The organism is Aequorivita vitellina, from assembly GCF_022008365.1.
Lineage (GTDB): Bacteria > Bacteroidota > Bacteroidia > Flavobacteriales > Flavobacteriaceae > Aequorivita > Aequorivita vitellina.
Genome location: NZ_JAIRBA010000017.1, coordinates 1 through 57,671 on the forward strand (window position 1 = coordinate 1; position 57,671 = coordinate 57,671).

The following is a 57,671-nucleotide window of genomic DNA, read 5'->3' on the forward strand; positions in this document are numbered from 1 at the left end:
GTCTTCCATACAGGGCTTGCTTTCATGGCATGAAGATACGAAATTTATGCTGATTGACCATGAAAAAAGGCTGCCCTTTTTAGACAGCCTCTTTTGTTTTTTTGGGGAGTTTCCCTTAGTTCTCTTCAGGCTTCGGGGTTGGAGTTGCCACAAAAATTATGCAGGAAGATGCACTGCCTTTATATAATCTATTCGCAACAACTTCGTCGTTATTACGTTGGCGAGACTCCAAACGCGGAAATACGATTGATTCAACATACTACCCATTACTTCAAAACAAATTTCACCAAGGCCGCTAATGATTGCAAACTTTTATTGAAATATCCGTGTAAGTCAAGAGAAGAGGCTTTGTTTCTCGAAAAATTCATTGGTTTTTTGTTTTTTCGCGCAAGTATGAAAATGAAATTTTATTTATAAATTACTCACTAATAGACAAAATTGAAGTAAATTAATTAATTCAATACTATTAATACACATACTTAAAGACATAAAAAATAGCCACAAACTCTTCCAAAGAAACCATAGAATCTATTGTAAATAAAACGTCGCTGCTATAATTTGAATTGCCATCGTATGCTTTTCCGTCCTTTATATTCAGTAAAATGTCGCTGGAGTAATTTGAATTTTCTTTGTAAACCTTGCCATCTTTAATGTTCATAAAGACGTCGCTCGTATAATTTGAATTGCCTTTGTAAACCTTCCCATCTTGTATGTTGAAAAGAATATCACTTGAATAATTTGAGTTTTTATCATAAATTTTGCTACCCAAAATCTTACAAAGTATATCGCTTGAATAGTTTGAGTTTTTCTTATAAACCTTGCCATCCTTGATGTTGCAGATTATATCGCTACTGTAAGTTGAATTGCCCGAATACACTTTTACTTGCGATAGTAAGAGGTTGCTGAAAAGGAGCGATACAATGAGTAATATATATTTCATTTTAGTATATCATTTTACTAAAGGGAATAACAGTCTTAAACCCTTTTTTTCTGAAATAATCCATGTCTTTTTCAGCTCCAGTTGCCAGAACAAAATCGCCGCCCCAAGCGCCTAAACTTTTAATGGTATGCGGATAATCGTTGAATAACTGTTCTTTTATTGTGGGCGATTTTATGATTTCTGAAATAAGTTGTTCGTGTAAATTCATCAACTTTTCAAATTCTGAAAGCGAATTACAATTCGGCAATTTTCTGCTAATTGCTGAAATTTTTTGAACAATTTTTTCGTCAACTTCGTTTTTTCGATATTGCGAAATACCTTCTTTACTGTCCTGTTTTTGGTTTAAATAAACGAAGAATAAGTTGGCTTTAAAGTTCCACGGAAGTGATACTTCTTTGAATTCTGGCGTTTCATTTTTAAATTCATATAAAACAGGAACGTTATTTTGGGCTGCTGCAATATCGTAACCACTGCCACCAAAACTGTGCTTTAAAAGCTGAAAAGCATTGACATTTGCCCATTGCGCAATGTTGTTTATTAAAGTGGAAGAAGTGCCCAAGCCCCAATTACGGGGGAACTCCAGCTTTGTAGTAACTTGAATTCCTTCGTCCTCCGAAAGAAAATCCGGATTCAGTTTTCTGGCTTCGCGAAGTATTTTTGAAAGGGTTTTCGAAATTTTATCGCCTTCATTCTTAAATTCAAAATTTTTTAAATCGAAGAAATCTTCAAACCAAACTGCACCTTTTTCATCAAAACTTTTCCAATGAATTGCTTTCTTTTTAAAAGTATCAACTTCCAAAAATTGCCCATATTTAGTTGGAATGGCCAATGCCGTTGCGCCATCCAGCACCACGTATTCGCCGGTGAGTAATAATTTGCCGTTGCTGTGCAATGTTTTTTTCAAAATATTGATTAAATATGATGAAATATTTAAAACATATAGTATTAAATTATGATAACTTTAGTTAAGAAATATAATTCGTACATAGATAGTTTGCCAAAGATCGAAAATTCGGACTATAAACTTGATTTTTTCGTGAAAAAATTAAATATCAGCAAACCTACAATGTATCGTAAATTAAAGGAAAATACTTTCACTAATAATGAAGTTGAAGTTTTAACCAACTTGTTATTCCCAAAAGAAGCATACCTAAATGAAATGCTTGAGGGCATTGAAAAAGGAAGAAAGGACTATAAAGAAGGAAATACCAAAACAAGTGAGGAGGTTAAGGATTTTATCAAAAAAAACCATTCTTCCAAAAGATAAGCAATGTTCTTGTTATAATTATATAACGCTCGGCCTGTCCAAATTATTTCCATAATTATGAGTACAGTTAAAAATCAATATTTTACAATCTCAACTTTCCCAAAAAATCCACGACTGCACTATGAGAAATAGTGTTTTTCATAAAATGTTCCATCGCCTTTTCCTTTTCAGCTTCGGTAGCGTGTAGTTGATTTAAAATATTCATCAAATGCATTTTCATATGCCCTTTTTGAATTCCAGTTGTAACCAGCGAGCGGATGGCGGCAAAATTTTGAGCAAGTCCCGCCACAGCCAATATCTGCATCAATTCCTTCGCGTCGGGTTTTTGAAGAATCTCAAAAGCCAGTTTCGTCAACGGATGAAGCGATGTTAATCCGCCAACAGTTCCAACTGCCAAAGGCAATTCAATCCAAAAGGTAAAAACGTCATCTTCAATTTTGGCGTGCGTTAAACTGCTGTAATAGCTGTTGCGGGCGGCATAGGCGTGTACTCCGGCTTCAACGGCGCGAAAATCATTTCCGGTTGCCAAAACTACTGCGTCTACACCGTTCATAATCCCCTTATTGTGGGTTACGGCGCGTCGCGTTTCAGTTTTTGCGATTTCAATTGCGCGCACAAACTTTTCGGCAAAGTGTTTTCCTTCGTGATGTTTTGTGGTAAGTTCTTCCACATTGCAACTTACCTCGGCACGTACCAAACATTCGGGCACGTAGTTAGAAAGGATGCTCATCACAACCTCAGGATAGGTAACTTTTTTCTGAAAGGCTTCAAAATTCCGTGCTTCTTCTTCAAAAGTATGCGCCATCTGCTCCAAACAAGTGTTGATGAAGTTGGCACCCATAGCATCTAAGGTTTCAAAAGTAGCGTGAATATGAAAATAACCTTCTAAAATATGCGATTTGTCAACTAACGAAAGCGCTAACAGTCCGCCGCCGCGAGCCTTCATATTTTTTTCGATCGCTTGAATGCTGCTGTGAAGTTTCGGTTTTATTTCTTCAAAAAAGGCTTCGATTACCTTTTCACTTCCGAAGAAGTTAAAATGTATTTGCCCGTTTTTTTCGGTGGAAATAACTTCAGCTTTAAACCCGCCGCGTTCCAACCAAAATTTGGCAGCATTACTAGCAGCGGCGACAACTGAACTTTCTTCAGTAACCATAGGCAAAGCATACAGTTTTTCATTAATTAAAAAGTTGGGTGCTATGCCAAACGGCAAGTAATAATTGGAAAGGGTATTTTCAATAAAATCGTCGTGAAGTTGCTGTAATGATGGGTCGTCATTCCAATAATTTTTTAAAACTTGAACAGAACGTAAATTGTTTTGCAGGTAATTTTCTGCAAGCCATTCAATTTTTTCAGCTTTAGATTTCTTTGAAAATCCAGAAACGGGTTGATTCATTTAAATAAATATCGTTAAGTTGCAAAGATAGTGAAGCCCATTACCCCTGAAGCGGGAAATTATTAAAAAATTGTAAAGTGGTCCAGTTTTAAAATAAAAAAAGGTATTCAAGTACAAAAAATGTTCTTAAATACCTTCTTCGTCAGCTTAAAGGAAAAAACCAATTTATTTTAAGCTTCTTTTTTTTGCGCGTCTTTGGTAGGCAAGGGTTTTATTCTAAATTTATTACGCTTTGGACGTAACTTGCCATAAGACCCAATACTTATTTTTCCGCGCTTTGTCTTTTTATCTCCTTTACCCATTACTTCTTGTTCTGTTGTTTTTTGATGGTTTTTTCATCAATGTCAAACTCATTGGGTTTTTGGTTAATATTCCCTGTTGGGTTCGTAGGATTTTTCTGTTCTTTCTTTCTTTCAAATTTCTTTTCCATAATCTTGTCGTTTTTCTTATTTAAGAATGAAATTCTAAAGTAATAATATAAAACCTAAAACACCCTTAAAACCTTGCTAAATAAAGGTTAAACCTTCCGGATGGAATTAACAAATGCCGAAATACCATCCTTTCCTTTTTCCGAAAGCATTTTTATAAAAGCACTGCCAATTATAGCGCCATTGGTGTGTTTTGTTGCTTGCTGAAAGGTTTCTGAATTATTTATTCCGAAACCAACAATCTGCGGATTTTTAAGTTGAAGTGAAGCTACTCTTTCGAAATATTCTTCTGTTTCAGCTCCAAAACCAGCCGAATTTCCAGTAACACTCGCGCGACTAACCATATAAATAAAACCTTCGGAAGCGGCATCAATTTGAAGTATTCGTTCTTCAGAAGTATGCGGTGTAATTAAAAAGATGTTCAGCAAGCCGTACTTTTTAAAAATTTCGGCATAATGTTCTTCAAATTCAGCCAACGGGAGATCCGGAAGTATCAAGCCGTCGATGCCTATTTCTGCACATTTTTCACAGAAATTTTCAACGCCAAATTGAAGGATAGGATTGAAATACCCCATAATTATAAGCGGAATTGAAACCGTTTTTCGCACATCTTTCAATTGCCGAAAAAGTAATTCTGTGGTCATCCCGTTTTGTAAAGCAGTTTGTGAACTTGCTTGAATAGTGGGCCCATCCGCCAATGGATCGCTGAATGGCAAGCCTATTTCAACCAAATCGACTCCATCTTTTTCCAATTGCTGAAGAATTTCAACGGTATCATCCAATTTTGGATAACCTGCGGTGAAGTAGATTGAAAGAAGCTTTTTATTGTTCTTGAATTTATCTGAGATTCTATTCATAGGTTTTAAAAACCTGTTAGGTCTTTAATTTACAGTTTAAAATAATTTATATAAGTGTCTAAATCTTTATCTCCGCGTCCGCTTAAATTTACAACGACCACATCGTCTTTTTTAAATTTTCTCGTTTCAAAAATCGCGAGCGCATGGCTACTTTCAATTGCGGGGATTATGCCTTCCAGTTTGCAAAGTTTTAGTCCAGCCTGCATAGCTTCATTATCGGTAACTGAAATAAATACGCCTCTGCCGCTGGCAAAAAGATTGGCGTGCATCGGCCCAACTCCCGGATAATCCAGTCCTGCGGAAATTGAGTAGGGTTCGGTAATCTGTCCATCAGGCGTTTGCATCAACAGCGTTTTGCTGCCGTGGATAATTCCGGTGTTTCCTAAAGCCGAAGTTGCTGCGCTTTCGCCACTGTCAATGCCTTTTCCCGCCGCTTCCACTGCAATAATGCCAACTTCGGGTTTGTTTAAATAATGGTAAAATGCGCCAGCAGCATTACTGCCACCGCCAACACAAGCCACAACGAAATCTGGATTTTCTCGATCTTCTTTTTCGTTAAGTTGAACTTTTATTTCTTCGGAAATTATACTTTGAAAACGCGCAACCATATCTGGATACGGATGTGGGCCAACTACGCTACCAATAATATAATGTGTATCCAACGGATTATTTATCCAATCGCGAATAGCTTCGTTTGTAGCGTCTTTTAAGGTTTTGCTGCCGCTTGAAGCGGGAATCACTTTTGCGCCCAACATTTTCATTCGAGCTACATTTGGTGCTTGTCGTTTTATATCAGTTTCACCCATAAAAACAATGCATTCCAAACCCATCAATGCGCAGACGGTTGCAGTTGCAACGCCGTGTTGTCCTGCGCCGGTTTCGGCAATAATACGGGTTTTGCCCAACCGCTTTGCCATTAAAATCTGGCCGATGGTGTTGTTTACTTTGTGTGCGCCTGTGTGACAAAGGTCTTCGCGTTTTAAATAGATTTTTGTACTGTGTTTTTCTGAAAGACGTTTTGCAAAATACAGCGGCGTTGGGCGTCCCACATAGTCTTTCAGCAATTGGTGAAATTCTTTTTGAAAAGATTCTTCAGCCATTACTTTCAAATAATTTTGCCGTAATTCTTCCACATTTGGATAAAGCATTTCGGGAATATAGGCTCCCCCAAATTCGCCGTAATAACCTTTCTCGTTTACATTATAATTCATTTTTAAACTTTTTTAAATCTTCAATATTTTTTAGTCCCGGTTCAATTTCAAACTTGCTATTTACATCAATCCCGTAAATGGGAAGGTCTGTTTTTAGCAATTCTTTTAGTGCAAAAATCTCTTCCAATCCGATGCCGCCACTTAAAATGAAAGGCTTTTTTAAAGTGTAGTTTTTTAGAATTTCCCAATTAAAGGTAAAACCGTTGCCACCTTTTTCTCTTCCTTTTGTGTCGAAAAGAAAAGCATCCACTTTATTTTCAAAAATTGATAATTGGTTAAAGTCGAAATTATCGTCAATACTGAAAGCTTTCCAAACCACGACTTCGGGATAATATAAAGTAAGTTTGGCGTGCAGATCGAGCAAGTATTCTTTGCTTTCCTCGCCGTGAAGTTGAATTACATCCAGCGAATGTTTTATTGACAGAGCAATTACTTTTGAAATTTGTTCATTGACAAAAATTCCAACCTTTTTAGTTCCGAGTGGAAGTGAAGGGATTTCTTCGCCATCAAAAAACCGCGGACTTTTTTCATAAAAAATAAAACCCAAATAGTCTGGCTGAAGTTCTGCAACTTCAGCAACGTTGTGTTTCATTCCGCAGACTTTCAGCAATGTTTTCATCTTAGATTTTCTATAAATTGTTTCGCAGTTTCGCCGGGTTTTTCGGTCTTCATAAAATTTTCGCCTATTAAAAATCCTTCAAAACCGTATGTTCTCAACTCTTTTATTGTTTCAACATCGCTGATTCCGCTTTCGGAAATTTTCACAAAATCGGTTGGAATTTCTTGAGATAATTTTTTACTGATATCGATGCTCACTTTAAAATTTTTCAAGTTTCGGTTATTAACGCCAATCATTGCTACATTTGGCAACATCGATTTTTGAAGCTCTTCCAGGTTGTGAACTTCCAACAAAACATCTAATTTTAAGCTTTTTGCCAAATGCGAATACTGCTTCAATTCTTCCGCAGAAAGACAAGCGGCAATCAATAAAATCGCGTCCGCACCGTAAGCTTTTGCCTCGTAAATTTGATAGGGATCGATGATAAATTCCTTCCGTAGCATTGGGATGGAAACCGTTTTTTCGGCCACCAAAAGATCGTCTAACGAGCCGCCAAAAAAGTTGGAATCTGTTAATACCGAAATTCCTTTGGCGCCCGCACTTTCATAACCCGAAACCACTTCGTGCATCAAAACCTTGTCATTTATCACCGCTTTGCTTGGCGAGCGGCGTTTGTGTTCGGCGATAATTCCTGTGGTTGAATTGCGCAAAGCTGCTGCCAATGATTTAGTTTCTTTGGCAAACAATGGAAATTTTTCCAGCAAGCGTACAGGAATTGCTTCTTTTTTAGCAGCAACTTCGCTACGTTTATAAGCTGTAATTTTATCTAAAATTGTCATTTTGGGATTCGTGATTTGTTAATTCGGGATTCGTTGATTCGTCCCTTCGTCTGGGCTCAGGGTGACAGTTTTAACTAATTAATCACCGATAATTGTTGTAATTTTTTCAATGAATTCAATGCATTTTTTGATTGCAACGATTCCTGTGCTTTTTGAAAACTATCTTTTATTGAGCAGTTTTCAACTATTGAAATTGCTAGCGCTGCGTTGGCACAAACCACATTGTTTTGGGTTTCGGAGCCTTTGCCGTTTAAAATATTCAAAAATATTTCTGCGGAAGCTTTTACTGTTTCACCGCCAAATATTTCAGATTGTTCAATTTGTTTCACGCCAAAATCTTCGGCATTTAAAATGTTTTCTGAATTCTTTGAAATCACTTTTACCGGGCCCGTCAACGAAATTTCATCGTAACCATCCATCGCGTGTAGTACGGCATAATTTTTTTCGCTTTTTTGATAAAGGTAGCCGTACATTCTAGCCAATTCCAGATCGAAAACGCCTACTAATTGATTTTTCGGAAAGGCAGGATTTACCATTGGACCGAGCATATTAAAAAATGTTTTTACACCCAATTCTCTTCGGATTGGCGCGACATTTTTCATTGCCGGGTGGAAGAGTGGCGCGTGCAGAACACAAATTCCGGCTTCGTCTAAACTGCGCTTTAAAACGTCTTTTTTATTACTGAATTTCACTCCCAAAGCTTCCATTACGTTACTGCTGCCACTCACTGAAGAAACTCCGTAATTTCCGTGTTTGGTAACTTTTACTCCAGCGCCGGCCGTAACGAAAGACGCTAAAGTTGAAATATTAAATGTGTTTTTACCATCGCCACCTGTGCCGCATAAATCAACAGCGTTATACTCGCTGAAATCTACCGACAAACACAAGTCTAACAAGGCATCGCGAAAGCCTTCCAGCTCTTCCAAACTAACGTTTCGCATCATATAAACCGTTAAAAATGCGGCTATCTGACTTTGATTGTATTTGCCTTCGGAAATATTTACCAACACAGTGCGCGCCTGTTCTTTGCTGAGTTGTTCGTGGTTTATTAATCTATTTAAAATATGCTTCATTTTAAGTGTTGGAGTTTAAAAGTTTATAGGTTTAGTTGAAATCACTAGCAACTGCCATTGAATACTGAATACTTTTTCAACTTTCCACCCAATTTTTAATAATCTGTTTCCCCATTGGTGTTAGCACACTTTCGGGGTGAAATTGTACGCCACAAACATTATAAATTTTATGACGGAGGGACATTATTTGTCCGTTTTCGTCAACGGAAGTAATTTCCAAAACCTCCGGAAACCCTTCTTTTGAAACAACCCAACTGTGGTAACGACCAATTTCTATTTGTTTTTCCAGCCCTTTAAAAAGTGGTTCTTCTGCTTTTAAAATGGTTGCTTTTGTGGAAACCCCGTGAAAAACCTTGCTCAAGTTTTCCAACTTTCCGCCAAATACTTCACCGATGGCTTGTTGTCCCAAACACACTCCGAGTATTGGTTTTGAAGTAGCATATTTTTGAATTAACTCTTTCAGCAAACCTGCTTCATCCGGTATCCCTGGGCCCGGAGAAAGTAGAATTTTATCATAGTTTTCAGCTTCTTCCAAATAAAACGTATCGTTTCGCTTTACGGTTACTTCGCAATCCAGTTCCTCTAAATAGTGAACCAAATTGTACACAAAACTGTCGTAATTGTCTATTACTAATATTTTCATATTTATATACTTTCAGCTAGTTCCAGCGCTTTCGTCAATGCGCCTAATTTGTTGTAAACTTCCTGTAATTCGTTTTCTTCGTTGCTTTCTGAAACCACTCCGGCACCGGCTTGATAATGCAAGGTGTGATTTTTACTTACAAATGAACGGATGATTATAGCGTGGTTAAAGTTACCGCTGAAATCCATAAAACCAATGGCGCCGCCATAAAACTCGCGACTACGGTTTTCGTATTTTTCTAGCAATTGCAATGCTTTGTGTTTTGGCGCACCGCTTAAAGTTCCCGCAGGAAAAGTGTCTGCAACAATTTGCATTGTTGAAGTCTGGGCATTTTTAGTGGCCGTAACTTTGCTCACCAAATGTATTACATGTGAAAAAAACTGAACTTCGCGGTAGGTTTCAACTTTCACCTTTGTGCCGTGGCGGCTTAAATCGTTCCGCGCTAAGTCAACCAGCATCACGTGTTCGCTGTTTTCTTTTTTGTCTTCGGAAAGTTTTTTGGCGAGCTCGGCATCCTGCTCGTCGCTTCCGGTGCGTTTAAAAGTGCCTGCGATGGGGTGGATTTCGGCGGTGTTTCCTTTTACAACCAACTGGGCTTCGGGTGAGCTTCCGAATATTTTAAAATTCCCATAGTCAAAATAGAACAAATATGGCGAAGGGTTTACACTTCGCAAAGCCCTGTAAACATTGAATTCGTCGCCTGAAAATTTCTGCGAAAAACGTTTGCTGGGGACTATTTGGAAAACATCGCCGCGTTGGCAATGTTCTTTGCATTTTCGCACCAGAGCTTTAAAATCTTCATCGTTCAAGTTTGTGGTTCGCTCGCCATTTCTTTCAAACGGATATTCGGCAAAACTTTTCGATTTTAAAATTTGTTCAATCTGCGGAATATTGTTTTCGGCTTCAAAAGTATGTGCGAAAATATAGGCTTCATTATTAAAATGATTTATCGCAATTATGTTTTGATAAACCGCATAAAACAAATCGGGCATTTCAAGGTTTTCTTCTTTTTTTGAAATTTGAATATCTTCAAAATAGCGAACTGCATCAAAAGTCATAAAGCCGAAAAGGCCATTGTTTATGAATTTAAATTTGCTCTCTTCCGAAGAAAATGAAGCGGCAAATTCATCAAGCACCTTCGGAATATTTATGGTTTTTGTTATTTCTGTAATGGTTGTTTTTCCATCTGGAAAATGCTGAAATATGGTTTCATTTTCAACTTTTATAGATGCAATTGGGTTGAAGCAGATGTAGCTGAAACTATTGTCGTTCGCGTGATAGTCGCTACTTTCGAGCAATAGACTATTCGGAAACTTATCGCGAAGCCGCAAATAAACCGATACTGGCGTGAGCGTATCTGCCAATAGTTTTTTTGAATGGGTTTTTAAGGAATATTTTTTATTTTCTATTTCCATTTTTTATTGTTCTGTGGTCTTGAGATTCCCGCCTGCGCGGGAATAAAAAAAGGCTTGTCGTGAATGACAAGCCTTTTTGTATATGTTTTATACTATAGGTGTTCTGCTCACGAGGTTTTCCGTAAGTTTTTCCACCACCAAGTATTTATTGTGAATGTGTTCATAGTTTGAAACGTCAAATATAGAAAGGTTTTTTCAAAAATTGTAAATCTTATAATAATTTTTTGAAATTTAGTTTCACTTAAATAGTAATCCTTATTTTTGCTAAAAATTTTTACTATGGCAGATTTAACACAAGAACAGTGGAGAGAACAACTTGAAAAGGATGATAATGCAGTTATTATTGATGTTCGTACCGATGCTGAATTTGAAGAAGGATATATTCCAGGAGCAGCACAGATTGATATTTACAACGGGGCAGAATTTCTTGAACGCGCCAAAGAATTGGATCCAGAAAAAAATTACTATGTTTATTGCCGATCGGGCGGTAGAAGTGGACAAGCTTGTATGTTGTTAAATTCCGTTGGTGTGAAAAATGCTTATAATTTGAAAGGCGGAATTATGGAATGGGAAGGTGAACTAAATCATTAAACCTGTAATAATATGAAAAAATTATTTTTTGTTTTTGGATTAACGACGCTACTTTTTTTTACGGCTTGTAAAGAAAATAGCACAGCACAGGAAGTTACAGTAATCTCTCCGGAAGAGGTTTATAACGCAGTTAGAGACAGTGGAAATTTACAGTTAATTGATGTGCGCACGAAAGAGGAATATGGCGAAGATCATCTTGAAACTGCACAAAATATTTGCGTAACCGACGATGATTTTAGGGAGAAAGTTGCAAAGTTAAACAAAGACGAGCCTGTATATTTATACTGTCGAAGCGGAAAAAGGAGTGCAAAAGCAGCCCAAATTATGAAAGAAATGGGTTTTAAGGAAATTTACGATATGGAAGGCGGATTTCTCAATTGGGATAGCCAAGGCCTACAGGATAAAAATTAAATTTTATTTACTTTCCTAATTTCTTTAACGCAACCCATCATTGTGAGTTAAACTCACGCTAAAGTACAGTTTCAAAAAGAATGAAACACCAAATTTAAGTATCTTTTTAGATAGATAAATTTGGATATGGGAAACAGCGAAAAAATACTACAAAGGCGAATGCGGAGTCTCATTAATTACAGTTGTGACTTCGATGCATTTCCGAGTGCGGAATTTCAGAAATTTCACAAAGCATTATTGTTGTTTTCTTTCAATGCCGTGGAGGTTAAAATTGATTACGATGAAAAATTAATTTCAATCTGGAATTCTAAGCCTTTAACTACTAGCCCTGTAAGGCTTTTTAATATGAAAGAAGCGGTGGCAGATAAACTGTCATACTCAAGTTTATCGGAAACATTAGCTGGCTGTCTGGAAAATGGCAAACTTCAGACTAATTATTATCAAAAACTGCTTTCAGAATATGGAGGCTCTATTCTAGACGACGATTTTTTAAGTGCTTAACTTAATGAAACACCAAGTCTTTTTTATAAATTTTCAGTGGTATTGCTTTGTAATTCCATTCTTAAAATAAAAGTGTAAACACATAAGGCTTAAATTAAAAATTAAGAAGAGAAAAGCGAAAAAAATCCTTTTTCGAAATTTATGTTTTCTTAAATCAATTTACCTATTTAAAAGTATTTTTCCCTGCAGAAATTCACTTAAATTTGCAGCCTAAAATTTCTTAAATTGGCAAAACAAATAACAGATACAATCGTAATGATACGCCCAGTTGCGTTCCGTATGAACGAACAAACGGCTGTAAATAATTTTTTTCAGGAAGATATAGCTCTAAAAAATGCTGAAATTAATTCGAAAGCACAAGTAGAGTTCGATACTTTTGTTGAAAAACTTCGTGCGGTTGGTGTTAATGTTATCGTTGAAAATGACGACTTACGAATGGATACGCCAGATTCTATTTTCCCCAATAACTGGATAAGTTTTCACAGTAATGGCGATATAGGTTTGTACCCAATGTTTGCCGAAAACCGCCGTCGCGAAAGACGTGAAGAGATTTTAATTCGTTTAGAGAATGAGGGTTTTAAAATTAATAACATCTACGATTACACATCTGCCGAAGATGAAGGTTTTTTTCTTGAAGGCACGGGTAGTTTGTTGTTAGATCGTGTAAATTACAAAGCATATTGCGCCCTTTCTCCCCGCGCAGATGAGGAATTGGTTATTGAGTTCTGCGAAGATTTTGAATATTCACCTGTAATTTTTACTGCAAACCAAACGGTTGATGGCAATCGTGTGCCAATATATCACACCAATGTAATGATGTGTTTGGCCGAAAATTTTTGTGTTATTTGTCTAGACTCTATAGACGATGCTGTCGAAAAGAAAAATGTAGTAAAGCATCTAAAAAAAGACAGAAAAGAAATTATTGCAATTACCGAAGCACAAATGCACCATTTTGCTGGTAATATGCTTCAATTGCAGGGCAACGACAAAAAATATTTGGTGATGAGTGCGGCAGCGCATGAAAGTTTAAACAAAGAACAAATTGCAGCTATTGAAAAACATTGCGAAATATTAAGTAGCGATCTCACAACCATTGAAACCTGCGGCGGCGGGAGCGCCCGTTGTATGATGGCTGAAGTTTTTCTTCCCAAGCAAGCTGTACTTAAATCTGTATAAATAGCGCGACATAACTTTTGGTGGAATTAGGCTTTTTTTATTTTTGAAATATCATAAAGCCAAATCCCTATCATTACTATCATCAGTAAACTCAATGGGAGAGAAGTGATGATCAATAATTTTTGGACTGCAGTTAATACATTTGTGTCTTCCTTGGCGTGACCCAAAAGGACGATTCCGACAGAAAAAATGGTTAAGATTATTCCCCACATCCAGCGTTGTTTTTTGCTTGGGTTTGGGTTCCCTTTATCGATAAACATTCCCAGAACATAAATTGCCGAATCTACCGAAGTTACCAAAAAGCTCATCAGCAATAAAATCACCAAACCGTTAACAACTGATTGCAACGGATAGTTTTCTAGAAATACAAAAATAGAAGTGAAAACATTTCCAAACTCTCCTTCATAACTGTTCCAACTTGCAATAAGTTCAAACGCTGATTGTCCAAAAACGGTAAACCAGAAAAAACTTCCCAACGAAGGAATCAATAATACACCAATTATAATTTCCCGAAGCGTTCTGCCTTTTGAAATTCTTGCAATAAATATTCCTGTAAATGGTGCCCAAGCCAGCCAAAACGCCCAGTAATAATACGTCCAATCGGTTAAAAATACTTCTCCCGGATTGTACTTGCCTATAGCCAAACTCAGTGGAATAAAATCTACAACATATCTGTAAAAAGCATACAGAAAATTCTTCAGAATTAAGAGCATATCACTTTGCAGAAAAACGAAGAAAAGCAAGGCTACCGTACAGTAAATGTTTAAAGTTGAAATTCGTTTGATACCTTTATTTACACCGCTTAAAGCTGAAATTAACGAGAAAATTCCAATTAAAACTACTAAGGCAATAATAATGCGGTAGTCCAAGCTTGCATTAAATAGATGATTTAAACCGCCCTTTATTTGTGACGCGCCCAAACCCACCGCCGCAACCAAACCAAAAATTGTAGTTAAAATGGTAAGTACATCTATAAATAAGAGGAAGTTGTTATTCCAAAAACTTTTTGTTTTAATAGGGAAAAGAGTTGCAAATGTGTTGCTGGTGGCAACGGGCAATTTTTTGTGAAATAACGCCAATCCCGCTGCCAGCGCAAATACCGCATAAAAAGCCCAAGCCGTAAAACCCCATTGATAAAATGTGAATTCGAGCGCGATTATATCTGCCGAAACCGCAGTTGCTAAAGGCGGATTCTGTTGCATAAAAACCGGCTCCTGAACGGCTCGTAGCAAAATTCCTGCGCCCATTCCAGCACTGTACAACATTGCTATCCATTCTAAACGAGAAAATGCAGGTTTGTCTGCAGGGAGTCCTAATTTTATTTTGCCCCAACTGGAAAACGCAATCCCAATCAGCAATAAAACGCATCCCAATCCTAAATATAAATAGAAAGGACCAAAATAGTTCCGAACCCAAAGCGATAGGCTTTCAATGCCGTTATACGTAGCGAGTGTTTCGGCGTATAAAAAAAAAGAGAAGAATAATAACAAACCCATTGATAGGGCGAGTAATGGATTGTTTTTTGGAAATTTTAGTAGTTTCAACTTTTCTCTTTTTGATTAAAGGTGGCTAGCCTTTTAATCATTCCGTCAAATATAAAGTAATGAAAAGGAAACATCAAATACCAGTATAAACGCCCCCAAATTCCTTTGGGTCTAAAGGTTGCCGTTTGTACTAATTGGTTTTTATCGTTTATACAGAATTCTAACCAAGCCTCGCCGGGAAGTTTCATTTCGGCGAAAAGTAGTAGCCTTTTGCTCTCCCTATCGGCGTAAATTACACGCCAAAAATCTAAAACATCTCCCGTATAAATTTTATCGGGATGTGTTCTTCCGCGTCTTAATCCAACACCTCCAACAAGTTTATCAACCAAGCCGCGAATTTTCCAAAGTGAGTTTGCGTAGTACCACCCTCTGTTACCGCCTATTGCCCAAATGTTGTTTAAAGCTTTCTCGGGATCAACCACATTTATAGTTTGTTCATCTTTTAAACACCCGTATTTAGGCACTTGTATATATTCTTTTAAATTTGAAATTCTTCCCGAGGTCAATGAATCTTTCCAGCTAGAAATAACAAGGTTTTGTTCAATTTTAATAAAAGCTTTTTTAATTGCTTCTTCGTATGAAATGGGTTGCATCTGCAAAATTTCCTGAAGTTTATTATCACGAGCAACCACCTCCATTTTCATACTGTCCACAAGGTTTACCGCCAATTTATACGAAGTTGAAGTAACAAAATACAACCAGTACGAAGACAGCCGTGGCGACATAACTGGCACCGGAATTATCCACAGTTTTAACCCGCGAATTTCTGAATATATCTCTAACATTTCTTTGTAGGTTAAAACATCGGGACCACCAACATCAAAGGACTGGTTGAAACATTTTTCGTTATCTAAAACACCGTAAAGAAAAGCAATAACATCGCGAACCGCTATTGGTTGAATTTTGGTCTTTAACCATTTAGGCGCAATCATTATTGGCAATTTTTCGCACAAATCGCGTATTATTTCAAATGAAGAACTTCCGCTACCAACCACAATTCCAGCACGTAAAACGGTGAGGTGATAATTTCCATCGTATAAAATTTCTTCTACTTTTTTTCGGGAAGAAAGGTGTTTTGAGAGTTGATCTTCGTTAATTATTCCGCTTAAATAAATAACTTGTTTCACCCGAGTGACCGCCATGTATTTATTAAAGTTAGTAGCTGAACGCGCCTCCATTTCTTCAAAATCCTTGGTGGAGCCGCTCATGGAATGTATTAAATAATACGCCGCGTCTATGTCTTTTGGGAAAGATTCGGTATTGACTTCTTCGGCAAAATCTACTTCAGCAACACTCACATTTTTTGTAGTTTGTGGGTCAATTGGCAATCTATTTTTATCGCGTACAGCACAAATTACTTCGTGTCCGTTTTCAAGTAATTCGGGTAAGAGTCGCATGCCAATATAGCCATTGGCGCCTGTAAGTAGAATTTTCAATATTGTATAATTTGTTTAAAGATATGTCATAATATTTAAACAAGAGTTAAAAAGCCGTTAAGTTCCTATATTAAATAATTTGTAAAAGGCTATCTTTAAGAATTCAACCAAACAAATAAATTTCTATGAAAATTTTAAAAATGGTATTGCTAATTGTGGGAGTCATCTTAATTGTATTTGGTCTTTACAACGCCTTTGTGCCACAGCAAGTATTAGATATTGGGCCTTTGGAGGTCAATGCCAAAGAGGGGATAACAAATCAAACTTTGGGAATGATTGGCATTGGTGTTTTAGCTTTGATAGCTGGTGCGTTGCTTAAAAACCGCCGCTAAATTTTAAGCGATTATAGTTTTAAAAATAGAAATTACGGCCGCGCTTATATATTCTACACCAATAGATATTACAATAAACCCAACAATTCGCGAAATAGCATTTATGCCCGAAGCTCCCAAAAACGTACTGATGTAATGCGAACTTCGCAAAATTATAAAAGTGGCGAAACCAACGGCCAATACTGCTAAAATTACAAATACAATTTCATTTGTTGTTTGGTATTTCTGATTAAAAGTAATTAATAGCGAAATAGATCCCGGCCCTGCGAGCATTGGGATTGCCAGTGGTGTTAACGAAAATTTTTCGCGTTTGTCCAAATCTTTTTTCACCCGTTTGTTCTTCATTCCTTTGTGTTTTGAAAAAGTTCCCGTCAACAATGCAAAGCCCGAAGTAACGATTATCATTCCCCCTGCAATGCGCAAAGCATTTAAACTTATTCCGAAGAAATCTAGCAAATAGGTTCCAGCGAAAAAAGAAATTATTAAAATTACAATTACGTTCGTTGTGGTTAAAAGCGACGTTTTGTTTCGTTCCTGCGGGCTTTCATCACTCGTTAACCCTACAAATACGGGCACGGTTCCCAAAGGATTTATTACCGAAAATAGCGCCGCAAATACGTATAAAAATATATCCATAGTTTTTTGGGCAAAGAACGTGTGGTTAATCAATTTAGAGATTACCGACTTGTTATCAAAAGTTTAAATTATAGTTGATTCAAAAGCGAGTGTTTTTAAGATTTTTTCGAAATTTTAAACTTCGATTTGCAACTCGCTGTTTTTCTTATAAAGTTCGTTCATTCCTAAATCCTTCAAATTTAAAAACGTGTATCTTTGCCAAAATTTCTAAAGCTTCGGCGACAGAATTTCCCTTTTTAAAAATATTATTGATGACACTTCAACAAACATTAGATACCCAAATTAAAACCGCAGTTGAAAAACTATACGGCGCCAAACTTGAAACGGTAGAATTGCAGCCCACCCGCAAAGATTTTGAGGGCGATATTACAGCCGTAGTCTTCCCGATGCTACGTGTGGTTAAAGGCAATCCGGTGCAAATTGGTGAAGCCATCGGTAACTATTTGGTTGAAAATGTGGATGAAATTGAGAAATTCAATGTGGTTCAGGGTTTTCTGAATATTGTATTGAGCGATTCGTATTATTTAAACTTTTTCAATTCTGTTGAAGATTTTTCTTCTTTTGGAAAAGTTCCGCAAGGAAAGGAAGCTTTGATGGTTGAATACTCTTCGCCAAACACTAATAAACCCCTGCATTTAGGGCACGTTCGAAACGTTTTGCTGGGCTATTCAGTTTCCGAAATTGAAAAGGCTGCGGGTAAAAAAGTGTATAAAACGCAAATTATCAATGACCGTGGAATTCATATTTGTAAAAGTATGCTGGCTTGGGAAAAATTTGGAAACGGCGAAACCCCCGATACCGCAGATTTAAAAGGCGACAAGCTTGTTGGGAACTATTACGTAAAATTCGACCAAGAATACAAAAAGGAAATTGAGACTTTAAAAGCCAAAGGCAAAACCGAAGAAGATGCAAAAGCACAAGCGCCATTGATTCTCGAAGCACAAGAAATGCTGAGAAAATGGGAAGCTGGCGATGAAGAAACTGTAGCCCTTTGGAATAAAATGAACGGATGGGTTTACAGTGGTTTTGAGGAAACATATAAGTCTATTGGCGTAGATTTCGACTTTTATTATTATGAAAGCGACACCTACCTATTAGGAAAGGATATTATTGAAGAAGGTATAAAAAACGACGTTTTCTTTATGAAAGACGATGGCTCAGTTTGGTGCGACTTAACTGAAGAGGGCCTCGACGAAAAACTCGTTTTGCGAAGCGATGGCACAGCGGTTTATATGACGCAGGATCTTGGCACCGCAGTACAGCGTGTTAAAGACCATCCCGATGTTGGCGGCATGATTTACACCGTTGGAAACGAACAGGATTACCACTTTAAAGTCTTGTTTTTAATTCTGAAAAAACTTGGTTATTCTTGGGCTGAAAATCTATTTCACTTAAGTTACGGAATGGTAGATCTTCCTTCGGGGAAAATGAAAAGTCGTGAAGGAACCGTTGTAGATGCAGATGATTTAATTGCACAAATGACTGCGACTGCGCGCGATATTTCGGAAGAACTTGGAAAGATTGATGATTTTTCGGAAGATGAAAAAGAAGCACTTTACCGAATGATTGGTTTAGGAGCTTTAAAATATTATATCTTAAAAGTTGATCCAAAAAAACGGATCCTTTTCAACCCTGAAGAAAGTGTGGATTTTCAAGGAAACACAGGTCCTTTTATTCAATATACTTATGCACGGATTCAGTCAATTCTCCGAAAAGCCGCTTCGACTCCGTTCAGCGACCATTCATTGACTGAAATCAAAATGCATCCAAAGGAAAAAGAACTTATAAAGATTATTCAGCAATACCCTGAAACCATTCAGTTGGCGGCAGCTAATTACAGTCCAGCTTTGATTGCAAATTACACATATGATTTGGTTAAAGAATTCAACAGTTTTTACCAAAACGTACCAATCTTGGCAACGGATAATAAAACAGAAAAGGCTTTCCGAGTACAGCTTTCAGCAGCGGTTGCTGAGGTTATAAAAAGTGCTTTCGCATTGCTAGGAATCGAGGTTCCGGAGCGAATGTAGATTTTTTCATTGCGACTTGGCGCCTTTGCGAGAGAAATTTGCACGCAAAGCCGCAAAGTTTTTTATTCTCCTTTAAAACAAAACCTGAAACGAAAAGTTGGGCGTAATTCCCAGGGAAATTTCTTCTACTTTATTTACTGAAACTTCGTTGTTTTCATCTCGAATTATCGCATACCGAATGTTTACAGTATTTTCGGCATTCAGAATGTTTAAAAGCGCAATGTTAATTTTCGCATCAATGGTTGGCGATAATTTCCAGAGATACTCTGCAGAGAAATCTGTTCTAAAATAATCTGGCAGTCGCTCATTATTAGGAGGGTTGTATTGGATTGTGGTTAAACCGCCGTCGGTTGTGGTTTCAGCATCTTTTAGGGGAGTGGTGTAAGGTTTTCCGCTGTGCCAATTTAATCCCAATGCAATTTTTAAAGCATTCCACGAATAGCTTCCCGCTAGCGTTGCGGCGTGCTGCATATCTAAATTATTCGGGAAAGTTGGTGGTACGAGCGTTTCAAATTCATAATCGTTTTTACTGAACACATAACTTGCCCACGCACTAAATGTTTTCGATTTTTTATTGATTATAAATTCGGCGCCTTTCACCGTGTAATTTCCAATTGCTTTTGTAAATCGAAATTGATTTTGAAATCCTTGGTTCGCACTGTTTATATCTTCCACGACTTTATAAAATCCTTCAGCATTTAAAAATAGTCCATTCCTGCTGTAAACCAATCCTGCCGAAGCTTGTTTGCTTTTTAAAATTGGCGTATTTTCTTCGTCGGCTAAAATCCAGCGTCTTTTTTCGATGCCCAGAAAATCGCTTTCAAAATCGACTCTTTGTGTTGCGCTTTGGCTTTTAAACTCACCCAAAACTTCAACAGCGAAACCGTTTAAGAATTTTTGATGTAAGCTAAATCGAGGTTCGATTAAAATTTCTTCAAATTTATCGAAATAATTCCCCCGTAAACCCGCAATCACAAAGGTCTTTCCGTTTTTTGAATGGTAATTTATTCCAGCGAATAGTGTGTGTGTTCGCAATACATCTTTTTCGTAATTACGAAAGCGTGGCAGGTTAACATCTTGCGTATTTGCAATGCCAACTTCCGAAAAATGATAGCCAGTTTGAAGCTTTAGATTTTCGGAAAGTAGCATGTTCGCGTCAAGTTTAACGCCTGTTTCCAAGACTTCGTTTCTTTGAATTTGTTCCTGAGTAGTAAAAATATCGCGGTTAATTGCGTCCAGTAAATAATAGGTGCCGTAACCTAAAATCGTGGTTTCAAATTTATCGTTCCACGAGCGATTCCAAGAAACGCCGCCAAGCAAGCTGCGTTGGTCTAATTTACTGGTTTTAGACTGCGAATTAATTGCTAAAGTTTCAGTAAAATCGAGTGAATTATCTATGGTTAAAAAGTTGAAACGAATTTTATCTTTTTCTGAAAAATTCCACAGCAATTTGGTGCCGAAATCGTAAAAACTAAAATCTTCATCTGTGCTAATACCTATGTTGTTTTGGGTGCTTTCAGCATTGTTTATTTCGCTATCTTGAAAAATTCGTTGGGTGTAATTTTTATAAATTGGCGATTCCCAAACTTCATTGATAGATTTTCTTCCCGCAACTTGAAGGCTTGCTTTTTCAGAAATTGGAATATCCAAAAATCCGCTTCCGTTTATTAAATTGAAGCCGATTCCCGCTTCGGTTTTTGACGAAACTGTATTTTTTGAACGCATATCCAGCACGCCCGAAACCCCTTCGCCATAACGAATGTTTGTGCCGTTTTTATACAGTGTTACCCTCTTGGTAAGATCTGGGTTAAACGCTGAAATAAGTCCGAAGAAATGCCCGCTTTGGTACATTTTTATATCGTCCCAAAGCAGCAAGTTTTCATCGTGCATCCCACCGCGAATGTTGATATTTGAAATGGTTTCATCCACACTTTCAACTCCCGGAAGGGCTTGTGCAATTTGTAAAACATCGTTTTCTATTTGCCCGGGCAATAAGCCAAAATGTGCCGTTGAAAGAAGGATTGAACCATCTGTATTTTTATCGATTCCTTTGGTAAATATATTTTGAATAACCACGGGTTCAAGCGTTGAAACGGAGGGGAGCATCAACAGTGCGACACAATCTGTTGAAAGTGTAGCTGTGCTGCTTGTAAGAGGCGAATAGCCAACAAAAGTAACAGTAAAGGCTGTGTTTTTATTTTGAAGTGGAACATAAAAAAAACCTTCGGCATTGGTAATTGTTTTAAAAGAATTATCATTTGAAATAACAGTGGCTCCAACCAACGGCAACTGAGTTTCAAAGTCGATTATTCTACCGCAGAGAAGCCCAGTATTTTCTTTTTTGGTGATTGTAATGTACCGCTCGTTAATGCGGTTATAATGAAATGGCGTGTTTTCCCGAAGGTATAAAAGTTCACTTTCTATTGATGCTAAATTTTCGGTAGGTTTTTTCAGTGTTATTCCTTCAATTTCTTCGCGAACGTAAGAAAAACGCACATTGTGTTTTTTTTCTAACGTTTCTAAATAGGTTAAAAGTGTAGTGGCTTCGGTTTCCTGTGCTATGGCTTTTGCGCCAAAAACACAGAACACCAAAAAGAAAACAAAAACTCTGTAGCTACTTGCTATGTTTGGCTTCAATGGTTACTGCTCCGTTTTTATTTATTTTATACGTCAATTGCAGGGGCTCACAAATTGATTTTAATGCGAGTTCAAGATTGTTATGGGTAAATGTGCCCGTAAATCTTTTTTCTAAATTTACGTTTTTTAAATTTAATTTCACCACATATTGTCTTTCCAAAGCATTTATAACCCTTTGTAGCGGTACATTGTTAAAACTACTTTCTTGTTGAAGCCACAGTGGGGATTGGTTATCAGTGACTTCATTGGCAACTAATTTGCCATTTTCTATTTCTACTTTTTTCCCAGCGGGAAGTTTAATCAAATTATCGTTAAAGGCGACGCTTACTAAGCCTTCGTAACACGATACGGTAAAGAGTCCGTCGCGTGCAGCAACATTAAATTGTGTGCCCAACACGCTTACAATTCCTTCGGCAGTTTTTACACTGAATTTATTTCCTTTAGTTACTTTAAAATACGCTTCGCCATCCAACGAAAGTTCGCGGGTATCGTTCCAATTTTTTTTGTTGTACGTAATTTTTGAGTCGGCATTTAAAGCTACTTCGGATCCATCGGGGAGCGAAAAGTTTTCATTTTGCGCAACTTCGGTTTTAATTGAAGTATCGAGCGTTGTAGTGTAATAATATCCCGCAAGCAATAATGCGAATACCGCAGCCACCTTCCAAACAACTGAAAAAACATTCGGTTTTTGTAACTGGCGAACAGGTTTTGTTTTATTTGAAATAGCTTCAAAATTTGCTTCGGAATTCATATCGGCAACCTCAAAACCTGAACTAGCATCTGCAATCTTTAAATACGAAGCATATTTGGGGTCTGCTTTTAATTGCTCCAGTTCTTCGGGCGTGGCTTCATTATTTAGCCATTTATGTAAAATGTAATCTTTGTCCATTTTTATTGTATTCATAAGTGAAACAGTTCAGCCAACCGTTACCCTACTTTTTATTTTAAACATTTCCTATTTCCTTCCGAAGAACAGCCAACGCTTGGCTCATTCTTTTTTCTACAGCTTTTACCGAAATGTTGAGCATTTCGGCTATTTCGGCATATTTTTTACCTTCAATTCTGTTTAACAGAAATGCGGTGCGTTGTGCTTCGGTAAGATTTTCAATAGATTTTTTCAGCTTTTCGTGAAATTCATTTTCCTCCATTACAAATTCTGGAGACTGATAATTGGTTTTATCGGGCTGTCTTTTAGCGTGTTTTAAAACTACTTTTTTATGCGCTACTTCATTCAAAAAAGCATTGTTACAAACGGTGTATAAAAACGATTTTGCCTTCTCTTTAGTGACTTTCGCACAGTTTTGCCACAGTTTTATAAACGCTTCCTGCACCAAATCGTCGGCTTGCGCTGTGTCGCCACATTTAAAATATATAAACCGCCAAACCGGTTTTCCGTGCACCTCATACAACTGGGCAAATGTATTTTCGTTACAGACGTTTTCGGGTTGTTTCATAAAGGGGATTGCTAATTTTCAAATATATTTAAAAGTTATTCAACTTGGAGGGTAGGGTTAATTTTTATTAATTTGTTATAACTGTAGCATAAAGGTTTAAAATTTGAAAAAATCATACTTCTTCCGTTTTATTTTTTTGGTTCTATTAAGTGTATCACTTTTTTCTTGTCAGAAAGAAGAAGAGGAGCATATTGATGAAACCGAGGAAGAAACCATAACCGCAACTTCACCATTAACTACTTTGTTGCTGCGTACCTCGCAAAACCCGGGAGCATACGACGATATAATTGACCAAAATAGTTGCGCTTCAATTATTCTACCCGTTACCGTGGTTGCCAACGGACAACAAGTTACGGTGAATACTCCCGAAGATATAAACATTATTAAAGATATTTTTAACCTGTTTCCGAACGATACCGATACTTTGGAAATTATGTTTCCAATTTCGTTGGAATTATTTGATTATACCCAAGTAACCATTAATAATCAAGCCGAACTGGACGCGCTTGCCGCAACTTGCGATGTTGCCGATGCTGAAATAGGATGTTTAGATTTTATTTTTCCTGTTTCTTTTTTCACATACAATCTAGATCAGCAACAGACGGGAACAGTTACTGTTACAGATAACTGGGAGCTTTTTATGTTTCTGAAAAATTTGGCGACAGACGATATTGTTAGTTTAGATTACCCCGTATCTGTGCTGTTGGAAGACGGTTCCACAGTAGCGGTGGACAGCAACCAAGAACTGCAAACATTAATTTTAGAATGTGTAGCAAATACAAATGAAGACCCGATAGATATTTCGCAATTTGAACAAGATTTAACAACGGGCACCTGGTACGTCGATTACTTTTTTGACGATTATGATGAAACCGATAATTACGCAGGCTATGAATTCACTTTTGCATTAGGTGGCACGGCGCAAAGTGTAAAATCAGGCGTGGTGGTTAATGGAACCTGGGCGCTTGTAGAAGATTTAAAATTCGATCTTTTCTTTGGAACAAATTCCCCGCTGGATGAACTTGACGAAGACTGGGAAATTCTTGAAGCCAACGCAAATTTTATTAAACTGAAAAACATTAGCGGTAGCGATGGCAGCACAGATTACTTAACTTTTGGTCGAGAACCCAATACTGGTGGAACAAATACGGAACTCAATCTTTTTATTGAAAATTTAATAACTGGAAGCTGGTATATAAACTTGCTGGAAGAAGAAGGAACTGACCACACAGCAAATTTTACTGAATATGAATTTACTTTCTTCGGAAATGGTTCAGCCACTGCAGTTAGCAGTAACAATACAATAAGCGGATACTGGACTGCACAAATGGACAGTGGTAATTTAGACTTTATCCTGAATTTTGAAACAACAACCAACGGTGATTTTGAGGAATTGAACGATGATTGGGATGTACTGGAAGCCACCCAAACTATCATTGAACTTTCCGATGTAAGTGGTGGCGGTGGCACAGACTACCTTACTTTTGGTCGTGAACCACACGGTGGCGGTGGCGGAGGTCCCGATCCACAGGAGCTGCGCGATATTCTTGAAACAGGAACTTGGTATGTTGAAAAATTCTTAGACGATGGCGACGATGAAACTGCAGATTTTTATGGATACGATTTCAACTTTTACAACAACGAAACCGTTTATGCTACAAACGGTACCGAGCATGTGAACGGAATTTGGATTGTAACAGTGAGTGGCCAAGAACTCAATTTTGAATTTGATATGGACAGCCCAATAAATGGAGCAGACAGTCAAGAATATAAAGCTTTGCAATATGCACCCACTTCAGTAACTTTTATAACTAGAAATAGTCAAGGACAAATAGAAGATACTTTAATATTTAAACAGAATTAATTTCTCCCCAGCGTTTTAAGCTTCCCCGTAAAACCATCCCACTTTTGGATGGTTTTTTTATAAATCAAATTGAGATTTCAGGGTTTTTATAAAAAAAAGTCAATTTAAGGGTAGGGTTTTTATTGCGTTGCCTGTCTTACTTATATAAAACCCAAAAAGAAATTACAATGTCTAGATTCATCAAATTATCAGTATTTATTTGTCTTCTAATGATTGTGGCCAACTCCTGCTCCAAAGACGACTCACAACCTACCGAAAATCCAGATTCAAATTTAATAACAGTAGATTCTGAATTAGGCAACTTACTGCTTCGCACTACAGACGTTAATAATACATCTTCAATAGATTGTATAGATCTAGTTTATCCGGTTACATTTTTCATATACAATTCTAACCAGCAACAAACCGGTACACAAACGGTTAATAACGATGGGGAATTATTGGCATTATTGCTTTCACTAGAAAATGGCACTTACATCGCGTTGCAGTTTCCTATTAGTGTGGTGTTACAAGATGGAACTATCGTAGCAGTAAATAGTAATGCCGAATTAGTAACCTTAATTTCCGGTTGCTCTGCCAATGGAGGAGGCGTACCCCCAGATTTTTCAACCATATTAACTTCAGGCTCGTGGTTTGTCACTTATTTTTTCGACGATGAAGATGAAACTGGTGATTTTGCAGGCTATGAATTTACCTTCGCAACAGATAACACGGCTCAAGCGGTAAGCACTTCAAACACCGTGAATGGAACTTGGAATTTAACAACTAGCACAACTCCAGATTTATTATTGTTTTTCGGTAATACCGATCCTTTTGATGAATTAGATGAAGATTGGGACATTATTGAAGCAACACAAGATATTATTAAACTGAAACACATTAGCGGCGGCGACGGCAGCGTAGATTTCCTAACCTTTGAACGCACCCCGAATGGTGGCGGCGGGGGTGGAAATACTTCAAATTTTGTCGATAACCTTACAACCAGTGTTTGGTACGTAAATCTTTTAGACGACGATGGAACTGACGAAACGTGTGATTATGTAGATTATCAATTCACCTTTAATTCAGATGAAACGGTTACGGCTACAAGTACTAACAACACTGTTAACGGCACTTGGACAGCAACAAGTAGTGGCAGCGGAATAGACCTTATTCTAAACTTCGAAATAACTGGTGGCGACGATCCTTTTGACGACTTAAACGACGATTGGGATGTGCTAAGTTTTGACACTGAAATTATAAAATTAATTGATGTTAGCGGCGGAAACGGCGGAACGGATTATCTCGATTTTGGCAGAAATCCATACCAAGGTTGCAGCGGCGGCGGAAACACAACGGAGCTTACAAACATCTTACTAGACGGCCAGTGGTTTGTTGAAAGCTATATAGACGATGGCGATGATCAAACAATTGACTACAACGGATATGCCCTTACATTTAACGCAGATGGTAGTGTACTCGCGGTAAACAGTAGCAATACCATTAGCGGCACTTGGAGTGTTGTAACCAGTAGTAATGGACTGGATGTAAACTTAGATTTTGGAGCTGCCATTCCTTTTGATGAATTTAATGACGATTGGGATGTTGAAACCTACACAAACACGAGAGTTGAACTCTTTGATGTTAGCGGCGGAAACGGTGGAACAGATTATTTGACTTTTGAAAAACTATAGCATTTTATTCAATCTTTTGGCGGGTGATAAATATGTAACTACGAGGTGATTTTGTCATCCAATTACTACGGCTCCCTCCATTTTTGAAAAATAAATTGAACATAAAAACTAAAAAACATCTTTATGAAAACAGTGGCTCTAATCTTAATTTCATTTTTACTGCTTGGCTGTACCGCCAGTACCTATGATGATATTGAAGAGATTCAAGAAGAAAATCAAGGGGAGCTGGTAACCTATCAAGATGTTGCTTTTATATTTCAAAATAATTGTACGGTTTGCCACAGCAATCCACCACAAAACGGTGCGCCAATGCCCTTAACAAATTATTCCGAAGTAAAAGATGCCGTGGAAGATAGAGATTTAATAGACCGTATTAGCAGAGAAGAAGGTGAGCAAGGTTTGATGCCCTTGGGCGGCCCGCGCTTGCCACAACAACAAATTGATTTAATAACGCAGTGGAACTTAGATGGCCTACTGGAAAATTAAAATTTATGAAAACTACAATCACTTTTGCAATTATCTGTTTCGCCTTTATAGTTTCGGCTGTAGGGCAAGAAAAATACGCTACCAAAACTGGACAAATAGATTTTGAAGCGTCAGTTCCTTCTTTTGAAGAAGTAAAGGCAGCAAACTCCAACGTGAGTGCAGTTTTAGATGCTTCAACTGGTAAGTTTGCGGCTCTCGCGCTAATGAAAGGATTTCGGTTTAAAGTGGCTTTAATGGAAGAACACTTTAATGAAAATTATATAGAATCTTCAAAATATCCAAGAGCGACTTTTAAAGGAATTATTCAAGATTTTGATATTTCTGACATCTCAGGAAAGAGTGACTATTCAATTAAGGGCACATTTAATATTCACGGAACCGATAAAGAAATGGAAGTGCCCGCTGTTATTTCTGTAAACGGAGATACGGTAATGCTAACGGCTCAATTTGTTATGCAACCGGAAGATTTCAACATAAAAATCCCTTCGATTGTAAGTAATAAGATAGCCGAAGATGTTAACGTTTTTGTTGAATTCAGCTTACAAAAACAATAAAAAAATAGAACCGATGAGCAAGCAAAGAATATTTTTAATCGTCCTTTTACTACTAGCGGTAGTAGGTTATTTTGGGTATAACTATGTCTATCAAGATCACAGAAATATAAAGACTGAAACTTCACAGCTAGAGATTACTGCTCCGTATTTATTGGAACGTTTTAAAACAAATGATGCTGAAGAGCTGCTGAATAAAACCATAACCGTAACAGGAGAAATTTCAAATATAGAAGGAGATGCAATCACCCTCGAAGAAAGCGTTTATGCCAGTTTTGACACCATGAATACAGAAGTTAGCGTAAAGGATAAAGTGAAAATTAAAGGCAGATGTATAGGGTATGACGAGTTATTTGAAATTGTAAAACTGGATCAAAGCACAGTGATAAAATAGAACCCATGATGAAAAAAATAGCACTCTTAATATGCTTTCTTCCCTTTGGGCTTTTCGCCCAGGATGACTTATTAGATGGTCTTGAAAGTGAAGTAGAAGTAGATAAAACCGTAACCGCAGCCTTTAAAGGTTTAAAAGTAGTAAACTTTGAAACTACAAAGCTCGCCGACAAAAACGATTTCTATTTTGTAGTGGCGCACCGTTTTGGTTCAGTGAAAAACGGAATTAAAGATTTCTTTGGACTGGACAATGCAGTAACCCAACTAAAATTTATTTACGGTTTTACAAATTGGCTGAATGTAGGAGTGGCGCGAAGTTCTTTTCAACAAAAATATGGAGCGCATATTAAATACCGTTTAATTCCTCAAAAGCGGGACGGCTTCCCGGTGACCGTAGTAGGCTATAATTTGGTTACAGTAAATACTTCGTTAGAAAAAGACCAATATACAAATCTGGAATTTGAAGACAGGCTTACATACACTTCGCAATTGTTGCTGTCTAAAAAATTTAATGAATCATTTTCATTATTACTTGCTCCAACTTTTATCCATGAAAATTTAGCAACGCGTAGCCGTGAAGTTTTAGCTAATGGAACAACAATTAATTACGATGAAGATTTTAATCAATTTGCACTTGGTGTGGGTGGGCGATATAAAATTTCAACTCGTGTGAGTATTAACGCAGATTATGGAATTCATTTAAACCGAAATGATAATTCCAGTTATAGAAATCCACTTTCGGTGGGAGTAGATATTGAAACGGGTGGTCACGTGTTTCAGATGCATTTCACAAATGCTCAAGCCATGTTTGAAGAAGGATTTATTGTGCAAGGACAAGGTGATTGGACAGATGGTAATTTCTTTTTCGGCTTTAATATAAGCCGCGTTTTTTAAAGAATATTTCATTCCTTTTTTAAATGAAACTTAAAGCATACAAAGTAGTATTAATTTTTTATTAACCTAAACTTAAACATTATGAAAAAACTAAAACTCTTTTTTTTGATGGCGCTTACAGCCTCAATGGCAAGCGCGCAAACAACTTTTGATCTAGACTGGTTTGTTGGAATCACTAATGCCAACGCGAGCATAACAATAGAACCAGGAGATACCGTACGATGGACGTGGACAGACGATGTGCCTCATTCTGTCACTAGCGATTCTGGAAGTCAGGAGGATTTTGATAGTGGCATCCTAACTGGTAACGGTACCCAATTCTCTTATACATTTACCGAAGTAGGAATAAACGATTATGAATGCGATGTACATTCTAATATGGAAGGAACGATTACAGTAGATAACGTAGCTTCTATTGAAGATAAATTTAGAATGAATATTTCGTTTTATCCCAACCCCGTAACCAATGAATTAACAGTGGGTTCTCTTTATAAATTAGATAGCTACAAAATTTATAATGTTTTGGGAAAACTGGTGGGGCAAGGCTCTGCAACGGGCAATATTACCGTAATTGATATGTCTAGGTTAGAAAGTGGTATGTATTTTATAAATGCTGCTTCGGGCGATATGCAATCAACTTTTAAAGTTTTAAAGCAATAAAATGCTGCTTTTTTAAACCTTAAATTAAAAATTTTTGTTTGAATAATTTAAACAAAAAACAACCGCTTCATTTTTGTGAAGCGGTTGTTTTTATTTGGATTCTATTTCTTCTTTATCTAAACGATAAATTTCCATAATTCCTTCGAGGACTTTTTCGAAATCGATTTTCAAATCTATAAGTTTACCGCTCGCCATATCCATCACCCACCCGTGCACAGTTAAACGTCCTTGGCGAACTCCAATTTGTACATCGGCAGTTTTAATTACGTTCACGCACTGTTCCTGCACATTGAGTTCAACTAGCCTTTTATATTTTTGTTCTTCGTCTTCAATTCCATTTAATTCATCGCGATGTAAACGGTAAACATCCCGAATATTTCGTAGCCACGGATTTAAAATCCCCAAATCCTTAGATTGCATCGCAGCTTTTACACCGCCACAGCCATAGTGACCACAAATAACAATATGCTTTACTTTTAGCACATCTACAGCGTAATCAATAACACTCATCGCGCTCAAATCTAAGTTGGAAACCATGTTTGAAATATTGCGCATAACAAAAACATCTCCCGGTTTTACACCCATAACTTCCTCTGCAGTTACGCGGCTGTCGCTACAACCAATATAGAGAATATCTGGGTTTTGCCCGTTGGCGAGATTTTTAAAATAGTTGGGATCAATCCCCAATTTGTCGTTAACCCAGTCTTGGTTATTTTTGAAAATTTGTTCTATATCCATTGTTTTTGTGAAGGTTTTTTCGAGATTCAAAGATATAGAAAAGTGGTTTCGCTTACAATGTTGAAAGTGAAAATTAAGTTGAATTAATTCGCATTCATTAACTCACAATACTTGTTTTGTATATGATTTTCTTTTTAAAACAGGCAGTCTCAAAAAGTTATTAATAAACGTTTGGCGTCATTTTGTTTAGTGGTTAAAACGCTAGCTTATTTAATCAAGAGTTAAAAGCTGCCGTTATTTACATCTTTTATAAATTTTATTAATCCCGAAAAATAAGTTTCTGGGTCGTCATATTGTGATACGTGTCCTGAATTGACAGTCAAACTTCTACCATTTTGAACCTGTGTGCTCATCCATTCCATATATTTTGGGTCCATGGTGTCATATTTACCGCCAATCATCAAGGTTGGGGTTTTTATTTCTTTCAATCTATCGGAAACATCCCAACCTTTTAAAGTTGCATTTCCGGTGACGCCAAATTCACTATACCCTTGCATATAGATATAAATGTTTGGGTTGAGGTGCGAAAAGGCGCGATTGATAAATTCTGGCCATTCATTTAAAGGCTTGCGAAGAATGTGCTCCGTATAGTAATAATTTTGTACCAACTCAGCATATCTTGGATTGGTAAAATCTTCGTTAGCTTCCAATTCCTTTATTTCTTTATAAACCTCAGGCGGTAGTTGGGCGCCCAAAACTTCGGCATATTTTTCGTATTCGGGGATGCTCGCCATCATATTCGAAATAATTAAACCCTTAAGATTGTCTTGATATTTCAGCGCGTATTCCATAGCGAGAATTCCGCCCCAGGATTGACCCAGCAGATAAAAATTGTCCTTGTCAAGATTTAATGCTTTGCGAACCTGCTCCACTTCTTCCACAAAATGTTCGGTGGTCCAAAGGGTGGAGTCGTTTGGCTTATCGCTGTAATAACTGTCTAGTTGGTCGTAGTAGATGTATTCTATTTCTTCATTGGGAAGGTAGCCGTCAAAATTTTCGAAAAACTCGTGTGTGCCGCCTGGACCGCCGTGAAGCAGTAAAACCTTCATTTTTGGATTGTTGCCCATACGTTTTGTCCACACATTAAAAGTGCCTTTTGGGGTTGTAATGGGAATCATTTTGATGCCGCCCGTTATTTGGTCGTCGCTGTTTGAATAATCGAAATAGGTTGAGTTGCAATCGGTTTCAGTTTTTATGGCTTCTTGCTTTTTGCCGCAGCTAAAAAGTAGCATGGCGATTAAACTGATGAATATTAATTTTGCTTTCATAGTTATTGCTTGTTGGTTTCTTTTAAAATTTCCTCGATCATCACACTCGCATCTTGAAAGTAATGTTCCATAAATTGTGAATATAATGCTTTTTCGTCCAATAGATTTTCAAATGTTATATCATGAAACAACCCCACATTGCTTATTTCCAGATTAGAAACATCGGTACCTATGCGTTTGTGATTGAGGTTGCGCAGGGAGCCATGGATTTTTAAATAGTCCACAATGTCCTGCGAGCTTTTTTCTACCCTTCGGTTCCATTCTTCTATGATTTCAATCTGGGTTTCCCATTTAAAAAGTAATTCTTTTAAGGTGTTGTTTTTCAGAAGTGATAATTTTCCGGTGTTTTTTAATTGGTTTAAAGTGAAGTTGCTCGGTTTCCAAGTAGGGAAAAATAAGGATTTTTCGATCATTCTATTTAATTGCTCTTCGGAAAGTTTTGGTTCTTTTAAACCGATAAGTTTCAGATTCTCCAAAGTTCCATTTTTTGTGAATGCAATGGCACCCAATACTTCTTTCAGCGCATCGCGGTTGGCCTGAAATTCCTGAATTAGGTTTTGGTGAATAAGTTGCAGTTCGGCATTTGATTTTCGGTTTTCGTTCCAAGTATTTATTTGTAGCGCAATCAAAATCCCAATGACCACGAGTATTATCTCGCCAATGGCATAAGTGAGATATTTGCCAAACTTGTCTGCACGTTCGGCAGGTGAGTTTTCGGTCAGGGTTTTTTGTCGGTTTTTTCTAAAGAGTTTAATCATTTGTAGCAGTTAATTTTACTTCAGCTCTTTACACACTGGTTTTATGGTTTCCGTTCAATTATGTGAATATTATTCCCGTCAATATCTGTAATATGAATGGTTCTTTCTCCATTTGGCATATTTTCCATTTCAGGCAGCTTGTAGTTTAACTTTTTTAACCTTGACAGAATTGTATCCATAGATGATACTGTAAATCCAATATGTCCGGGATAGGAATATGTAGTGGTATCCCCTATGAAATGACCCAAATGCAATTCTCCTCCGTTTCCGGTTGACATCCATTTTGCTCGAATGTTTTCTCTGTATGGAAAAGGAAAATGAATGGTATCAAATTCAAAAACGTAATGATAAAATGCGACACTTGAATCTACATTTTTGACCACAAGTGTCGAATGATTATACGAGGCGAATGGTTTATTAGTTGAGGTGGATTCTAAATTTTCATCTTTTGGGGTTTGCTTGCAGGAAAAAAATCCAATACTTATTACAATCAGGAAAAGACAGAATGGATTTCGATTTAATTTTGAATTTTTCATTTTGGTTGAGTGTTTTTAATCAGTCTTTAATTACAGCGGGCGCCACTAAAGTTTGTTTTAAAACAACGAAGCTCTCCACCGTACGTCTGTGTTTACTGAAATTAATAAATTGTACAATGATTGCCATTAGCAATGGCATTAGGGCAATAAAAAGAAAGACCCATTCCCAACTGAAATTTGTTTTCAGCACTCCCAATAAGGCCGCACCAGATGCCCGCCCCATATTGCTCAATGCCATATAAAGTGTAAATTGTGTTGCGGCCACTGTCTTCCAGCAAAGGTGCATGGCAGATGCAAATACCGCAATGCACAAAAAAGTGTAGAGGGTATAGTAGCTCAGTATAAAAATATAAATTACGAGGTTATGACCCCATATACCGGGCATAAAGGCAAAAACCGTTATCAGTATGGTCAAAATACCGAGATAGAGCGTCAGCATTTTTAATTTTCCAAAAAAATCTACCAAATAACCCCCTACAACCATGCCCAATATTCCACCTACCACTGTGGTAATAGAGAAAACTTGTGAAAAGGAAGTGTTTGTCCAGCCCAATTCCTGAATGGTAAATATGGGCAGAAGGGTATCGATAAGTCCAAACATTATCCCAACCGCAAAACATCCAATACCAAATATGATACTAGATTTTAGGCTTACCACCTTATAAAGACATTTAAAAATATGTTTCCAACTTTTCAATTGTGTTTGTTTGGAATCTGGAGATGCGGCGCCCGGTGTCCACGGCATTAATTTTTCGCCCGGTCGTTCATTAAAATAAATAGGAAAAAACATAATGGTTGCCACTGTAATGGAGAGCGAAGAAACAGCAATGGAAAAACCAACGGTATTAATAAGCCAAGTGCCGACGACCAAAGATGCTGATATACCAATTGTTTTGGTGCCCCACATTAGACCATTGGCTCTGGCCTGTTCGTTTTCGGGGATTACGTCTACGGCCATTCCATCGGTTGCCACATCCTGAAAGGCCCCGAAAAAACTGATGAAAAATCCCGCTACCATCAAAGCGGAAAGGTTGTTTAGTGGATTGGGAACCAACCCGATACATAGAAAACTAATTATTAAACCTAGCTGCCCAAAAATTACCCACGGCCGTTTTCGACCCATCGCCAAGAAGGTGAATCGGTCCATCAAAGGGGCAATCAAGATTTTGAAACTCCAGGGAATACCGATAACACCGACAAATGCGGCTATTTCCAATGGCGATTTGCCATTCATCGCCAACCAGGCCGGAATAGCAAAAAAGGTGATTCCCTCAGGTATTCCTTGGGCAATATAAAGGGCGGAAAAGGTAATATAACGCCTTAACGCATTGTCGGTTAAACTGCGGCCTAATCTGGTTTTTATTTTCTGTGAATCCATTTTTTGGTTTTTAAGGCTAGAAATACAGTTTTCGATCTTTTCAATCGTTTTTTAGGCGGTGCAGCTGCATTATCACATTACAATAGAATTATTAAGACATTCTTTCGAAACCGTGTTCAAAGCGTACATCCGGCTGGGAAAGCACTCATTCCCCAACACTACCCACTAAAAGCGTAGCACCACCGGTTGCAAAATTAGCCAGGTCGGCGGCGGTTGCCTGTCCTTCGGGAGAACCCATGGTCGTTTGCATGGCTTCCGGACCGGAAAACCAAAATTCAGCCATTCGGTAATACGCGGGTTTTGAGCCATCCGGTGCGCTTTTGAACTTGGTGAGTTCAAGCTTGCTATGGCCTTTCATCTTTGCCGCTTTGGGCAAGTGGGTGTTGGCATAGTGGTCTTCAAATGCAGCAATGTCCGTTGGATGTCCATAAAGGACTGTTAGTTTGATCATGTTTTCTAGTTTTTTAATTTTTCGTTAATCGTTAATTGTCAGTTCTTTTTATGCACTTCCATTTCAATCTCAATCATAAATTCGGGTACCGCCAATTCCGTAACCCCAAGCCAAGAACCAGCTGGAAATTGTTTTTTGTAGATTTCAGCTCGGTAGGCGGCAACTTCTAAAAACTTAGACATATTGGTGGTAAATACGTTTTCAACAACCACATCGTCAAAAGTGCAACCGTAGTGATTTAAGATTTTTTCGAGATCGGCATAACAGTTTTTCATCTGTTGCTCCATGTCGCCAATCGCGGTGGGGTTGCCTTCATTGTCCATACTCACGGCGCCTGAGATTTTTATGTCGTTGCCAATTTTTACGGCGTGCGAATAGCCATAGGCTTTTTCAACTTCTGGGCGGAGCATGAAATATTCTGGAGTTTCATCCGGAGCAGCAGATTCAATTGGTTCTGATGTTTCAACAGTCGTGTTGGCTTTTGTTTTTTCGTTGCAACTTGCTATTGAAATTGCTACTGTCAAAGCGATGGCTATTGTTACAAATTTTGTTGTTTTCATTTTTGAATGGTTTTTATAGTTGATTTTTATTTGGGTTTTAATCATTCACACCGTATTTAATCTGTCTGCTATATTCTTCAGCATCAAAACTGCCAATGGATTGTTTTATTAAACCCTTTTCATCCAATTGCCAAAGTTCAAAACCGCTGATGTTTACTTTTTTTCCGGTGCCGTTCGGGCCTGTATTCGTACCTGTAAGTGTCCAATGAAATTCTGCGCCTTTTGCGGTGTTTACCAACTTGTTAAAGGCCACAACCATATCGTCGGGAAAGGCATCCATAAAGGCTTTAGCAGATTGAGCAATAGATGTTCTGCCAACAGCAGGAGTGCCATTGTTTATGTTAAGCGAACCATCTTCAGCGTAAAATAAAGCTACAAAATCTGGGTTTTTACTGCTCCAAGCTTGGGCGTAACTTTTGGCGAAAATAGTTGGGTCGTAGATTCTTTCAGATTCTGGAATTCGGGTTGATGTGAACGAAATATTAATAAACTTCCAAACCTCGTTTTCCTTAATTAATGTGAAATAATCAATATTGTTCAAAAGTGGTACTCCAAAAGCATGTAAAACTGCATCGGCTTTTACGAATGCCAACTGTCCATCGCTTACGTGGATTGTATATTCTTTTACTGGTTCGAAGTAAGGACGACTTGTGTTTTTATTGACAGTTGCTAAATGATCTGCTACCAACGTGGTTTCGGTCGTCCACTTACCGTCCCTTAATCTTACAATTGCCAAGCTGGCTTTGTCTGCCATCATTTTCTTCATTGCAGTTAAATCATAATTACCGGCAACAATTAGAAATTTTTCGATGGTTGCTTTTACATCTGCTTCGTCTTTGGAATAAATTTTTTTCGCGGTAGTTATTTGCTTTTGAGCAACCATTTTATCCAAGTTTTTATCGTTTTTTATATCTGAAAAAACCATCCCAGTAATTGCAGACTCCTCACTTGCGTGTGGATCGGGGTTTTGGGCATTGAATGCAAAGCTTACTAGTAACAAAGCGAGAAGTGGAATTATAATTTTCATTATTTCTTAATTTTAATTTTGATTAAAACTTAGCTTTTGAACCTAATTTCCTTCAACTGTAAAACCTTCGTGCGACAGTTCAATACTTTTAAAACTGGGACCACCATTACCCGTATTGGAAGAAGTTTGAAATTGTAATGCGCGTGAATTTTTTAACTTCCAAGTTTTTACAGTTTTATTGTTTTCATCTTTCTCTTCAATTGTTACCGTACCTTCCTTTTCTAAAGGTGTGCCGTAACCTGTCCAAAGTTCTGTTTGGTCTTCAAAATTCACGTCTTTTAAAAGTACTGTGCCGTTTGTTGTCCCACAGTTTTCTAGTCCAGAAATTTCATTGCATTTTCCGTTTGCTCCTGAAATATGTATTGTTTTCATTTTTAAAATATTTAAGGGTTAATACTAAATTGATTGTTCTTTTTTAATAAATAATATTCTCCAAAATGCGCCCCAAATTACTTTCAGACATAGGTATTTTACGATCTACCGCAAAGAGTTGCTGAATTTCATTCTTTAATTCGCACAGTTCCAGTTCAGAATATTGATGGCGCTCTAAAGCATCTTCAATTTTTTCAATGCTTTCGTCATCGTTATTATTCTGAAGTTCGCTGTACATTCTAGCAAATATTTCTTCTGAAGTTTTAGTCTTTATAAGTGTTATTTCTTCCTCGGTTTCCAAATTATCTGCTTTTGCGCAAAGCAATAAAATGTATGTTTTCAGTTCTGCCTTGCTCCAAAGAGTTGCGTTAGTTTTCATAATTCTTTTCAGTTTCTTGGCGACTTTGCGTCTTTGCGAGTGAAAAAATTACCGGCAAAGACACAGAGGCGCAAAGATTTTACTTTCTTTCAGCAACTTTTACATCGCCACTTATACCGCTTAAATCTGGACGATACATCCAGATTTCGGTATCGCCACCATTGGTCACCTCCATCCAGTCTCCTAAAAATTTATCCCAGCTTCCGGCACCATACATTTCCTCATATTTTTTTTCGATACTGTGGTTCTCGCCCAACCATGCCGATTTGTCAAAAAACGAAATGACCGCCAGATCCCGTCCTTCTTTGGTGCTGGGGAATTCATTGGTGTAAATACCATAGGTGTCGTCCAGTGATTTTGAGACGTTCACATCGTGGACTTTTTTTACCATGGTCAAAGCTTCTTTGTATTTACCTCTTTTTATGTCCCAAGTATCCACGGCCATGTTTTTAATGGTAAAGTCCTTGGGAAAAAAGGAGAGGTCTGCATTGAATTTCCAAAAAGAAGTTTGGAATCCGCTACCGGGCATTAGGTATGGAGCTACGTTTGCACGCCAATCGGCAGCATGTCCTTCCTTTTGTGCGGGGCTGTCTAAGGAGCTCCATGGGAGTGGGCCCATAACCCAAACGTAGCTTCCTGTACGAGGTCCAGTGGAAATCCAATACACACGAACTCCGGTGGGTCCCTCGTTGTGGTATTTTTTGTTGTGGGCGGTGATCCCTTTTTCAAACTGACCTATCTGCGTGGGATTTGGCGTTAACAGATCATTTTCGAATACACTGTATTCGGTACTGTTTTGTGATAGCGCCAATAAAGGCATTAATAGCGAAGCGAAAATTAATTTTCTCATGATTATTTAAATTGTGTTAGCTTTTAGCCAACAGGTTATTTTATTTTTTTAAAAAAATGGGGGCTTCTTATGGGAAACCGCAATTGTTTAATCCAATAGTTTTGGATTGTAATAAGCTGTTTCACGAATTATTTTTCCATCTTCATTAAAATACATTTGGTAGTGGATGGGCACGGTTATAGCTTTTTTGTCAGATTTGCGTATAAAATTTACATTCCACCAAGACTGCACGACATGGGCATCGCCCATTTCATAATGTAAGTAGTCTGGATAGCCTACCATATCAATACTTGCTACATCAAACTTCTCCGTAATTTGTTTATCTATGGCCTTCTGTTCTACCAGTGGAATACTCTTAAACTCAGGAGAACTGGAATCAACAAATCTTGCGTCTTTATCATAAAAGCCGTAAGCTTTATCCCAGTCATTATTTTCGATGGCATACATTAACTTTCGAACGGTATTTATGAATTCGTGATGGTTGTAGATTGTACCGTTTGTTCGGTTTGTAAAACTGGAGCGTATTTCGTCTATTACTGCTCCATTTTTATAATAAATGAGCATGGTTATTTTATTGTTCTTATTAACCGTATATAATCTGTGCGAAGCCGCATCTATTTTAACCCCAGTGGTTTTATGAACGCCTTTTATCAAGTCCCAAGTTTGTACCCATACAGTACCATTTGGATTGTCCTTTTTATACTCTATGGCATCGGGATACGAATTTGGAAAAGGTTCGATGTTGTAGTAATCTAAGTTTTTAAAATAGAGCATTTGATTGTTTAAGAATGCTTCTTTGTCCATTCCCTTATCGTTTGCCCTATCTGTATTGCCGTCATAGGCTTTAAAATCTTCAGCTAAATAACTTGCCATTTTTGACCGATCCCCGGCAACTGAAGCTTTAACAAACTGGTTTACTGTTTCAATGGCTGGGTGTTCAATATAAACAGTTCCGTTCTTTTTTTGTGCTGTGGAAATGAAAGCTATTAGCATCATTACCGATAAAATTTTTGTTTTCATCTTGTATATATTTATTTGGTTAATACTCTCTTTTGTGTTACTGCGAATAATTATTTAAAGTTTGATGCATAGGTTTGAAGGTCATGTTCAAATCTTTCATCGCCAGTGCATTTTCATAAATTATTTTAGCTTTGTTTTTTGAAGTTTGATGGTTTAGCATCAAATTCATATCGCTTATGGCATACGATTCGCTGCTTAATAAATAGTTTTTCCCGTGCAAGCCAGAAGTAGTTGCTGCCTTAAAGATTGCTTCGGCAACATCACCTACATCTACTAAAGCAAACTCAGCATTGGTGTCGTACAACATTTGAATAAATGGATTGGGAGCAATTTTATTTTTAATAAGAAATTGTAAACCCGTTGAAGTGGAATCCTCCCGTTTTGATAATGATTTTCCCATAACACCAACGGGTGATACCGATGTAATTTCAAAAGATAGGTTTGGGTTTTCTTTTATAAATTTTTCTACCGTTTGGTTTGCCATAAATTTTGCCTGTGCATAGGGATGGCTTTCGGTATTGATGTGTTTCTTATCTTTTTCATTAAAAGTATCTGCTGCGGATTTGCCATAGGCCGGCATTGGGAAATTTGTGTTAAACGCCGCTACCGAAGCAATAATCACTACTTTTTTAATAAATGAAGTTTCTGTAAGTGCCGCTAAAAAATTTTCGGTGCCTCTAATTGTCGGATCAAAAAGTTCTTTTTGTGGATCCTTCACGTCCAGCTGAAATGGTGTGCCTCCGTGAATTACAATTTCGCAGTCGCTGATAAAATCTTTTAAGTCGCTTAAATTTTCCACCTTTAGCGGCCTTATATTTAAATTATCTGAATTTTCTAGATTGAAAAGGTGCTGATATTTTTCGCTCTTTTTAATATTTGTAACAGAGACTTTTACATTGAAGCCTTCTGCTAAAAATTTCCTGGTAGTATAGCTTCCTATAAAGCCGGAACCACCTATAATGCCTACTGTTTTCATATTTTTGGTTTTTTAGGGATTGCATTGGGGCTACGTAATTTTATAATTAATGCTTTCAGGTTTACTGCTTCTTCAATTGTAATGCTGTGGGTTTTCGGTTTTTATTTTATTATTGCCGTTTGGTCGAGAACGGTTTAGAATTGCTATTGATTTTTCAGCACTATTCTAAATCGAGCTTTACCGTTTTCTAAGTGTTCAATTGCTTCATTTACCTTTGCCATCGGGAACTCCTCAACTTCCGGATAAATGTTGTGCCTTGCACAAAAATCGAGCATGGTTTTCGTTAAAGCGGGACTCCCTATTGGGCTTCCTCCAACCGTTTTTTCTCCCAGCATTAAACTAAATGCAGGTATCGCCATCGGCTCTAAAACAGCGCCTACTGTATGAAATTTTCCTTTTGGTGCTAAGGCGGTTAAATACGAATTCCAATCCAAGCTTACATTCGTGGTATTCAAAATAAAATTTAGTTTTCCCGTGATACTTTCTAATTCTTCAGGAGCTGTTGAATTGATAACTTGACTGGCTCCCATCTTCAAAATTTCTTTCTTTTTATTTGGGTTTGAGCTAAAGGCAATTACTTCGCATCCCCAATGTTTTAGGAACTTGATAGCCATATGGCCCAATCCGCCAATACCTATTACACCCACCGTATCTGTTGGTTTTACACCAGCTAATATTATTGGATTAAAAACTGTAATTCCTCCACATAATAAGGGGCCTGCTTTACTTAGATCAATATCCTTTGGAAGCGGAATTGCCCACGACCAATGCCCACGCACATAATCTGCAAACCCACCGTTTCTACCTACAATGGTTCCTTCACCTTTAGCGCAGAGATGGTGGTGTCCACTCATACATTGCTCGCAACTCATGCAGGAAGAGGACATCCATCCCAATCCTACTTTATCGCCAACCTTCACATTTTTAACCGCATCTCCTGTTGCTACTACTTCACCAATTATTTCGTGACCTGGAACAAAGGGGTACGTTGTCATTCCCCAATCATTTTTTATCATACTTATATCTGAATGACAAAGACCGCAATAAGAAACTTTAATATCTACCTGTTCAGCACCAATCGCTCCCAATTCATACGAATAAGGTGTTAGTTTTGCTCTTGGCTCAATAGCTGCGTATCCGTTAACTTTCATCTGTTTAGCTGTTTAAATTATTAGTTGATTGAGTCATTTACCGCTGCTGCCGCTGCCTGCTCCATGGCTTGCATATCCAACATAATTTTTGAAAGATCCCAATAGCCAAATTCCTTTATCACTTTTCCATCTTTAAATTGAGCAGTAATGTGCGTTGGAATGGTATAGGTTTTATTGTTTGCTGCGACCGTCCCTTTCCACGTACCCCAAAAATTTACATACGTCTTTCCCTTGTCGGTCACGACCATTTCATAATCAGATTGTCCGTCTACATATTCCCAACTGGTAAAAAAGGATGCATCTTTTTTGTTTACTGCTACTAACTCTGCAAGTGTTATTGCGTCTTTTTCAAGTACGTTGTTCATAATTTTTGCTGAATCTGCATAGTGACTTGTCATGGCTTCCCAATCTTGCTTATTATAAGCGTCAATTATTTTTTTGTAAGTGTCAATTTCAGGCGATTGCTGGGTATAACGCTTTTCTTGTTGTTTACAAGCGTTTAACGAAAGGACTATTGCAAGTCCTAAAAGGATGAGTTTTTTCATAATTATAGTTTTAGTTGATGTATTAAAAAATAAGTCCGAAAGTTATCAGGATGGCGGCCTATCTTTCTTTTTTGATAGACCGTTCCTGAAAGATTAGTTAGAGCGAAAATGCTTTAAAATTTTTTAGGGTGGTGGGTTACTGTTCTATTCACATTTGTTGTCCCAATGTCTTCCTAAGGTCGTACCGTAAGCTCTATAACATTTGTTTACGTCGTTGCCATTTAGGGTTTTCTTTATAATTTCGCCCCATGGATCCCAAACTAATCCTGTAGCCGCTACGCCATTAAGTTGAATATTTTTAGCGTTATAGGGAAGATTAACCGTTTTCGTCCATCCAGCAGTTTTTTCGCCAGATTCCCACTTTTTTGGATTCCCGTCTTCTGTATAGTCAATTGTAAACTTGGCTACATACGCACCGTCTTGTTTAAGTCTTATAAATAGGTTTGGAAATTCTTCGCATTCTTCTTTAGAGTAATCTGTGGTAAGACCCATTTTGGCTACAGTATGATCTTTTAAAAAGCGCACGGTGTACGAAATAGGAAGACCAGGATTGATGCGGGAGTATACCGCATTTGAACCTTGTATATACTTTGCAAGATCGCCTGCGTTTTTTGCACTTACAGGTTGGGCTGCCGCCTCTGCGTTTCCGCCTAAAGTAATTACACTTATATTAGAGTTTTCAAGTATTTGCTTGTATTGCACCGCCGCATCAACACCTACGGTTTGTGCGCCAGAGGAATATTCAAACGCCCCTTTTACGTCAATATCTTTTGTGCTGGCACTGGTTTCCATTCGGAACATAAGTATTCTTCCATAGCTTACGCTCTGCACATAGCCCGGGGGAGCTTTTGAATTAACTGCATTTTTTACATCCGCGATCGTTACATTAGGAGCGAAGTAATCTGCTGGATTTGGTGGTAAATCTAAATTTACAGTATAAAATACCTGCTTGTACATTACGATAAACACTTTTCGAGAATTGCTGGTTTTAACACCTAATTCGGTTGAAACACTGAGTCCCATTTGCGAATAATTCACGCCAAGTTTTACCGCTACTTGCTCATTAGAATAGGCCATGGTTTCGGTATAAGTTGAAACTGCTGGTTGTACTTTATAATTTGGACTGCTGTTCCATTTTTCCAATAAATTGTCTATCGCTGCTTGGGTTGTAGAATTTGTAGGGTTGTTAACTAACACACTTGCACCAGATCCTAGACCCGGCAAATCAACAGTTATACGGGTTGGGGCTTTGGTAAGTGAAGTGATAGGAGTTGGTAATCCTTCTGCCAAAGACCTGTTTGCTATAACCAAAGCGCCAGGCCAAATAATACCGTTGGTAGGACGCATAATGGCCACATCTTCAACATTGGAAGTTAAATTATAACTAGATTTTCGGCATACTATTACACTGTTGTTGCCTTCTTTTTTACTTTCGCTACTTGAAGTTTCGTTTTGAACAGGAACAATTGACCCTTGATTGTTTACGCTCAATAAAATACGAGGGTCGTATTGAAGCCCATTTCTTATATAATCATTGATTTTTCCGGCGTCGTTATTAATTTGTGGATTGCTGGTTGCGATAGTGCCGGCATTTGTATTTCCGGTTCCGGCAGTGCCCGTATTTTGGTTGCTGTTCGTTTCGGTACTTACTGTAGTAGTATTGACTTCAATAGGGCTATTGTCTTCCCAACCATCTCCAATTTGACCGTCGTTTTGTTCTACATCATAAGCTGCTTCGCATACCCAAACAGCTTCCGAAGCTCCTTCATCAATATAGCCTATGTTCAATCCGCCAGCATTGTTTAAATATCCATCGGTGGAATAGTTGTATAATTCAAAATAAGTATAGCCCTCGGCCCTTTCTAAGATATCCATTTCCCAACTTGAGCTTTCAGTATTGGCAGCACCTGTAGTTAGATTTCCGCTTCTATTGGCTTGTAAATATTTTCCGTTTCCAACATTCATTATTAATGTGGCTCCAGTTTGTGAATCAGTGTTAATTCGCCAAGTGGCAAGCGATAGATTATTTGGATCCATACTTTCTATAACTGAACCATCTGCCGTGGCTACTAATAGGTCTCCAGTAATTTCGTTTGAAATATACACGTTGCCGTCATTGCCAGTCTGTGAAAAACTAGATGTTGTAAACCCACAAATCATCACGAATAAACACATGATTGTGTGATTTTTTAAAATTGAAGCTGCTGCTTTCATAATTAGAAGATTTAAACGTTAAATGAAAAAAAGTGTGAGGAGTGCATCTAAGTAACTGTAAATCAACAATTCTGAAAAGTGATTTAGGACGAATGGTGTCATTTTCTGTCCGAAAGGGTCACATTCGTTGCCGAAGGAAAAAAGGAAGTTGCACTAAACTACTTGAGAATAGAAATATTTAGGAATGGATTACCTAAAAGTAAAAGAGGCTATTTTTATAAAACTTAAACGAAAGTACTTTCAGAAAGTCTTATTTCTAGCGTTAAAAAAGTCATACGTCAGTTTAAATAGTTTGCAGTCGCTTTAAAAGTTCGGTGCGCATTGCCTTGCTCATTGGGATGGCTTTTTTGGCAATTACCACGTGTGTGCCGGCAACTTCGTCTATTTGCGAAAGATTAATAACATACGAACGATGTATGCGAAGGAAATGTTTCTGGGGAAGTTTCTCGTCTATATCTTTTAACGTCATTACGATAAGGTGTTCGCGCCCTTGCGAAAAAATACGACAATAGTTGCGGTCTGCTTCAATATAGTAAATGTCCTTAATATTTATTTTTAGCATCTTCTCGTTGTGACGAACAAAAATGCGGTCGTTCAAAATAAAATCTGTAGCATTGCCAAAAGGGGTGTCTGTATTATTTTCGGCACTATTATTTAATGCCTCCGAAGCACTTTCAATTGCAACACGCTCTAAGGTTAGCTCAATGGCACGTTGTAAATCTAACTTTTTAAAAGGCTTAGAAATAAAGGCATACGGATGTGTTTTTTTGGCGCGAATAAAATGGGCATCATCTGTATTTGCAGTTAAATAAATAATTGGAATATTATATTGTAATTCAATTTGACAAGCGGTTTCAATACCGTCCATTTCACCTTTTAATTGAATATCCATTAAAACAATATCGGGCTTGTCAATTTTTATATTTAAAAGTGCCTCTTCGCCTCGCGGCAGTATTCCCGTTACTTCATAACCAAGGTCGCTTAATTGCAACGAAATATTGGCCGCAATTACCATTTCGTCTTCAACAATTAATATTTTTTTGGAACTATCCATCACGCAGTTTTAAAATTTTTAAAGTGGAAAAGCACTGCGGTTCCGTTATTATAATCTTCAGAAATGGTGCCGTTTAATTGCTGTGTGAGTAGGTGTATTAACTGCGTTCCAAAGCCGGTTCCCTTGGGCTTTGTACCTTCAGTTTTACCTATTCCATTGTCTGAAACTTTTAAAAACAGTGCGTCGTTTTCTTCTTTAAGACTAATGTTTATTAAACCTTTTTCGGTGGTGGGAAAAGCGTATTTTAAAGCGTTAGTCAACAATTCATTTACAATTAATCCAATGGGGACTGCCGTGTCAACATCTAAATTTAAATTGTCCATGGCGCATTCTATTTTCACCTTTTCTTCGGCATTAAAAGTATCTAGCACGCCTTCGCTTAAATTTACAAAGTAGTCTTTCATTTCAATACTGCCCAAATTTTCACCTTGATATAATTTTTGGTGAATTATACCCATACTTTGCACCCGGTTTTGACTGGCAAGCATCGCTTCTTTACTGGCGCCATCTTCCAGTTTTGCAGACTGTAATGCAATAAGGCTTTTCACCATTTCCAGATTGTTTTTTACACGGTGGTGAATTTCTTTTAACAACAGTTCATTCTGTTTGTTTTTGGCGTCCAGTTCAACATTTAATTGTGAAAGTGCTTTTCGTTTTTTGCGAATATTCTTCAACGTAAAATACATTCCGAAGAGAATAATAGCCAGCAAACCCGCAATGCCAATATAAAGGATTTGTGTTTTGCGCTGTTGCGAAATTTTTGCCTCTTGGTTTAAAATTTCCATATCCTTTTGCGCGGTTTCATATTTTACTTGCAGCTCGCTATCTTGCCGTGCAATAATAGTGTTGAGGTATTCTGTGTGTCCTTGTTCGTATAGTTCGTGATATTTTAGGGCGTTTTTATAATCTCCCAATTCACTGTAAATACTAGAAACGTGCATATAGTTTTCCCAAAGGTTTTTGGTGTTGCCAATGCGTTTCATTATTTCTATTGCTTTTAGATTATAGGGTAGGGCTTCGGCATATTTTCCCTGTAAAATATATACGTGACCAATATTGGCGGTTGGTGGCATAGTGTAGCGGAGTAAACCTATTTTTTTGGCACCTTCGTAGCAGCGGTTGTAATCTGCAATAGCATCGTCATAGCGTTCCATGTATTTATAAATATTTCCACGACCGTTGTAGCAGGCCAAAAGTGGCGCGTCCACAATTCCCAGTTTTTGGTACAAATTAATAGCGCGATTCATACTGCTGAGACTTTTTTCCAAATCGCCTAAGAATAATTGATTTTCCGCAAGTCGCCGATACGAGAGCGCCAAGTCTTCATCGTAACCCAATTTTTCTTGAATTGCGATGGCTTTTTCGCAGTATTGGGCTCCCTCGGCATAACTGTCTGAATAATAAAGCAAGTCGCATATTTTTGTATAACATTGTGCAATCCCACGTTTGTCGTTTGCTTTTTCATAAAGGGCGAGTGCTTTAAAAACAGCTTCGGAACCCAAATCGTATTCTGCAGTGCCGCTGTAATTGGTTGCCAATAAAAGATAGGTATCTGCTAAAGGCTTCGTTAATTCCTGCTTTTTATAAACCGAAATTGCTTTTTGAAGATAAACTATAGACGAATCTAAGACGGTGTGGTTTTCGTGCCACTTCGCCAAATCGCGATAGGCTTGACCGAGGGTTTCAAAATCTTTCTTCTTTTCTGAAAGCTGAATTGTTTTTTTAAAATTGTTGTATTCTACAAGCGTGTCCCGATGCTTCGCAATTGTTTTGTCCGAATTTAAATACGAACCTTTAAGTGAGTCTTCTTGGTTTTGAGAAGGAGTTTGAGGAAGACTGCTCCACGAAACGCAAGCTAGTACTACCGAGAGTAATAGTCGTTTCATTGTTTTTAGTTTGGTTGTTAGTGGATTCTAAATTTACAATTAATTTTTTTTAACACCCAAAATCGAAGATTTTTTCTGCTTTAAAATTTCAATTTCAACAACTTTTATAAAAAATGGAACGATGTATCCTGGTATTCAAGACTATTTTTAAAAAGAATGTTGCTATTAAAATGCAAATCTTCCCGATCTCAACGAGGTGAGCGGGAAGATTTTCTTAAATACAAAAAAAATGAACTAGGAAGTTTTGCTAGTATTTTCAGGAATGCTCAATTTGGCCAAAACATAGGCGGCAATTGCCATTACAATATCGCGAACGGCAACGTCTGGATGATGCCAAGTAAAAAGTAAACTCAAGGCTATAAGCAACAACCAAAGCGATACAACATACGCCCCCAACTGGGTTTTGGTGAATACTAAGATGCCTGCAATAATTTCTATTACGCCAACAATCATCATAAATGTCGCCCCACTCATGGGTAACAAGTCTAAAGTTGACGGTGCTAAATAGGTATCCCATTGAACTAAAATGTTTAAAAATTTATCGGCTCCTGCGGCAATGGGTACTATCGTAAAAGTGTATTTTAAAAGGGTCTGTAACTTGCTGATTTCAGCACTAATTGGTAATGTTTTCATGGTTTTTCGAATTAAAGTTCTACTGGTTAGATGTACTTTGTGAAAAACGGTTACAAAATTTGTAACTTTAGAAAGTTTATGGCATCTAAAAAGAAAAACAAAACATGAACGCGACTCAACCCAACAAATATGTTTTAACAAAATTGTCAGATTCTATCGTTGTACAACGGGTGTTAGATGGCGAAAAGGAGCTTTTCGAAATTTTGATGCGCCGGTATAACCAACGGCTTTTTAGAGTAGTGCGAAGTTATATTTATTCTGAAGACGATGTACAAGATATTTTGCAAGATGCCTATGTAAAAGCATATACAAAACTCTATCAATTTAACAACCAATCTTCCTTTTCTACTTGGCTCATTCGGATAGCCATTAACGAAGCACTTCAAGATATTCGCAAGAAAAAAAGGCAATTAACCAATTACGGAAAAACCGAAAGTTTAGAAAATGTTTTTCAACTGCCAGACACAAATACTATGAATCCAGAAAAGCAAGCCATAAAGACCGAAACCAAAGCCTTGGTTGAAAAAGCAGTTGATGCGCTCCCCGAAAAATACAGGGTAGTATTCGTGATGCATCAAATAGAAGGCCTGTCTAATCCCGAAATAGCTGCCTGCCTAAAACTGAGCGATAGCAATGTAAAAGTACGTTTGCACCGAGCCAAAAATTTATTGAAGGACGAGCTTTTTAAAACCACACACGACGCTTCAATTTTTGAATTCGGAAACCATAAATGCGATTTGTTGGTAGAAAAAGTAATGAAACGAATTGAAAATGTATAAAAATTTTAATTGCTGAATTCACATTTAACAAAGGAGCTGATAATTTATTTAGCTCCTTTTAAGTTTTTTATATTACTGTTTTCTACTAGTGGATTTTAAATGCTTTTTAAATAGACTTCTACTATAAATTTTTTTCGAAGTACAATCTTTTTTTAGTATTCCCAAAGCCTTTGTTTTAACATCCTTTTCAAATTGTATTTAGTACATTAGCAGATTATTTTTAAAATTGAGCACCGATGAAATATTTTGCCGGCAGCCTTTTAATAACGCTGCTTTTTTCTACATTTTCCTTCACATTACAAGCACAGGAAGTAAAACAAGACAACCAACATCTTTTCGACAATTTTACATACAGACAAGGCAATGCGTATCGCACCGCCTCCGGAAAACCGGGTCCAGAATATTGGCAGAATGCAGCCGATTATAATTTGGAGGTTTCTCTTGATGATAAAAATCACACGGTTTCGGGAAGTGTGACAATTAATTATACAAACAACAGCCCTGAAACTTTAGATTTTATATGGCTGTATTTGGAACAAAATCGTTTTACCGAAGATTCTCGCGGCACGTTAACCACTCCCGTTCAAGGCAGTAGGTACAGTGGCGATGTAGAAGGCGGTTATAATTTGAATAATGTTTCTGCAAAAACAGCTACAGGCGTTTCTTCAAAATACATAATTACAGATACCCGAATGCAACTTTGGTTAGATAAGCCGTTGGCAGCAAACGGTGGCGAGGTTGAAATAAAAATGGATTTTAAATTTAAAGTCCCCGTTGAAGGAATGGACCGCATGGGCCGTTTGGAAGTGAAAGACGGCACCATCTACGCCATTGCACAATGGTACCCTCGCGTAGCCGTTTTTGACGATGTAGTGGGATGGAACACAGATCCGTATTTGGGCGCAGGCGAGTTTTATTGCGAATACGGAAACTTCGATGTAAAAATTACAGCACCAGCATATCAAACAGTTGTGTGTTCGGGCGTTTTACAAAACCCAAAAGATGTACTTACAAAAGAGCAACAAGATCGTTGGAAAAAAGCTGAAAAAAGCGACAAAACGGTTTACATTATAAAACCAGAAGAAGTGGGTAAACCGGCTGCCCAAACTAAAGCCGGCGGCACACTTACTTGGCATTTTAAAATGGAAAACACGCGCGATGTGGCTTGGGCCGCGTCTAAAGCATTTATTTGGGATGCCGCCAAAATGAATCTTGGCAATGGAAAAACAGGCTTGGCACAATCGGTTTACCCAAAAGAAAGTAATGGACCAAAAGCTTGGTCGCGCTCTACCGAATTTACAAAAGCCTCTGTAGAATTTTACTCAAATAACTACTTCCCGTATCCTTACCACAATGCAATTAACGTTGCAGCCAGCGTTGGCGGAATGGAATATCCGGGGGTAAGTTTTTGCCATTACCAAAGTTTCGAAGGCGATCTTTGGGGCGTGACCGACCACGAATTTGGCCACAACTGGTTCCCGATGATAGTAGGTAGCAACGAACGCCGCTACCCTTGGATGGACGAAGGTTTCAACATATTTATAAATCATTACAGTACCAAAGCTTTTAACAATGGTGAATTTCCCACCAGATCTAGCAGTCCGAGAAGCTTGATTGGGTATCTTACTTCAGAAACTCGCGAAGGCATTGACACTTATCCAGATGTTGCGAACCCTAGAAACCTGGCTTATACAGCTTATTATAAACCCGCTGCAGGACTTTATTTGCTACGCGAATACATTGTAGGCCACGAGCGTTTTGATAATGCTTTTAAAAGTTATATTGAAACTTGGGCGTACAAACATCCACAACCAAACGACTTTTTTAATCATTTTGAAAATGTGGTAGGCGAAGATCTAGCTTGGTTTTGGAAAGGCTGGTTTTATGGTAATGGCAATATAGATTTGGGCATTGTGGATGTAAAACCTTTCAAGGGAAATTCTTTAATTACCGTTGAAAACAAAGGACAAATACCAATGCCAGTGCAGCTTCAAGTTATTTATGCCGACGATTCAAAGGAAGAGGTCAAGCTTCCGGTTGAAATTTGGCAACGCGGCAATAGCTGGACGCATCTTTTAAAATCTTCGAAAGAAGTAAAACGTGTGGTTTTAGATCCGAATAAAATCTTGCCAGATGTGAATGTTTTAAACGATGCTTGGAATAAGCTTTAATTTAAGTTCTTGAAAATAAATAACCCCGGGATTTATCCCGGGGGTTCGTAAAAACGAAATTCTGGCTTTAGCCAAACTTCTAACTTGGGTTAATTTGGCTAAAGCCAGTTGCTATGGATTCTTTTACCACGGGCTAAACCTGCCCATCCCTTTTGGCCGGGCGCCGTGATTATTGAAAACGGTCTAATACAATTCATTTATTTAGCACCCACCCAAAATTACTTTCGGGTAATTGCTTACATCAATAGTTGCGTCCTTGCTTTTTTCAACCAATTTAATCGCTTCTTTGGCACTGTACTTATGTGGGCCAATGTGGAAAGTGGCGCCTCTTTTTGCGAGTTCCTTTATATATTCAACTGGGTTTGAATTTGGCAGCGGTGGGGCTTGGGCTGCCGTATATAAATTTCCATTTTCTGCTGAAGGTACTTTGGGCGCAGGGGGCGGCGGTGGCGGAATATCACTTTTCTCACCTTTCTTTACTTTTGGAGCTGGCGGTGGCGGAGGTGGTGGCGGAATACACTCCGGAAAAGGTTGCGCCTTTGCCTTTTGTGCATCGCTCATTTTTTTATAGATAATTTCCAAACGCTCCAAATCTTTCTTTTTGATGATGCGTTTGTTAATAGCTACTGCGTTGTATTTTATTGCCAGTTTGTTGTATTCGGCGAGTTCTGCTTCGGTGGCTTTTTGTTGAATTATTTTGCCAGTGTTTTCGTCTCTTTCCTCAGGTTCACCAACTTGAATTGACCACGGATTGTTTTCATCATCTTTCACATTAGCGCTTGCAGCTTTAAATTTCTCAAGCTCTTTTAAATACGCCTTGTGCAAAACCTCTGCTTCTTCAATAGTTTTTCCGGAATATGAATTGACTATAAAATTTGTGTCCAAATTAGCGTCTTCCATATTTTTTAAGTTAGACATACTTAGGTTTCTAATATTGCTGGCATAGAGGATTTCTATTATTTTTTCAGATAAATCTTTATCCTTCTCGGTGTAAAACCCCACATTGGCAGAAATATATTTTTGCTTTTGCTCAGCTGTTAAATGTGTGTTTCGTTTGTTGATTTCGGTTTTAAGATTTTCAAGATTAACAGGAATTCCGTTTAAAGTTAATTTTGAGTTTTGGTCAATTACAATTCTAATATCTTCAATGGTATCGCTTGCAAAAACGGCACTATTTTCAGCTCGTTCTATTAATACTTCTTTTGTGCTAAACCCATAGATTAGCACAGATAGCAACGGCAGCAATAAAATACTTCGCCACAAAACGGCTCTTTTTGAGGTGTGTGTTTTCATAATTGTAAATCGTTTTTTGATTGATGAATAATTGATTGAATGTGCCAACGATGGCGTGTAGGCATCCCGATAGCTATCGGGAGATGAGAACGCCAATAATATTTTTTGATAGTTTGAAGTTTCCGCCCCTGCGTTTAAAACGGCGCGGTCTGCTAAAAATTCGTGGTTTAGTTTAATGCTTCTTTTTATGAAATAAAGCAGCGGATTAAACCAAAATACAATCTGTAATAGTTCGACAAAAATTACATCTAAACTGTGTTTTTGACGTGCGTGCGTTTCCTCGTGAAGCATTACTTCTGTAGGAATTTCATGTTTTTCAAATTGTGTTTTGTTAAGAAATATATAGTTGAAAAATGTATGCGGAATTACTTTTTCATTTAAAAGAATATTGATAAAACGAGTGTTTTTATATTTCGGATTTTTCCTGATTTTTTGAATTAAACTGATAAGATTTCTGAAAAATTTCACACTAAAAAATAAAACTCCTATCCCGTAAATCGCCCAAAGAACAAACGACCAATAATCGATGGTTTGTTCGGCTTGAGTGAAAATTATTTGTGGCGCAGCTTGCGAAGCATTTTGTACAATCGGTGAAGCTTTAACGTAGGTTGTAAAGGTGATAAGCGGAATTAAAAACGAAGCCAATAAACTTCCCGATAAATAAAAACGCTTAAAATTATGAACGGAAGTGTTTTCCAAAAACAGCTTGTAAAAAGCGAATAACAGTGCGAGACACGCGACGGATTTTAAAAGATAGAACTCCATAATTACTTCTTTTTAATTTCGGAATCGATTATTTTTTTTAGTTCTTCCAGCTCTTTTTTGGAAAGATTGGTTTCTTCAGTGAAAAATGAAGCAAACTGCGTGGGACTGTTATTAAAGAAATTTTTAATCAACCCATTTACGTGTTTTGAAAAATAGTCTTTCTTTTTCACCAACGGAAAGTATTCGCGCGATCGCCCAAGCTGGATATAATCGACAAATTTTTTGTCCTGCATACGTTTTAAAAGCGTGGCAACTGTAGTTGTTGCAGGCTTTGGCTCAGGATAAGCTTCAACTAAATCTTTCATAAAAGCGCGTTCCTTTTTCCAAAGGAGTTGCATCAATTGTTCTTCGGCGTTTGAGAGAGTCATCATTGTATTTTTAAAACTAACTCTACAAACGTAGAATAATTATTTTAATTCTACAAATGTAGAGGCGGTTAAATTTCAAATCGCAAAAAATAAATCCCAAATATTAAATTCTGAAAAGAGTCAAATTTTAAATTTTCAGTTTCGACCTACGTATTCTTAAGATATCTTCTGAGTTTTAAACATCCCTCTCATAAGGTCTGCAAGATCTTGTAGGTTTATATCTCAAAAAATCTAACTTTGCACTCTCAACCCTCCAACGCCTTAGCAACGGACTAAATTATTATAAGATGAGCGTAGAAAAAGAATTACAAAAGCGAAGCGATAATAAATGTGAACTCTGCAGCACCGAGGAAAATCTTGGTGTATTTGAAGTGCCAAATTCGCCTACAAATGGAGCCGAAGCTTCTGTTTACATCTGCACTACGTGTAAAGAGCAAATTGAAGATTCCGAAAAAGTTGATGTAAACCATTGGCGTTGTTTAAACGACAGTATGTGGAGCACCGTGCCAGCAGTACAAGTAATGGCGTGGCGTATGCTAAACAGGTTAAAAGCCGAAGGTTGGCCCCAAGATTTGCTGGATATGATGTATATGGAAGATGACACAAAAGAGTGGGCTAAAGCTGGCGTAGCTGAAGCGAAAGCCGATGCAATTATTCACCGCGATAGCAACGGCGTAATTTTGGAAGCTGGAGATTCGGTAGTTTTAATAAAAGACTTAAAAGTGAAGGGGAGTAGTATGGTTGCAAAACAAGGCACGGCCGTACGTAGAATTTCTCTCGATCACGAAAATGAAAAGTACATTGAAGGCAAAGTTGATGGCCAACAAATTGTGATTATAACAGACTTTGTAAAAAAAATATAAGTTAATATTTATAGTCTAGTTTCTCAATAAAAGCTTTAAATCGGGGTTTATTTCTATAGGGTTCAAACATGGGTTCTAAAGGTAATTCCATTAAACCTAAATCGTTATTAATACGTGCTTGCTCCAGCCAATAATACATTTTTTCTTCGTTTTCAAGTGAGGCAAAGGTGGCCGCAATTTGATAGCCCCACGAAAGAGCGTATTCGTCTATAAGTTTATTTAAAGCCGCGTTAGACTTTTCTTCGTCTCCTAAAAAGTGATAAATTATAGTGGCTACGTGAAGTCTAAAACCTTCCAAAGGTTCTTTTTTTATAATTTCTAATGCTTCGTTATATCGTTTTTGTTTCATTAATATAAGTGCGTATAACGAATAGGTAACATTTTGATTTGGTGATAACCTTATTGACTCCTGAATGTTCTTTTCAGCTTCTTTATACATTTTGGCCATATAATAGGTGTTTGCCATACTGTAATAATTACTGGCATTTAACGGGTCCAAAGCCAATACCTTTTTATGGATGGCAATAGCATCTTTCACCCTTCCTTGTAAATGTGCCGCTTCAGATGCACGATGAAGCGCGCTGGCATTATTAGGCTCTAAATGCAATGCTTTATCTGCAAGTTTTCCAGATTTGCCAATATCGTTTTCATATATTAAAGCTAACAACGATTTAAAAGCGTATGTTTCGGCATAGGTGCTATCGGCTTTTTGCGCTTTTTCAGCTAATTGATAGGTTATATTTTTTGCTTCGTTGAAATTAATTATTCCAAAATTATTTTGTGATTGATAGAGATTTCCCAACATAATTAGCGCTGGAACATACGTAGAATCTATTGCTAACGATTGTTTTAATAGTTTTTCAGATTGAAGTAAACCGGCTTCGTTATAATTGTTTTGAAAAATATAACGGCCTTCCAAAAACAAGGCATAGGCATCGGTTTTAGATTCTTTTACCTTCGGAATAATATTGTCTATAATTCTCAGTTGAAGATTTTCGGCAACTGCCTCGGCAATTTCGTTTTGAATCTTAAAGATGTTTTTCAACTTTTTTTCCCAAGTTTGCGACCAAATACTATTATCTGATTGTGTTTCAACAAGGTTTACACTTATTCTTAAAATACTGTCTTGTGAGCGTACACTGCCTTCCAGGATATAGCCTACTTGTAATACTTTGGCAATTTCGTGTAAGCCTATGGCTTTATCTTTAAAGGAAAATGCCGAGGTACGCGAAGTAACTTGCAGCTCATTTATTTTAACAAGTGAGTTAAGAACTTCTTCTGCCAATCCATCTGCAAAATAACGCTGTTGTTTGTTGGGCGACATATCTGAAAACGGCAGAACAGCAATCGATTTTTCGGGTGTTGTGTTTATGGCGATGGTGTTTTCATTTTTTTCGGCTCGTAATCTAAATCGGTCAACAAAGAGTAAAATAATTGCTAATGCTAAAAAAGCAATAATAAAAGTATTGAGTTTTCGCCCGGTTTTATGTGATAGTGATTTTTCCTTCGGAACGTTTTTGGTTTTTTTAATACCATCTGCAGTAATTTCAAAAAACCACGAAATACAAACCCAAACAGGCAATAAAACGATTAAAATAATCAAAATCATTTTTCCGAACCAAGCGGGCGCATCAATAATTGGAGTGAGTATGGCTATAACTTGTAACAGCACCCACGAAAAAACCAAATACGATACCGTGCCTTTAAAGACATTTCTTCTTCTTAATTCATTAAAAAATTCGTTCAGGTTCATTCGGGATTGTTTTCAGTTTTAGGAAAACCCATCTTGTCAATAAATTGTTTCCATCTTTTGTCGTCGTGCAAAGTTTTAAAACGTGGCTCAGATAAAACTTCATTTAAGCCCACATCGTGTACATTGTATGCTTTTTCTAACCATATAAATGCTTTTTCGGTATCGTTTCTAAATGCGTAACTTTCAGCAATTTGGTAAGCCATTTCATTTTGATATTTTAAAATAAGCTCCTGCATGTATGCATTGGCTTTTTGTAAATCGTCTTTTTTAAAATAGATATCCGCGTATATCTGCAATCGCCAACCTTCATCCTGTTCGCTTCTAATAGCAATTAAAGCATCTTCTGTTTTGTTTTGTTGCAACAAAATGCGAGCGTAATAATAATGAATAGCATAGCGATTGGGCTGTAATTCTATACATTTTTCGGCTGCTTTAATTGCGTCATTTAGTTGGCCTGCACAATAATAAACGTTTGCTAAATTGTAGTAAACATCTGCGTTAAGCGGATCTAAACTGGCCGAATATTCTTGAAGCCTAAGCGCGCTTTCTACATTGCCCAAAGCAATTTTTAGAGTGGCAGTAAGGCTAATTATTTCGGGATTTGAACCATCTAATTTTAAGGCAATCGCATTTAATTCTTTCGCTTTGGTGAAGTTCCAGTCATAACTTAATTCATCGTCGGCCAAATAGGCATATGCCAATGCATTTTTAGGATCTATTTCTAACACTTTTTTTGCAGCCTCCTTTGCCAATCGATACCCATTTTCAAACCCCAAAGTTCCATTGTTCGCTTGCGTTTCATACACCCGTGAAAGCAGCAGTAAAGCCGGTATGTAGTTACTGTCTATTTCCAAGGCTTTCTTAGCTAATGTTACTGCTTCAATCAATTTTTGGGTATCACTGGAAAAATGTGATGCTTGCACCGCTTGTAAATAGTAATTATAGGCTTCGGGATTGGTTTTAATTGACTTCGGAAGTGGGTCTGAATCTAACAAATTAAGTTCCAATGCTTTTACAACGGCCTCCGAAACTTCGTTTTGAATTTCAAAAATATTATCTAAGTTTCTGTCATACGTTTCAGACCATAAATGTTTATCGTTTTTTGCATCAATAAGCTGTGCTGTAATGCGAAGCAGATTTCCCGATTTTCGCACACTGCCTTCTAAAATATAGGTAACATTTAACTTTTTGGCGATTTCAGGAATCTGTAAATCAGAACTTTTAAATGAAAATGTTGATGTACGCGAAGTAACTTTTAAAGCAGCAACCTGCGATAAAAGGTTGAGAAGCTCCTCGGTAAGTCCATCTGCAAAATAGGAATTGTCATTTTTTTCTGAAAAATCTTGAAAAGGAAGTACCGCAATTGACTTTGAATTTGCCGCGATTGCTGGAATGTTGGCGATATCTTTATCGTAATTTTGAGTGGTTACAACACGATCAATAATTAAAACTGCTAGAATAAGAATTAAAAAAGCAATTATAATTTTATTGAGTCGCTTTCCAGTTTTTTTCCGAATGGAAGCAGTATCGGCTACTTTGCTAGTTCGTTTTAAACCGTTGGGGGTAAATTCATAAATCCAAGTCCCCAATAGATAAATTGGAAAACCGATTAGAAGTAAATAAAAAAGACTTTTTGAAATCCAGAGCGGCATTGCTAAAATATCGCCCAACAGTGCGGCAATCCTAATAAGTAACCAAGCGACCACTAAATACGAAATGGCGCCTTTTATAACATTGCGCCGTTTTAACTCTTCCCAAAAACTGTTTTTTCGTTTCACAATTTAGATTTTGTGGTGAGAAAATCTAATTCTAAAGGTAACGAAATAATTTTTTGAAATTATATTTATAAGGCCTTCAACGACAATTATTTTGCTAAACAGCAGATTGTCTTTTTCTGAAAACCAATCTTTTATATTTTGAAATAAGTATAGCTTGGTACTATTATAGGCTTTGAGAAGAAATTATAAACATAAGACCCAACAGATT

Annotated in this window: 60 protein-coding genes; 19 read left to right on the forward strand and 41 right to left on the reverse strand. The window is 37.5% G+C overall.

The window, feature by feature from the left end; translation table 11 throughout:
• Both K8089_RS09540 and K8089_RS16700 read left to right on the forward strand, forming a co-directional pair.
• Positions 1-187 (forward strand): hypothetical protein (locus K8089_RS09540; RefSeq protein WP_237603054.1); only part of this gene is annotated, 187 nt, incomplete at its 5' end.
• Positions 169-417 (forward strand): GIY-YIG nuclease family protein, encoded by a 249-nt coding sequence (locus K8089_RS16700; protein WP_407932388.1) that lies wholly within the window; start codon positions 169-171, stop codon positions 415-417. The genes K8089_RS09540 and K8089_RS16700, both read left to right, overlap by 19 nt.
• A 49-nt stretch (positions 418-466) precedes the next feature.
• On the opposite strand, the gene K8089_RS09545 is transcribed toward K8089_RS16700, so the two are convergent.
• Both K8089_RS09545 and K8089_RS09550 read right to left on the reverse strand, forming a co-directional pair.
• Positions 467-940, reverse strand: coding sequence for a hypothetical protein (locus K8089_RS09545; RefSeq protein ID WP_237603055.1), 474 nt, complete (start codon positions 938-940; stop codon positions 467-469).
• Position 941: 1 nt separating this feature from the next.
• Entirely contained in the window at positions 942-1,844 is a 903-nt protein-coding gene (locus K8089_RS09550) for a GYDIA family GHMP kinase (protein ID WP_237603056.1), read from the reverse strand.
• A gap of 48 nt (positions 1,845-1,892) precedes the next feature.
• Here K8089_RS09550 and K8089_RS09555 point away from each other — a divergent pair, with 48 nt between their 5' ends.
• On the forward strand, positions 1,893-2,207 hold the full coding sequence (locus tag K8089_RS09555) for a hypothetical protein (protein WP_237603057.1): 315 nt from the start codon (positions 1,893-1,895) through the stop codon (positions 2,205-2,207).
• Positions 2,208-2,289: 82 nt separating this feature from the next.
• Here the strand turns inward: K8089_RS09555 and K8089_RS09560 are convergent, their stop codons facing one another.
• The 10 genes from K8089_RS09560 to K8089_RS09600 form a co-directional block, all read right to left on the reverse strand.
• On the reverse strand, positions 2,290-3,603 hold the full coding sequence (locus tag K8089_RS09560) for a hydroxymethylglutaryl-CoA reductase, degradative (protein WP_237603058.1): 1,314 nt from the start codon (positions 3,601-3,603) through the stop codon (positions 2,290-2,292).
• Positions 3,604-3,773: 170 nt separating this feature from the next.
• Positions 3,774-3,905, reverse strand: coding sequence for a 30S ribosomal protein THX (locus K8089_RS09565; RefSeq protein ID WP_237603059.1), 132 nt, complete (start codon positions 3,903-3,905; stop codon positions 3,774-3,776).
• Positions 3,905-4,033 (reverse strand): hypothetical protein, encoded by a 129-nt coding sequence (locus K8089_RS16520; RefSeq protein WP_262913917.1) that lies wholly within the window; start codon positions 4,031-4,033, stop codon positions 3,905-3,907. The genes K8089_RS09565 and K8089_RS16520 overlap by 1 nt, the downstream gene beginning before the upstream one ends.
• An 87-nt stretch (positions 4,034-4,120) precedes the next feature.
• Positions 4,121-4,888, reverse strand: a complete 768-nt coding sequence (gene trpA, locus K8089_RS09570; RefSeq protein WP_237603060.1) for a tryptophan synthase subunit alpha — start codon at positions 4,886-4,888, stop codon at positions 4,121-4,123.
• A 29-nt stretch (positions 4,889-4,917) separates the two neighbouring features.
• Positions 4,918-6,099 carry a tryptophan synthase subunit beta gene (trpB, locus tag K8089_RS09575; protein WP_237603061.1) on the reverse strand — a complete coding sequence of 394 codons (1,182 nt, stop codon included), beginning with the start codon at positions 6,097-6,099 and terminating at the stop codon, positions 4,918-4,920.
• A complete protein-coding gene (locus K8089_RS09580; protein WP_237603062.1) occupies positions 6,089-6,718 on the reverse strand; it encodes a phosphoribosylanthranilate isomerase in 630 nt (209 codons plus the stop codon). The genes trpB and K8089_RS09580 overlap by 11 nt, the downstream gene beginning before the upstream one ends.
• Positions 6,715-7,497 (reverse strand): indole-3-glycerol phosphate synthase TrpC, encoded by a 783-nt coding sequence (gene trpC / locus K8089_RS09585; protein WP_237603063.1) that lies wholly within the window; start codon positions 7,495-7,497, stop codon positions 6,715-6,717. The genes K8089_RS09580 and trpC overlap by 4 nt, the downstream gene beginning before the upstream one ends.
• A gap of 74 nt (positions 7,498-7,571) precedes the next feature.
• Positions 7,572-8,570 (reverse strand): anthranilate phosphoribosyltransferase, encoded by a 999-nt coding sequence (gene trpD / locus K8089_RS09590; protein WP_237603064.1) that lies wholly within the window; start codon positions 8,568-8,570, stop codon positions 7,572-7,574.
• A gap of 76 nt (positions 8,571-8,646) precedes the next feature.
• Positions 8,647-9,213 (reverse strand): anthranilate synthase component II, encoded by a 567-nt coding sequence (locus K8089_RS09595; RefSeq protein WP_237603065.1) that lies wholly within the window; start codon positions 9,211-9,213, stop codon positions 8,647-8,649.
• A 2-nt stretch (positions 9,214-9,215) separates the two neighbouring features.
• Positions 9,216-10,628, reverse strand: a complete 1,413-nt coding sequence (locus tag K8089_RS09600; RefSeq protein ID WP_237603066.1) for an anthranilate synthase component I family protein — start codon at positions 10,626-10,628, stop codon at positions 9,216-9,218.
• A 279-nt stretch (positions 10,629-10,907) separates the two neighbouring features.
• Here K8089_RS09600 and K8089_RS09605 point away from each other — a divergent pair, with 279 nt between their 5' ends.
• The 4 genes from K8089_RS09605 to ctlX all read left to right on the forward strand — a co-directional run bounded on the left by K8089_RS09605 (position 10,908) and on the right by ctlX (position 13,307).
• The gene (locus tag K8089_RS09605) at positions 10,908-11,219 is read left to right on the forward strand and encodes a rhodanese-like domain-containing protein (RefSeq protein WP_237603067.1); all 312 of its coding nucleotides are present in this window, start codon (positions 10,908-10,910) and stop codon (positions 11,217-11,219) included.
• Positions 11,220-11,231: 12 nt separating this feature from the next.
• A complete protein-coding gene (locus K8089_RS09610; RefSeq protein WP_237603068.1) occupies positions 11,232-11,630 on the forward strand; it encodes a rhodanese-like domain-containing protein in 399 nt (132 codons plus the stop codon).
• 159 nt (positions 11,631-11,789) lie between these two features.
• Complete coding sequence (locus K8089_RS09615; RefSeq protein WP_237603069.1) at positions 11,790-12,131, forward strand: hypothetical protein; 342 nt, start codon at positions 11,790-11,792, stop codon at positions 12,129-12,131.
• A gap of 255 nt (positions 12,132-12,386) precedes the next feature.
• Positions 12,387-13,307 carry a citrulline utilization hydrolase CtlX gene (ctlX, locus tag K8089_RS09620; protein WP_237603122.1) on the forward strand — a complete coding sequence of 307 codons (921 nt, stop codon included), beginning with the start codon at positions 12,387-12,389 and terminating at the stop codon, positions 13,305-13,307.
• A gap of 26 nt (positions 13,308-13,333) precedes the next feature.
• On the opposite strand, the gene K8089_RS09625 is transcribed toward ctlX, so the two are convergent.
• Entirely contained in the window at positions 13,334-14,851 is a 1,518-nt protein-coding gene (locus K8089_RS09625) for a BCCT family transporter (protein ID WP_338149244.1), read from the reverse strand.
• Positions 14,848-16,287, reverse strand: coding sequence for an SDR family oxidoreductase (locus K8089_RS09630; protein ID WP_237603070.1), 1,440 nt, complete (start codon positions 16,285-16,287; stop codon positions 14,848-14,850). Before K8089_RS09630 ends, K8089_RS09625 begins: the two co-directional genes overlap by 4 nt.
• Positions 16,288-16,412: 125 nt before the next feature.
• Between K8089_RS09630 and K8089_RS09635 the strand changes: the two genes are divergently transcribed.
• Positions 16,413-16,619, forward strand: a complete 207-nt coding sequence (locus K8089_RS09635) for a hypothetical protein (protein ID WP_237603071.1) — start codon at positions 16,413-16,415, stop codon at positions 16,617-16,619.
• A gap of 3 nt (positions 16,620-16,622) precedes the next feature.
• Here K8089_RS09635 and K8089_RS09640 read toward each other — a convergent pair whose 3' ends face one another.
• On the reverse strand, positions 16,623-17,255 hold the full coding sequence (locus K8089_RS09640) for a MarC family protein (RefSeq protein WP_237603072.1): 633 nt from the start codon (positions 17,253-17,255) through the stop codon (positions 16,623-16,625).
• A gap of 251 nt (positions 17,256-17,506) precedes the next feature.
• Between K8089_RS09640 and argS the strand changes: the two genes are divergently transcribed.
• Entirely contained in the window at positions 17,507-19,285 is a 1,779-nt protein-coding gene (gene argS / locus K8089_RS09645; protein WP_237603073.1) for an arginine--tRNA ligase, read from the forward strand.
• Between the two features lie 72 nt (positions 19,286-19,357).
• Here argS and K8089_RS09650 read toward each other — a convergent pair whose 3' ends face one another.
• The 3 genes from K8089_RS09650 to K8089_RS09660 are packed head-to-tail and all read right to left on the reverse strand — an operon-like array spanning position 19,358 to position 23,376.
• Positions 19,358-21,922, reverse strand: a complete 2,565-nt coding sequence (locus tag K8089_RS09650; RefSeq protein ID WP_237603074.1) for a TonB-dependent receptor — start codon at positions 21,920-21,922, stop codon at positions 19,358-19,360.
• Positions 21,900-22,826 (reverse strand): FecR family protein, encoded by a 927-nt coding sequence (locus K8089_RS09655; protein WP_237603075.1) that lies wholly within the window; start codon positions 22,824-22,826, stop codon positions 21,900-21,902. The genes K8089_RS09650 and K8089_RS09655 overlap by 23 nt, the downstream gene beginning before the upstream one ends.
• Positions 22,827-22,866: 40 nt before the next feature.
• Positions 22,867-23,376, reverse strand: coding sequence for an RNA polymerase sigma factor (locus K8089_RS09660; protein ID WP_237603076.1), 510 nt, complete (start codon positions 23,374-23,376; stop codon positions 22,867-22,869).
• A gap of 103 nt (positions 23,377-23,479) precedes the next feature.
• Between K8089_RS09660 and K8089_RS09665 the strand changes: the two genes are divergently transcribed.
• The 7 genes from K8089_RS09665 to K8089_RS09695 all read left to right on the forward strand — a co-directional run bounded on the left by K8089_RS09665 (position 23,480) and on the right by K8089_RS09695 (position 29,897).
• Positions 23,480-25,240: a hypothetical protein gene (locus K8089_RS09665; RefSeq protein WP_237603077.1), complete on the forward strand. Its 1,761-nt coding sequence runs from the start codon at positions 23,480-23,482 to the stop codon at positions 25,238-25,240.
• Positions 25,241-25,407: 167 nt separating this feature from the next.
• Positions 25,408-26,913 (forward strand): hypothetical protein, encoded by a 1,506-nt coding sequence (locus K8089_RS09670; RefSeq protein ID WP_237603078.1) that lies wholly within the window; start codon positions 25,408-25,410, stop codon positions 26,911-26,913.
• Positions 26,914-27,036: 123 nt separating this feature from the next.
• On the forward strand, positions 27,037-27,399 hold the full coding sequence (locus K8089_RS09675) for a c-type cytochrome (protein WP_237603079.1): 363 nt from the start codon (positions 27,037-27,039) through the stop codon (positions 27,397-27,399).
• A 5-nt stretch (positions 27,400-27,404) separates the two neighbouring features.
• Entirely contained in the window at positions 27,405-27,953 is a 549-nt protein-coding gene (locus K8089_RS09680; RefSeq protein WP_237603080.1) for a YceI family protein, read from the forward strand.
• Between the two features lie 13 nt (positions 27,954-27,966).
• Positions 27,967-28,344, forward strand: coding sequence for an OB-fold protein (locus tag K8089_RS09685; RefSeq protein WP_237603081.1), 378 nt, complete (start codon positions 27,967-27,969; stop codon positions 28,342-28,344).
• Between the two features lie 5 nt (positions 28,345-28,349).
• Positions 28,350-29,237, forward strand: coding sequence for a DUF5777 family beta-barrel protein (locus K8089_RS09690; protein ID WP_338149245.1), 888 nt, complete (start codon positions 28,350-28,352; stop codon positions 29,235-29,237).
• 81 nt (positions 29,238-29,318) lie between these two features.
• A complete protein-coding gene (locus K8089_RS09695; RefSeq protein ID WP_237603082.1) occupies positions 29,319-29,897 on the forward strand; it encodes a T9SS type A sorting domain-containing protein in 579 nt (192 codons plus the stop codon).
• Positions 29,898-29,987: 90 nt separating this feature from the next.
• On the opposite strand, the gene K8089_RS09700 is transcribed toward K8089_RS09695, so the two are convergent.
• The 19 genes from K8089_RS09700 to K8089_RS09790 all read right to left on the reverse strand — a co-directional run bounded on the left by K8089_RS09700 (position 29,988) and on the right by K8089_RS09790 (position 47,693).
• A complete protein-coding gene (locus tag K8089_RS09700) occupies positions 29,988-30,635 on the reverse strand; it encodes a carbonic anhydrase (protein WP_237603083.1) in 648 nt (215 codons plus the stop codon).
• 221 nt (positions 30,636-30,856) lie between these two features.
• Positions 30,857-31,903, reverse strand: coding sequence for a proline iminopeptidase-family hydrolase (locus tag K8089_RS09705; RefSeq protein WP_237603084.1), 1,047 nt, complete (start codon positions 31,901-31,903; stop codon positions 30,857-30,859).
• Between the two features lie 2 nt (positions 31,904-31,905).
• A complete protein-coding gene (locus tag K8089_RS09710; RefSeq protein WP_237603085.1) occupies positions 31,906-32,661 on the reverse strand; it encodes a DUF6090 family protein in 756 nt (251 codons plus the stop codon).
• 41 nt (positions 32,662-32,702) lie between these two features.
• Positions 32,703-33,197, reverse strand: a complete 495-nt coding sequence (locus tag K8089_RS09715; protein WP_237603086.1) for a VOC family protein — start codon at positions 33,195-33,197, stop codon at positions 32,703-32,705.
• Between the two features lie 19 nt (positions 33,198-33,216).
• The gene (locus tag K8089_RS09720; RefSeq protein ID WP_237603087.1) at positions 33,217-34,575 is read right to left on the reverse strand and encodes an MFS transporter; all 1,359 of its coding nucleotides are present in this window, start codon (positions 34,573-34,575) and stop codon (positions 33,217-33,219) included.
• Positions 34,576-34,720: 145 nt separating this feature from the next.
• Positions 34,721-35,026 carry an EthD family reductase gene (locus K8089_RS09725; RefSeq protein WP_237603088.1) on the reverse strand — a complete coding sequence of 102 codons (306 nt, stop codon included), beginning with the start codon at positions 35,024-35,026 and terminating at the stop codon, positions 34,721-34,723.
• 38 nt (positions 35,027-35,064) lie between these two features.
• Entirely contained in the window at positions 35,065-35,586 is a 522-nt protein-coding gene (locus tag K8089_RS09730; RefSeq protein WP_237603089.1) for a RidA family protein, read from the reverse strand.
• Between the two features lie 37 nt (positions 35,587-35,623).
• The gene (locus tag K8089_RS09735) at positions 35,624-36,613 is read right to left on the reverse strand and encodes an ester cyclase (RefSeq protein ID WP_237603090.1); all 990 of its coding nucleotides are present in this window, start codon (positions 36,611-36,613) and stop codon (positions 35,624-35,626) included.
• Positions 36,614-36,655: 42 nt separating this feature from the next.
• Positions 36,656-36,985 (reverse strand): hypothetical protein, encoded by a 330-nt coding sequence (locus K8089_RS09740; RefSeq protein WP_237603091.1) that lies wholly within the window; start codon positions 36,983-36,985, stop codon positions 36,656-36,658.
• A gap of 43 nt (positions 36,986-37,028) precedes the next feature.
• Positions 37,029-37,364 (reverse strand): hypothetical protein, encoded by a 336-nt coding sequence (locus tag K8089_RS09745; RefSeq protein WP_237603092.1) that lies wholly within the window; start codon positions 37,362-37,364, stop codon positions 37,029-37,031.
• Positions 37,365-37,443: 79 nt separating this feature from the next.
• Positions 37,444-38,214, reverse strand: coding sequence for a hypothetical protein (locus K8089_RS09750; RefSeq protein WP_237603093.1), 771 nt, complete (start codon positions 38,212-38,214; stop codon positions 37,444-37,446).
• A gap of 87 nt (positions 38,215-38,301) precedes the next feature.
• Positions 38,302-39,234 carry a nuclear transport factor 2-like protein gene (locus K8089_RS09755; RefSeq protein ID WP_237603094.1) on the reverse strand — a complete coding sequence of 311 codons (933 nt, stop codon included), beginning with the start codon at positions 39,232-39,234 and terminating at the stop codon, positions 38,302-38,304.
• A gap of 37 nt (positions 39,235-39,271) precedes the next feature.
• A complete protein-coding gene (locus K8089_RS09760) occupies positions 39,272-40,210 on the reverse strand; it encodes an NAD-dependent epimerase/dehydratase family protein (protein ID WP_237603095.1) in 939 nt (312 codons plus the stop codon).
• A 143-nt stretch (positions 40,211-40,353) separates the two neighbouring features.
• The gene (gene ahr, locus K8089_RS09765) at positions 40,354-41,361 is read right to left on the reverse strand and encodes an NADPH-dependent aldehyde reductase Ahr (RefSeq protein ID WP_237603096.1); all 1,008 of its coding nucleotides are present in this window, start codon (positions 41,359-41,361) and stop codon (positions 40,354-40,356) included.
• 20 nt (positions 41,362-41,381) lie between these two features.
• On the reverse strand, positions 41,382-41,906 hold the full coding sequence (locus K8089_RS09770; protein WP_237603097.1) for a nuclear transport factor 2 family protein: 525 nt from the start codon (positions 41,904-41,906) through the stop codon (positions 41,382-41,384).
• Positions 41,907-42,050: 144 nt separating this feature from the next.
• The gene (locus K8089_RS09775) at positions 42,051-44,120 is read right to left on the reverse strand and encodes a thiol-activated cytolysin family protein (RefSeq protein ID WP_237603098.1); all 2,070 of its coding nucleotides are present in this window, start codon (positions 44,118-44,120) and stop codon (positions 42,051-42,053) included.
• Positions 44,121-44,403: 283 nt separating this feature from the next.
• Positions 44,404-45,174 carry a LytR/AlgR family response regulator transcription factor gene (locus tag K8089_RS09780; protein WP_237603099.1) on the reverse strand — a complete coding sequence of 257 codons (771 nt, stop codon included), beginning with the start codon at positions 45,172-45,174 and terminating at the stop codon, positions 44,404-44,406.
• Positions 45,174-47,060, reverse strand: coding sequence for a tetratricopeptide repeat-containing sensor histidine kinase (locus tag K8089_RS09785; protein WP_237603100.1), 1,887 nt, complete (start codon positions 47,058-47,060; stop codon positions 45,174-45,176). Before K8089_RS09785 ends, K8089_RS09780 begins: the two co-directional genes overlap by 1 nt.
• Positions 47,061-47,294: 234 nt before the next feature.
• Positions 47,295-47,693 carry a hypothetical protein gene (locus K8089_RS09790; protein WP_237603101.1) on the reverse strand — a complete coding sequence of 133 codons (399 nt, stop codon included), beginning with the start codon at positions 47,691-47,693 and terminating at the stop codon, positions 47,295-47,297.
• 104 nt (positions 47,694-47,797) lie between these two features.
• On the opposite strand from K8089_RS09790, the gene K8089_RS09795 reads away from it, so the two are divergent.
• Both K8089_RS09795 and K8089_RS09800 read left to right on the forward strand, forming a co-directional pair.
• Entirely contained in the window at positions 47,798-48,472 is a 675-nt protein-coding gene (locus K8089_RS09795) for an RNA polymerase sigma factor (RefSeq protein ID WP_237603102.1), read from the forward strand.
• Positions 48,473-48,708: 236 nt separating this feature from the next.
• Positions 48,709-50,643, forward strand: a complete 1,935-nt coding sequence (locus tag K8089_RS09800) for a M1 family metallopeptidase (RefSeq protein ID WP_237603103.1) — start codon at positions 48,709-48,711, stop codon at positions 50,641-50,643.
• Positions 50,644-50,844: 201 nt separating this feature from the next.
• Here the strand turns inward: K8089_RS09800 and K8089_RS09805 are convergent, their stop codons facing one another.
• Positions 50,845-52,701, reverse strand: coding sequence for a M56 family metallopeptidase (locus K8089_RS09805; protein WP_237603104.1), 1,857 nt, complete (start codon positions 52,699-52,701; stop codon positions 50,845-50,847).
• A gap of 2 nt (positions 52,702-52,703) precedes the next feature.
• A complete protein-coding gene (locus K8089_RS09810; RefSeq protein WP_237603125.1) occupies positions 52,704-53,069 on the reverse strand; it encodes a BlaI/MecI/CopY family transcriptional regulator in 366 nt (121 codons plus the stop codon).
• Between the two features lie 287 nt (positions 53,070-53,356).
• Between K8089_RS09810 and K8089_RS09815 the strand changes: the two genes are divergently transcribed.
• Positions 53,357-53,932 (forward strand): PhnA domain-containing protein, encoded by a 576-nt coding sequence (locus K8089_RS09815; protein WP_237603105.1) that lies wholly within the window; start codon positions 53,357-53,359, stop codon positions 53,930-53,932.
• Between the two features lies 1 nt (position 53,933).
• On the opposite strand, the gene K8089_RS09820 is transcribed toward K8089_RS09815, so the two are convergent.
• Together K8089_RS09820 and K8089_RS09825 are read right to left on the reverse strand one after the other, a co-directional pair.
• Positions 53,934-55,685 carry a tetratricopeptide repeat protein gene (locus tag K8089_RS09820; protein ID WP_237603106.1) on the reverse strand — a complete coding sequence of 584 codons (1,752 nt, stop codon included), beginning with the start codon at positions 55,683-55,685 and terminating at the stop codon, positions 53,934-53,936.
• Entirely contained in the window at positions 55,682-57,463 is a 1,782-nt protein-coding gene (locus K8089_RS09825; protein ID WP_237603107.1) for a tetratricopeptide repeat protein, read from the reverse strand. Before K8089_RS09825 ends, K8089_RS09820 begins: the two co-directional genes overlap by 4 nt.
• Between the last annotated feature and the right edge of the window lie 208 nt (positions 57,464-57,671).

Excerpts from the sequence above, each read along its gene's own strand:
- K8089_RS09715 (WP_237603086.1), bottom strand. The coding sequence starts at position 33,197 with ATGAAAAATTCAAAATTAAATCGAAATCCATTCTGTCTTTTCCTGATT.
- K8089_RS09700 (WP_237603083.1), bottom strand. The coding sequence starts at position 30,635 with ATGGATATAGAACAAATTTTCAAAAATAACCAAGACTGGGTTAACGAC.
- K8089_RS16520 (WP_262913917.1), bottom strand. The coding sequence starts at position 4,033 with ATGGAAAAGAAATTTGAAAGAAAGAAAGAACAGAAAAATCCTACGAAC.
- K8089_RS09760 (WP_237603095.1), bottom strand. The coding sequence starts at position 40,210 with ATGAAAACAGTAGGCATTATAGGTGGTTCCGGCTTTATAGGAAGCTAT.
- K8089_RS09780 (WP_237603099.1), bottom strand. The coding sequence starts at position 45,174 with ATGGATAGTTCCAAAAAAATATTAATTGTTGAAGACGAAATGGTAATT.
- K8089_RS09805 (WP_237603104.1), bottom strand. The coding sequence starts at position 52,701 with ATGGAGTTCTATCTTTTAAAATCCGTCGCGTGTCTCGCACTGTTATTC.
- K8089_RS09770 (WP_237603097.1), bottom strand. The coding sequence starts at position 41,906 with ATGAAAAAACTCATCCTTTTAGGACTTGCAATAGTCCTTTCGTTAAAC.
- K8089_RS09670 (WP_237603078.1), top strand. The coding sequence starts at position 25,408 with ATGTCTAGATTCATCAAATTATCAGTATTTATTTGTCTTCTAATGATT.
- K8089_RS09810 (WP_237603125.1), bottom strand. The coding sequence starts at position 53,069 with ATGACTCTCTCAAACGCCGAAGAACAATTGATGCAACTCCTTTGGAAA.
- K8089_RS09545 (WP_237603055.1), bottom strand. The coding sequence starts at position 940 with ATGAAATATATATTACTCATTGTATCGCTCCTTTTCAGCAACCTCTTA.
- K8089_RS09580 (WP_237603062.1), bottom strand. The coding sequence starts at position 6,718 with ATGAAAACATTGCTGAAAGTCTGCGGAATGAAACACAACGTTGCTGAA.
- K8089_RS16700 (WP_407932388.1), top strand. The coding sequence starts at position 169 with ATGCACTGCCTTTATATAATCTATTCGCAACAACTTCGTCGTTATTAC.
- K8089_RS09820 (WP_237603106.1), bottom strand. The coding sequence starts at position 55,685 with ATGAACCTGAACGAATTTTTTAATGAATTAAGAAGAAGAAATGTCTTT.
- K8089_RS09640 (WP_237603072.1), bottom strand. The coding sequence starts at position 17,255 with ATGGATATATTTTTATACGTATTTGCGGCGCTATTTTCGGTAATAAAT.
- K8089_RS09745 (WP_237603092.1), bottom strand. The coding sequence starts at position 37,364 with ATGAAAACTAACGCAACTCTTTGGAGCAAGGCAGAACTGAAAACATAC.
- trpD (WP_237603064.1), bottom strand. The coding sequence starts at position 8,570 with ATGAAGCATATTTTAAATAGATTAATAAACCACGAACAACTCAGCAAA.
- K8089_RS09690 (WP_338149245.1), top strand. The coding sequence starts at position 28,350 with ATGATGAAAAAAATAGCACTCTTAATATGCTTTCTTCCCTTTGGGCTT.
- K8089_RS09720 (WP_237603087.1), bottom strand. The coding sequence starts at position 34,575 with ATGGATTCACAGAAAATAAAAACCAGATTAGGCCGCAGTTTAACCGAC.
- K8089_RS09605 (WP_237603067.1), top strand. The coding sequence starts at position 10,908 with ATGGCAGATTTAACACAAGAACAGTGGAGAGAACAACTTGAAAAGGAT.
- K8089_RS09600 (WP_237603066.1), bottom strand. The coding sequence starts at position 10,628 with ATGGAAATAGAAAATAAAAAATATTCCTTAAAAACCCATTCAAAAAAA.
- K8089_RS09730 (WP_237603089.1), bottom strand. The coding sequence starts at position 35,586 with ATGAAAACAACAAAATTTGTAACAATAGCCATCGCTTTGACAGTAGCA.
- K8089_RS09750 (WP_237603093.1), bottom strand. The coding sequence starts at position 38,214 with ATGAGAAAATTAATTTTCGCTTCGCTATTAATGCCTTTATTGGCGCTA.
- K8089_RS09655 (WP_237603075.1), bottom strand. The coding sequence starts at position 22,826 with ATGAATACAATAAAAATGGACAAAGATTACATTTTACATAAATGGCTA.
- K8089_RS09815 (WP_237603105.1), top strand. The coding sequence starts at position 53,357 with ATGAGCGTAGAAAAAGAATTACAAAAGCGAAGCGATAATAAATGTGAA.
- K8089_RS09610 (WP_237603068.1), top strand. The coding sequence starts at position 11,232 with ATGAAAAAATTATTTTTTGTTTTTGGATTAACGACGCTACTTTTTTTT.
- K8089_RS09790 (WP_237603101.1), bottom strand. The coding sequence starts at position 47,693 with ATGAAAACATTACCAATTAGTGCTGAAATCAGCAAGTTACAGACCCTT.
- K8089_RS09775 (WP_237603098.1), bottom strand. The coding sequence starts at position 44,120 with ATGAAAGCAGCAGCTTCAATTTTAAAAAATCACACAATCATGTGTTTA.
- K8089_RS09635 (WP_237603071.1), top strand. The coding sequence starts at position 16,413 with ATGAAAATTTTAAAAATGGTATTGCTAATTGTGGGAGTCATCTTAATT.
- K8089_RS09740 (WP_237603091.1), bottom strand. The coding sequence starts at position 36,985 with ATGAAAACAATACATATTTCAGGAGCAAACGGAAAATGCAATGAAATT.
- trpB (WP_237603061.1), bottom strand. The coding sequence starts at position 6,099 with ATGAATTATAATGTAAACGAGAAAGGTTATTACGGCGAATTTGGGGGA.
- trpC (WP_237603063.1), bottom strand. The coding sequence starts at position 7,497 with ATGACAATTTTAGATAAAATTACAGCTTATAAACGTAGCGAAGTTGCT.
- K8089_RS09795 (WP_237603102.1), top strand. The coding sequence starts at position 47,798 with ATGAACGCGACTCAACCCAACAAATATGTTTTAACAAAATTGTCAGAT.
- K8089_RS09595 (WP_237603065.1), bottom strand. The coding sequence starts at position 9,213 with ATGAAAATATTAGTAATAGACAATTACGACAGTTTTGTGTACAATTTG.
- K8089_RS09695 (WP_237603082.1), top strand. The coding sequence starts at position 29,319 with ATGAAAAAACTAAAACTCTTTTTTTTGATGGCGCTTACAGCCTCAATG.
- K8089_RS09785 (WP_237603100.1), bottom strand. The coding sequence starts at position 47,060 with ATGAAACGACTATTACTCTCGGTAGTACTAGCTTGCGTTTCGTGGAGC.
- ahr (WP_237603096.1), bottom strand. The coding sequence starts at position 41,361 with ATGAAAGTTAACGGATACGCAGCTATTGAGCCAAGAGCAAAACTAACA.
- argS (WP_237603073.1), top strand. The coding sequence starts at position 17,507 with ATGACACTTCAACAAACATTAGATACCCAAATTAAAACCGCAGTTGAA.
- K8089_RS09615 (WP_237603069.1), top strand. The coding sequence starts at position 11,790 with ATGCGGAGTCTCATTAATTACAGTTGTGACTTCGATGCATTTCCGAGT.
- K8089_RS09725 (WP_237603088.1), bottom strand. The coding sequence starts at position 35,026 with ATGATCAAACTAACAGTCCTTTATGGACATCCAACGGACATTGCTGCA.
- K8089_RS09710 (WP_237603085.1), bottom strand. The coding sequence starts at position 32,661 with ATGATTAAACTCTTTAGAAAAAACCGACAAAAAACCCTGACCGAAAAC.
- K8089_RS09755 (WP_237603094.1), bottom strand. The coding sequence starts at position 39,234 with ATGAAAACAAAAATTTTATCGGTAATGATGCTAATAGCTTTCATTTCC.
- trpA (WP_237603060.1), bottom strand. The coding sequence starts at position 4,888 with ATGAATAGAATCTCAGATAAATTCAAGAACAATAAAAAGCTTCTTTCA.
- K8089_RS09555 (WP_237603057.1), top strand. The coding sequence starts at position 1,893 with ATGATAACTTTAGTTAAGAAATATAATTCGTACATAGATAGTTTGCCA.
- ctlX (WP_237603122.1), top strand. The coding sequence starts at position 12,387 with ATGATACGCCCAGTTGCGTTCCGTATGAACGAACAAACGGCTGTAAAT.
- K8089_RS09800 (WP_237603103.1), top strand. The coding sequence starts at position 48,709 with ATGAAATATTTTGCCGGCAGCCTTTTAATAACGCTGCTTTTTTCTACA.
- K8089_RS09680 (WP_237603080.1), top strand. The coding sequence starts at position 27,405 with ATGAAAACTACAATCACTTTTGCAATTATCTGTTTCGCCTTTATAGTT.
- K8089_RS09660 (WP_237603076.1), bottom strand. The coding sequence starts at position 23,376 with ATGAAACAACCCGAAAACGTCTGTAACGAAAATACATTTGCCCAGTTG.
- K8089_RS09675 (WP_237603079.1), top strand. The coding sequence starts at position 27,037 with ATGAAAACAGTGGCTCTAATCTTAATTTCATTTTTACTGCTTGGCTGT.
- K8089_RS09685 (WP_237603081.1), top strand. The coding sequence starts at position 27,967 with ATGAGCAAGCAAAGAATATTTTTAATCGTCCTTTTACTACTAGCGGTA.
- K8089_RS09560 (WP_237603058.1), bottom strand. The coding sequence starts at position 3,603 with ATGAATCAACCCGTTTCTGGATTTTCAAAGAAATCTAAAGCTGAAAAA.
- K8089_RS09565 (WP_237603059.1), bottom strand. The coding sequence starts at position 3,905 with ATGGGTAAAGGAGATAAAAAGACAAAGCGCGGAAAAATAAGTATTGGG.
- K8089_RS09705 (WP_237603084.1), bottom strand. The coding sequence starts at position 31,903 with ATGAAAGCAAAATTAATATTCATCAGTTTAATCGCCATGCTACTTTTT.
- K8089_RS09735 (WP_237603090.1), bottom strand. The coding sequence starts at position 36,613 with ATGAAAATTATAATTCCACTTCTCGCTTTGTTACTAGTAAGCTTTGCA.